The 57,671-nt window shown below is 54.3% G+C and carries 46 protein-coding genes (1 of these 46 running past the window's edge); 15 read left to right on the top strand and 31 right to left on the bottom strand.

The window, feature by feature from the left end; all coding sequences use genetic code 11:
- Positions 1-370, bottom strand: the 5' end (the start) of a protein-coding gene (gene uraA, locus AC1MDE_RS18775; protein WP_058959116.1) for a uracil permease. Its footprint begins 914 nt before the window's first position; 370 of the gene's 1,284 nt are visible here — the first part of the coding sequence; it begins with the start codon at positions 368-370; its stop codon lies beyond the left edge, outside the window.
- A gap of 242 nt (positions 371-612) precedes the next feature.
- Positions 613-1,239, bottom strand: coding sequence for a uracil phosphoribosyltransferase (gene upp, locus AC1MDE_RS18770; RefSeq protein WP_034825735.1), 627 nt, complete (start codon positions 1,237-1,239; stop codon positions 613-615).
- 239 nt (positions 1,240-1,478) lie between these two features.
- Between upp and purM the strand changes: the two genes are divergently transcribed.
- Positions 1,479-2,519 (top strand): phosphoribosylformylglycinamidine cyclo-ligase, encoded by a 1,041-nt coding sequence (gene purM, locus AC1MDE_RS18765; RefSeq protein ID WP_034825969.1) that lies wholly within the window; start codon positions 1,479-1,481, stop codon positions 2,517-2,519.
- A complete protein-coding gene (purN, locus tag AC1MDE_RS18760) occupies positions 2,516-3,154 on the top strand; it encodes a phosphoribosylglycinamide formyltransferase (RefSeq protein ID WP_160834301.1) in 639 nt (212 codons plus the stop codon). Before purM ends, purN begins: the two co-directional genes overlap by 4 nt.
- Positions 3,155-3,291: 137 nt before the next feature.
- On the opposite strand, the gene pstB is transcribed toward purN, so the two are convergent.
- The 3 genes from pstB to AC1MDE_RS18745 are packed head-to-tail and all read right to left on the bottom strand — an operon-like array spanning position 3,292 to position 7,760.
- Entirely contained in the window at positions 3,292-4,059 is a 768-nt protein-coding gene (gene pstB, locus AC1MDE_RS18755; RefSeq protein ID WP_479399184.1) for a phosphate ABC transporter ATP-binding protein PstB, read from the bottom strand.
- A 12-nt stretch (positions 4,060-4,071) separates the two neighbouring features.
- Positions 4,072-5,670 carry a phosphate ABC transporter permease PstA gene (pstA, locus tag AC1MDE_RS18750; protein WP_479399186.1) on the bottom strand — a complete coding sequence of 533 codons (1,599 nt, stop codon included), beginning with the start codon at positions 5,668-5,670 and terminating at the stop codon, positions 4,072-4,074.
- Positions 5,667-7,760 carry an ABC transporter permease subunit gene (locus AC1MDE_RS18745; protein WP_479399188.1) on the bottom strand — a complete coding sequence of 698 codons (2,094 nt, stop codon included), beginning with the start codon at positions 7,758-7,760 and terminating at the stop codon, positions 5,667-5,669. The genes pstA and AC1MDE_RS18745 overlap by 4 nt, the downstream gene beginning before the upstream one ends.
- 182 nt (positions 7,761-7,942) lie before the next feature.
- Between AC1MDE_RS18745 and ppk1 the strand changes: the two genes are divergently transcribed.
- The 5 genes from ppk1 to mgtE all read left to right on the top strand — a co-directional run bounded on the left by ppk1 (position 7,943) and on the right by mgtE (position 14,058).
- A complete protein-coding gene (ppk1, locus tag AC1MDE_RS18740) occupies positions 7,943-10,003 on the top strand; it encodes a polyphosphate kinase 1 (RefSeq protein ID WP_034825724.1) in 2,061 nt (686 codons plus the stop codon).
- A gap of 5 nt (positions 10,004-10,008) precedes the next feature.
- A complete protein-coding gene (gene ppx, locus AC1MDE_RS18735) occupies positions 10,009-11,532 on the top strand; it encodes an exopolyphosphatase (protein ID WP_034825721.1) in 1,524 nt (507 codons plus the stop codon).
- 27 nt (positions 11,533-11,559) lie between these two features.
- Positions 11,560-12,159, top strand: a complete 600-nt coding sequence (gene tehB, locus AC1MDE_RS18730; protein ID WP_160869343.1) for a tellurite resistance methyltransferase TehB — start codon at positions 11,560-11,562, stop codon at positions 12,157-12,159.
- Positions 12,160-12,309: 150 nt separating this feature from the next.
- Positions 12,310-12,498, top strand: a complete 189-nt coding sequence (locus AC1MDE_RS18725; protein ID WP_034825717.1) for a YfgG family protein — start codon at positions 12,310-12,312, stop codon at positions 12,496-12,498.
- 126 nt (positions 12,499-12,624) lie between these two features.
- Positions 12,625-14,058: a magnesium transporter gene (gene mgtE, locus AC1MDE_RS18720; RefSeq protein WP_480344977.1), complete on the top strand. Its 1,434-nt coding sequence runs from the start codon at positions 12,625-12,627 to the stop codon at positions 14,056-14,058.
- Position 14,059: 1 nt separating this feature from the next.
- Here mgtE and AC1MDE_RS18715 read toward each other — a convergent pair whose 3' ends face one another.
- On the bottom strand, positions 14,060-14,554 hold the full coding sequence (locus AC1MDE_RS18715) for a helix-turn-helix transcriptional regulator (protein WP_479399194.1): 495 nt from the start codon (positions 14,552-14,554) through the stop codon (positions 14,060-14,062).
- Between the two features lie 10 nt (positions 14,555-14,564).
- The gene (locus tag AC1MDE_RS18710) at positions 14,565-14,813 is read right to left on the bottom strand and encodes a hypothetical protein (protein ID WP_071845604.1); all 249 of its coding nucleotides are present in this window, start codon (positions 14,811-14,813) and stop codon (positions 14,565-14,567) included.
- Positions 14,814-15,029: 216 nt separating this feature from the next.
- Here AC1MDE_RS18710 and AC1MDE_RS18705 point away from each other — a divergent pair, with 216 nt between their 5' ends.
- Positions 15,030-15,209: a hypothetical protein gene (locus AC1MDE_RS18705; RefSeq protein ID WP_058959125.1), complete on the top strand. Its 180-nt coding sequence runs from the start codon at positions 15,030-15,032 to the stop codon at positions 15,207-15,209.
- Positions 15,210-15,462: 253 nt separating this feature from the next.
- Here AC1MDE_RS18705 and AC1MDE_RS18700 read toward each other — a convergent pair whose 3' ends face one another.
- The 4 genes from AC1MDE_RS18700 to guaB all read right to left on the bottom strand — a co-directional run bounded on the left by AC1MDE_RS18700 (position 15,463) and on the right by guaB (position 22,766).
- The gene (locus AC1MDE_RS18700; protein WP_480344976.1) at positions 15,463-16,239 is read right to left on the bottom strand and encodes a DUF3750 domain-containing protein; all 777 of its coding nucleotides are present in this window, start codon (positions 16,237-16,239) and stop codon (positions 15,463-15,465) included.
- Positions 16,240-16,349: 110 nt separating this feature from the next.
- Positions 16,350-19,415: an NACHT domain-containing protein gene (locus AC1MDE_RS18695; protein ID WP_480344975.1), complete on the bottom strand. Its 3,066-nt coding sequence runs from the start codon at positions 19,413-19,415 to the stop codon at positions 16,350-16,352.
- A 231-nt stretch (positions 19,416-19,646) separates the two neighbouring features.
- Positions 19,647-21,227, bottom strand: a complete 1,581-nt coding sequence (gene guaA / locus AC1MDE_RS18690) for a glutamine-hydrolyzing GMP synthase (RefSeq protein ID WP_058959131.1) — start codon at positions 21,225-21,227, stop codon at positions 19,647-19,649.
- A 72-nt stretch (positions 21,228-21,299) separates the two neighbouring features.
- Positions 21,300-22,766, bottom strand: a complete 1,467-nt coding sequence (gene guaB, locus AC1MDE_RS18685) for an IMP dehydrogenase (protein ID WP_058959132.1) — start codon at positions 22,764-22,766, stop codon at positions 21,300-21,302.
- Positions 22,767-22,935: 169 nt separating this feature from the next.
- Between guaB and xseA the strand changes: the two genes are divergently transcribed.
- The 4 genes from xseA to AC1MDE_RS18665 all read left to right on the top strand — a co-directional run bounded on the left by xseA (position 22,936) and on the right by AC1MDE_RS18665 (position 25,981).
- Positions 22,936-24,309, top strand: a complete 1,374-nt coding sequence (gene xseA / locus AC1MDE_RS18680) for an exodeoxyribonuclease VII large subunit (protein WP_058959133.1) — start codon at positions 22,936-22,938, stop codon at positions 24,307-24,309.
- 47 nt (positions 24,310-24,356) lie between these two features.
- Positions 24,357-25,370 (top strand): M4 family metallopeptidase, encoded by a 1,014-nt coding sequence (locus AC1MDE_RS18675; RefSeq protein WP_058959134.1) that lies wholly within the window; start codon positions 24,357-24,359, stop codon positions 25,368-25,370.
- Positions 25,367-25,693 carry a protealysin inhibitor emfourin gene (locus AC1MDE_RS18670; protein ID WP_034825682.1) on the top strand — a complete coding sequence of 109 codons (327 nt, stop codon included), beginning with the start codon at positions 25,367-25,369 and terminating at the stop codon, positions 25,691-25,693. Before AC1MDE_RS18675 ends, AC1MDE_RS18670 begins: the two co-directional genes overlap by 4 nt.
- A 105-nt stretch (positions 25,694-25,798) precedes the next feature.
- Positions 25,799-25,981: a con-10 family general stress protein gene (locus AC1MDE_RS18665; protein ID WP_045814915.1), complete on the top strand. Its 183-nt coding sequence runs from the start codon at positions 25,799-25,801 to the stop codon at positions 25,979-25,981.
- Positions 25,982-26,069: 88 nt separating this feature from the next.
- Here AC1MDE_RS18665 and AC1MDE_RS18660 read toward each other — a convergent pair whose 3' ends face one another.
- From AC1MDE_RS18660 to AC1MDE_RS18605, 12 genes are all read right to left on the bottom strand, one after another.
- Positions 26,070-28,508, bottom strand: coding sequence for a glucose/quinate/shikimate family membrane-bound PQQ-dependent dehydrogenase (locus AC1MDE_RS18660; protein ID WP_480344974.1), 2,439 nt, complete (start codon positions 28,506-28,508; stop codon positions 26,070-26,072).
- A gap of 418 nt (positions 28,509-28,926) precedes the next feature.
- Complete coding sequence (gene der, locus AC1MDE_RS18655; protein ID WP_034825679.1) at positions 28,927-30,420, bottom strand: ribosome biogenesis GTPase Der; 1,494 nt, start codon at positions 30,418-30,420, stop codon at positions 28,927-28,929.
- A 177-nt stretch (positions 30,421-30,597) separates the two neighbouring features.
- Positions 30,598-31,779: an outer membrane protein assembly factor BamB gene (bamB, locus tag AC1MDE_RS18650; protein WP_034825677.1), complete on the bottom strand. Its 1,182-nt coding sequence runs from the start codon at positions 31,777-31,779 to the stop codon at positions 30,598-30,600.
- A 19-nt stretch (positions 31,780-31,798) separates the two neighbouring features.
- Complete coding sequence (locus AC1MDE_RS18645; protein WP_479399209.1) at positions 31,799-32,416, bottom strand: YfgM family protein; 618 nt, start codon at positions 32,414-32,416, stop codon at positions 31,799-31,801.
- A gap of 39 nt (positions 32,417-32,455) precedes the next feature.
- Complete coding sequence (gene hisS, locus AC1MDE_RS18640; protein ID WP_058959137.1) at positions 32,456-33,730, bottom strand: histidine--tRNA ligase; 1,275 nt, start codon at positions 33,728-33,730, stop codon at positions 32,456-32,458.
- Positions 33,731-33,836: 106 nt separating this feature from the next.
- Positions 33,837-34,958 carry a flavodoxin-dependent (E)-4-hydroxy-3-methylbut-2-enyl-diphosphate synthase gene (gene ispG / locus AC1MDE_RS18635; RefSeq protein WP_034825671.1) on the bottom strand — a complete coding sequence of 374 codons (1,122 nt, stop codon included), beginning with the start codon at positions 34,956-34,958 and terminating at the stop codon, positions 33,837-33,839.
- A gap of 38 nt (positions 34,959-34,996) precedes the next feature.
- Positions 34,997-36,013 carry a cytoskeleton protein RodZ gene (gene rodZ / locus AC1MDE_RS18630; RefSeq protein ID WP_058959138.1) on the bottom strand — a complete coding sequence of 339 codons (1,017 nt, stop codon included), beginning with the start codon at positions 36,011-36,013 and terminating at the stop codon, positions 34,997-34,999.
- Positions 36,003-36,737, bottom strand: coding sequence for a type IV pilus biogenesis/stability protein PilW (gene pilW, locus AC1MDE_RS18625; protein ID WP_480344973.1), 735 nt, complete (start codon positions 36,735-36,737; stop codon positions 36,003-36,005). Before pilW ends, rodZ begins: the two co-directional genes overlap by 11 nt.
- Before the next feature lie 76 nt (positions 36,738-36,813).
- Positions 36,814-37,983 carry a dual-specificity RNA methyltransferase RlmN gene (rlmN, locus tag AC1MDE_RS18620; RefSeq protein ID WP_034825665.1) on the bottom strand — a complete coding sequence of 390 codons (1,170 nt, stop codon included), beginning with the start codon at positions 37,981-37,983 and terminating at the stop codon, positions 36,814-36,816.
- A gap of 187 nt (positions 37,984-38,170) precedes the next feature.
- Positions 38,171-38,602, bottom strand: coding sequence for a nucleoside-diphosphate kinase (ndk, locus tag AC1MDE_RS18615; protein WP_007884899.1), 432 nt, complete (start codon positions 38,600-38,602; stop codon positions 38,171-38,173).
- 169 nt (positions 38,603-38,771) lie between these two features.
- Positions 38,772-41,090 (bottom strand): peptidoglycan glycosyltransferase PbpC, encoded by a 2,319-nt coding sequence (pbpC, locus tag AC1MDE_RS18610; protein ID WP_480344972.1) that lies wholly within the window; start codon positions 41,088-41,090, stop codon positions 38,772-38,774.
- Between the two features lie 6 nt (positions 41,091-41,096).
- Positions 41,097-45,983: an alpha-2-macroglobulin family protein gene (locus AC1MDE_RS18605; protein WP_480344971.1), complete on the bottom strand. Its 4,887-nt coding sequence runs from the start codon at positions 45,981-45,983 to the stop codon at positions 41,097-41,099.
- A 153-nt stretch (positions 45,984-46,136) separates the two neighbouring features.
- Between AC1MDE_RS18605 and sseA the strand changes: the two genes are divergently transcribed.
- Positions 46,137-46,979: a 3-mercaptopyruvate sulfurtransferase gene (gene sseA / locus AC1MDE_RS18600; protein ID WP_034825659.1), complete on the top strand. Its 843-nt coding sequence runs from the start codon at positions 46,137-46,139 to the stop codon at positions 46,977-46,979.
- A gap of 241 nt (positions 46,980-47,220) precedes the next feature.
- On the opposite strand, the gene sseB is transcribed toward sseA, so the two are convergent.
- The 5 genes from sseB to trmJ form a co-directional block, all read right to left on the bottom strand.
- Positions 47,221-47,988 carry an enhanced serine sensitivity protein SseB gene (gene sseB / locus AC1MDE_RS18595; protein WP_166936315.1) on the bottom strand — a complete coding sequence of 256 codons (768 nt, stop codon included), beginning with the start codon at positions 47,986-47,988 and terminating at the stop codon, positions 47,221-47,223.
- 240 nt (positions 47,989-48,228) lie between these two features.
- On the bottom strand, positions 48,229-49,515 hold the full coding sequence (gene pepB / locus AC1MDE_RS18590) for an aminopeptidase PepB (protein WP_058959146.1): 1,287 nt from the start codon (positions 49,513-49,515) through the stop codon (positions 48,229-48,231).
- A 62-nt stretch (positions 49,516-49,577) separates the two neighbouring features.
- Positions 49,578-50,747 (bottom strand): IscS subfamily cysteine desulfurase, encoded by a 1,170-nt coding sequence (locus AC1MDE_RS18585; RefSeq protein ID WP_058959147.1) that lies wholly within the window; start codon positions 50,745-50,747, stop codon positions 49,578-49,580.
- Positions 50,748-50,836: 89 nt separating this feature from the next.
- Positions 50,837-51,334, bottom strand: coding sequence for a Fe-S cluster assembly transcriptional regulator IscR (gene iscR, locus AC1MDE_RS18580; protein ID WP_034825654.1), 498 nt, complete (start codon positions 51,332-51,334; stop codon positions 50,837-50,839).
- Positions 51,335-51,469: 135 nt separating this feature from the next.
- Positions 51,470-52,213 carry a tRNA (cytosine(32)/uridine(32)-2'-O)-methyltransferase TrmJ gene (trmJ, locus tag AC1MDE_RS18575; protein ID WP_034825966.1) on the bottom strand — a complete coding sequence of 248 codons (744 nt, stop codon included), beginning with the start codon at positions 52,211-52,213 and terminating at the stop codon, positions 51,470-51,472.
- Positions 52,214-52,334: 121 nt separating this feature from the next.
- Between trmJ and suhB the strand changes: the two genes are divergently transcribed.
- Entirely contained in the window at positions 52,335-53,138 is an 804-nt protein-coding gene (suhB, locus tag AC1MDE_RS18570) for an inositol-1-monophosphatase (protein ID WP_058959149.1), read from the top strand.
- A 42-nt stretch (positions 53,139-53,180) separates the two neighbouring features.
- Here suhB and AC1MDE_RS18565 read toward each other — a convergent pair whose 3' ends face one another.
- Together AC1MDE_RS18565 and AC1MDE_RS18560 are read right to left on the bottom strand one after the other, a co-directional pair.
- Positions 53,181-54,164 (bottom strand): nickel/cobalt transporter, encoded by a 984-nt coding sequence (locus tag AC1MDE_RS18565; RefSeq protein ID WP_058959150.1) that lies wholly within the window; start codon positions 54,162-54,164, stop codon positions 53,181-53,183.
- Positions 54,155-54,781 (bottom strand): DUF1007 family protein, encoded by a 627-nt coding sequence (locus AC1MDE_RS18560; RefSeq protein WP_058959151.1) that lies wholly within the window; start codon positions 54,779-54,781, stop codon positions 54,155-54,157. Before AC1MDE_RS18560 ends, AC1MDE_RS18565 begins: the two co-directional genes overlap by 10 nt.
- A gap of 156 nt (positions 54,782-54,937) precedes the next feature.
- Here AC1MDE_RS18560 and csiE point away from each other — a divergent pair, with 156 nt between their 5' ends.
- Positions 54,938-56,206, top strand: coding sequence for a stationary phase inducible protein CsiE (gene csiE / locus AC1MDE_RS18555; protein ID WP_045814928.1), 1,269 nt, complete (start codon positions 54,938-54,940; stop codon positions 56,204-56,206).
- Here csiE and AC1MDE_RS18550 read toward each other — a convergent pair.
- Positions 56,203-57,339 (bottom strand): 3-phenylpropionate MFS transporter, encoded by a 1,137-nt coding sequence (locus AC1MDE_RS18550; RefSeq protein ID WP_058959200.1) that lies wholly within the window; start codon positions 57,337-57,339, stop codon positions 56,203-56,205. The genes csiE and AC1MDE_RS18550 overlap by 4 nt on opposite strands.
- Positions 57,340-57,671 lie beyond the last annotated feature (332 nt).

The raw sequence follows: 57,671 nt of genomic DNA, 5'->3' as shown, positions 1-57,671 counted from the left end.
CGGCCGGTGGGAACATCACATCCAGCCAGCCGGTACCGGCTTTTTTGACGATCAGCGCCACTACACAGAACAGGAAACCGCAAAGAATAAAGCCGCCCAGCGCCACTTCATAACCCAGCGGCAACAGCAGCAGCACCGGTGAAATAAAGGCAAAGCTCGAACCCAGATACGCCGGGATTTTTCCTTTACAGATAAACAGATACAGCAGCGTACCAACGCCGTTAAACAGCAATACGGTGGCCGGGTTGATGTGGAACAGAATCGGCACCAGCACCGTGGCGCCAAACATGGCGAACAGGTGTTGTAAGCTGAGTGGAATGGTTTGCAGCAGCGGTGGACGTTCGTCTACCCCGATCGCGCGTCTTGTCATTATCTCTCTATCCCCATTAGTCGTTATGAATGCTGTTTGTTCAGGCCGCGCCATCAGGGAGCCGCGCAATTCATTACGCAATATTCCAACACGCTAAGTGCCATGTCGGGAAAAAGAGCGCGATAAATCGCGCCGCTACCAAAGGTGCTGGTGTTTATGCGGCACTGAACTAAAGGGCATTACTTGAGTTGTTGTGTTTTTGCCAAAAAAAAGCCGACTCTCTGGCCGGCTGGATGCTTTATTTATTTCGTTCCGAAGATCTTATCGCCGGCATCGCCGAGACCTGGAATGATATAGCCCTTCTCGTTCAATCCCTGATCGATTGACGCGGTGTAGAGCTCAACGTCTGGATGCGCTTTCTCCAGCGCCGCAATCCCTTCTGGTGCCGCCACCAGCACCAGTACTTTGATGCTGTTGCAGCCCGCTTTTTTCAGCAGGTCGATAGTGGCGATCATCGAACCACCGGTTGCCAGCATCGGGTCAACGACCAGTGCTAAACGCTCTTCGATATTGGACACCAGTTTCTGGAAGTACGGCACCGGCTCCAGCGTCTCTTCATCACGATAGACACCGACGACACTGATGCGCGCGCTTGGCACGTGCTCCAGCACACCTTCCATCATGCCTAGGCCCGCACGCAGAATCGGCACCACGGTGATTTTTTTGCCTTTGATTTGATCGACGTCAACCGGGCCGTTCCAGCCTTCGATGGTGACGCGCTCCGTGGCCAGATCGGCAGTGGCTTCATAAGTCAGCAGGCTGCCGACTTCTGAGGCCAGCTCGCGGAAGCGTTTGGTGCTGATATCATGCTCACGCATCAGGCCCAGTTTATGTTTGACCAGCGGGTGTTTGACTTCCACGATCTTCATGATTGTTCTCCCGGAATTGAGTTGAGCTAAAAAAAATCGCCGGATTATACCGCCTTTTTGCCGCTGCGCCACTTGTCATTGGTCAATGGCTTAGCGCGATTCGCGTGATCTTAAGGATTGGCGAAAAATCAGCACTGTGCAAAGCGGCGTGAGATGGCACTCGCAAACGTTTGCCTGCGCTGATAGAATTAGCGCGCTTAATTTTTGCCACCAACCGCAATTCGCGTGGGGATTCCGCAGTGACCGACAAAACCTCTCTCAGCTACAAAGACGCCGGTGTTGATATCGATGCTGGTAACGATCTGGTTGACCGTATTAAAGGCGTAGTAAAGAAAACTCGCCGCCCGGAAGTGATGGGTGGGCTGGGTGGCTTTGGCGCGCTCTGTGCGCTGCCGCAGAAATACCGCGAGCCTGTGCTGGTCTCCGGAACCGATGGCGTCGGCACCAAGCTGCGTCTGGCGATGGATCTCAAACGTCATGACAGCATCGGCATCGATCTGGTTGCGATGTGTGTGAACGACCTGATTGTACAAGGCGCTGAGCCGCTGTTCTTCCTCGACTACTACGCAACCGGCAAACTGGACGTGGATACCGCTTCAGCGGTGATCACCGGTATCGCTGAAGGTTGCCTGCAGTCAGGTTGTGCGCTGGTCGGCGGTGAAACCGCTGAGATGCCAGGCATGTACCACGGTGAAGACTACGACGTGGCCGGTTTCTGCGTCGGCGTGGTGGAAAAATCAGAAATTATTGATGGTTCGAAAGTGCAGGACGGCGACGTGCTGATCGCGCTGGGTTCAAGCGGCCCGCATTCGAACGGTTATTCTCTGGTGCGTAAGATTCTGGAAGTCAGCCAGACTGATCCAGAAACCAAACAGCTGGATGGCAAACCACTGGCCGATCACCTGCTGGCACCGACTCGTATCTACGTGAAAAACATCCTTAGCCTGATCGAGCAGGTGGATGTGCACGCGATTTCTCACCTGACCGGTGGCGGCTTCTGGGAGAACATCCCACGCGTGTTGCCAGACAATACTCAGGCGGTGATTGACGAGAAGAGCTGGCAGTGGCCGTCCGTGTTCAGCTGGTTACAGCAGGCCGGTAACGTCAGCCGTCATGAAATGTATCGTACCTTTAACTGCGGCGTGGGCATGATCATCGCGCTGAGCCCGGCCGATGCCGATAAAGCGGTACAGCTGATGACCGACGCTGGCGAACAGGCGTGGAAAATCGGTGTGATTAAAGCCTCTGACTCAGAAGAGCGAGTGGTTATTAATCCATGAAAAAACTGGTTGTACTGATCTCCGGTAACGGAAGCAATCTTCAGTCCATCCTCGACGCCTGCGCAAGCGGGCGTATTAACGGCAGCGTCGCTGCCGTTTTCAGTAATAAAGCCTCGGCATTTGGTTTGACGCGTGCGCAGGAAGCCAGCGTGCCGGGCCATAGCCTCGCCGCCAGTGACTTTGCCGACCGCGATGCGTTTGACCGCCAACTGATGCAGGAAATCGATGCCTATGCGCCGGATTTGGTGGTGCTGGCCGGTTACATGCGCATTCTCAGTCAGGCGTTTGTCGCGCATTATCACGACCGGTTGGTGAACATCCATCCGTCGCTACTGCCGAAATATCCCGGACTGCATACCCATCGTCAGGCGCTAGAGAATGGCGATGAGGAACACGGCACGTCGGTGCACTTTGTTACTGACGAACTGGATGGCGGACCGGTGATTTTGCAGGCGCGCGTTCCGGTATTTGCTGAAGATGATGAAGAAGAGATCACCTCACGTGTACAGCATCAGGAGCATGCGATTTATCCGCTGGTGATCGGCTGGTTTGTCGATGGTCGTTTGCAGATGCGTGATGGAAAAGCCTGGCTGGATGGGCAACCGTTGCCACCTCAGGGTTACGCACACGACTGATTTTCACCTTATTCAGCCGCGTGCAGACACGTTGCCCCGCTTAATTCACCCCAGTCACTGGCTGATGTCAGCGCCTGGGGCTGCTAAAACCTGTTGCCTTTCTGCGCCCTGAAAACGTAGAGCAACTTGCTTATCCCTTAACCAAATCTACCCGTAATGTAATCTTCGGTTTTGCGCGCTTTTGGCGAGGTGAAGATGCGGTCGGTTTCATCAAACTCCACCAGTTGTCCGTTATGCATAAACGCCGTGTAATCTGACACGCGCGCCGCCTGCTGCATGTTGTGCGTCACCAGCACCAGCGTGAAATGCTGCTTTAACGTGGTCATCAACTCTTCGATCACTAGCGTGGAAATCGGATCGAGCGCCGACGTCGGCTCATCCAGCAGCAATACTTCCGGCTCAATGGCAATGGCACGCGCAATCACCAGACGCTGCTGCTGACCGCTGGAGAGCGTCAACGCATTCTGTGCCAGCTGATCTTTCACTTCACTCCACAGTGCCGCTGCACGCAGTGCACGTTCACAAGCTTCGTTCAGCACGCGACGATCGCGCACCCCTTGCAGCCGCAAACCGTACACCACGTTCTCGTAGATCGATTTCGGGAATGGATTCGGGCGCTGAAATACCATGCCAATCCGGCGACGCAACGCAGGCAGATCCTGATTCGCCTGCATCACCGCATGCTGATCGAGCAGAATTTCACCTTCAATGCGGCAGCGATCAATCACATCGTTCATGCGATTTAAGCAGCGCAGCAGCGTCGATTTGCCACAGCCGGACGGACCAATCAGCGCTGTGATGCGGTTTTTCGGGATGTGCAGATCGATATTGTTCAGCGCCTGGCGTTCACCGTACCACAGCGACAGTTGGTTAACGGTTAACGCGATGTCGTAATCGGGCGTCATCTAAAAACCTTTCTAGTGCGTCATGAGGCGGTAACGCTCGCGCAGCCGATGCCGCAGCGCCATCGCCAACAGATTGAGCGAGAGGATGATCACCACCAGCAGCAAGGCGGTGGCGTAAACCAGCGGTCGGTCAGCGTCGATATTCGGGCTCTGGAAGGCCAAATCGTAAATCTGAAAACCGAGGTGCATAAATTTGCGGTCGAGGTGCAAATAGGGGAACACCGCATCCACCGGTAACTCCGGGGCCATTTTCACCACACCCACCAGCATCAGCGGGGCGGTTTCCCCTGCTGCACGCGCTACAGCCAGAATCAGGCCGGTGAGCATCGCCGGGACCGCCAGCGGTAACACCACGCGCCACAGCGTTTCCGCCTGAGTGGCACCCAGCGCCAGCGAGCCCTGACGCAGATTATCCGGGATGCGTGACAGCCCCTCTTCGGTGGCGACAATCACCACGGGTAATGTCAGCAGCGCCAGCGTCAACGCCGCCCATAGCAGGCCCGGCGTGCCATAGGTCGGATTCGGCAACGCGCGCGAGAAAAACAGCTGATCAATCGTGCCGCCGATCAACCAGACAAAGAAGCCCAGACCAAACACGCCATACACAATCGACGGCACACCGGCGAGATTCACCACCGCGATGCGCACCAGCCGCGTTAACGCATGACGTCCGGCATATTCGTGCAGCCACACCGCCGCCACCACCCCCAGCGGCATCACGATGATCGACATCAGCAACACCATCAGCACAGTGCCAAAAATCGCCGGGAACGCCCCGCTCTCGCCGCCGCCTGATGTCGGGGAATCGCTGACAAATTGCCAGATTTGACTGAAGAAGTGCTGCAACTTCTGCCCAAACGACATCGCGTTCGGATACCAGGCATCCACCACCTGCGCCAGCGGGATGATGTGATCCTGTCCCTGTACATCGCGCAGCACCAGCGTATCGCGCTGACTTTCGTGTTGCAGATGCGTCAGCTGTTGCGCCAGCGCGCTAAAACGGCGCTGTAGCGCCACGCTGTTGGCATCGAATTCCGATTGATCCTGCAAGGTGAACGTGCCGCGCTGACGCTGCTCATCAGCTTGCTGCTGCAGGCTTTCCAGCTGTGCATTGAGGCGCGCCATTTGCACTCGACGAATATGGCTGGCCTGGCGTAGCTGCTCATGGACTTGCGCCAACCGCTGATGCAGCAGCGCATCACGATCGCGCGCGGTCAGCACTTCATTGTCTTCCCGCAGTTCAATCAGCCAGCCGTAAGCGTTGCCACCGCTGCGACGCTGTAAAACCACCGCATCTGCCGGGCGACGCGTTTTCGCCGCGCCCTGGCTATACAGCACACGGAAATCCGGTGCGGCAAAATCGCGATTGCCCGTTTTCACCACATAGCGCCACTGCTCGCCCTGCGGCTGTTTATGCAGCGTTTCGCCCAGCACCATCACCGCCGAGCCTTCCGGCGGCTGGAACAGATATTGATCCACCGGTTGTGGCCAGAAGGCGCGCATGCCCTGCCATCCCAGCAGGCCAATCAGCAAGGTAAACGCCAGTAAACACACGGCCACCGCACCAGCAGTCAGCCAGCGCCAGCGATCGTTTTGACGCATCGCTTTCATCCCTGTCCCTCATGCTGGCTGTAGCGCTGGCGCAGACGCTGACGAATCAACTCCGCGACGGTGTTGATCACTAAAGTGAATACCAGTAACAACAGCGCACTCAGGAACAGAATTCGGTAATGCGCACTGCCCGCTGCCGCTTCAGGCATCTCAATGGCGATGTTAGCCGAAAGTGCACGTAATCCGGCAAACAAGCCACCTTCGCTGACCGGCGTGTTGCCGGTGGCCATCAGCACAATCATGGTTTCCCCTACTGCGCGGCCAAAGCCAATCATCAAAGCGGCAAATATCCCCGCCGAAGCGCCCGGCAATACCACGCGCGTCAGGGTTTGCCACGGCGTAGCGCCCAGCGCCAGCGAACCTTGACCCAGCGCGCCCGGCACGCTGAATAAAGCATCTTCTGACAAGGTGAAAATCAACGGCACCAATGCAAAGCCCATCGCCAGCGCCGCGACCAATAAGTTGCGTTGTTCATAATGCGCCAACCGCTCGCCGATATCCGGCCACAACTGCGTGGGCAGCCACAGCGTCAGGAGTGTGACGGCCAGCAATACCGGCAGCAGCAGAATCACCTCGAAACCTGGGCGTCGCCAACGCGCTGGCAAAAGCGGACTGAGCACGCCGCACAGCAATAAAGTCACCGCCAGCACCAGCGGTAGCAGCAACACGCCGACCAGCGCGGTACTCACGTGCGGTGCCAGCCAGACGCCGGCAATCAAGCCAATCACCACGCTTGGCAACGCGCCCATCATTTCAATGCCCGGCTTCACCCAGCGGCGTAATCCCGGAGACATAAACCATGCGGTGTACATTGCCGCCGCCAGAGCCAGCGGCGTGGCAAACAGCAGCGCCAGCGAGGCGGCTTTGAGTGTACCCAGCACCATCGGTATCAGACTGAATTTGGCCTGATAGCTGTCGCCAGCCGCAGTGGATTGCCATACCCAATCCGGCTGCGGATAGTTCTCGTACCAGATTTTTTGCCACAGATTGCGCCAGGTGAAATCGGGCCACGGATTATCCAGCGCAAACTGTTGCCACTGACCTTCCCGCTCCACAATCAGCGCATCGCCGCGGGGTGAAAAGGCCAGCGCCTGGATGCCCGGTGCCAGCTGACGCGTCAAAATCGGCCCCTGCTGCTTACTGGCGAACAGTTTGATTTCCCCCGCAGCATTAAAGGTGGCAAACACACGACGCTGCGCCTCAGGCACAACCTTCAGCGCATCCTGGCTGTGATCAAAGGTATGAATTTCCTGCAACCGCGGCCCTTTATCGCCTGCGATGGCAAACCATTGCTTGACCCCCTGGGTATCCTGAATCAGCAGCGTGCGCCCCCCGGTGAGGATATGCAGGCTTTGCGGACGCTGGTTAAGGGTCTGCGTTTCGCGCAGCTGAGCGCCTTCTGGCGTGATTTGCCATACACGCAGCAAACGCCCTTCGCTGGCGTAGAGTAATGTGCCATCGGGGGATAACAGCAAATGCTCGGCTTGCTGCTGTGGCAGCAAAATCTGATTAACGGTTTGCTGGTTCTCCAGCGTCATTACGCTGATGCCTGCCGGCGTTTGGGCGGCAATCCGCCATTGGTGATCGCTTAGCGAGGTGAGCGCCATGGTGGTGACCGCGCCTTGCGCCAGATGCAGCGGACGATCGCCAAACGGGAAGAACCATTGACCGTGGTTTTCGTGGATCAGCGGTTGCATCAGCAGCAGTGCGCCCTGCATATTGAGCAACACGCTATTGCTATTGCTGCTGTTGACCGCCGCATCAGGGTGCTGTTGCAGCGTCAGCGCCTCAGCGGCGGGCTGTCCGTCGAGCGGAATAAAACGCGCCTCGTTGCGGCTGATGCGCCAGCCGAGATGCCCATCGCTGCCCATCGCCAGTACCTGGGCTTTATCCCAAAGCTGCATATTGGTGGTGGCTTGCATGCCCGGCGCGCTGAAAAGGGGTAACACCACCCAGATCAGCCAGAAGAATAGCAGCAGCATCAGCAGCAAAATGCCCACGCCGCAGCCTGTCACTACGCGACGAACAAACTGATCGACGGCACGACGACGGCGGTCGCTGAAATGGACAGGGATACGATTTATGCTCATGCAGGCCAGGTTACAGGTGAAAACACGTCGCTATGTTGCCCGTAGCTGATTGATAAGACAACCTTTGGCGTTGGACAAGCTTGCCATACTCTCGCCATAATGGTGACGGACACTGAGCGGAGGCGCATTATTGCGATTTTCCCGCCGGACAATCCGTCCAGCAACAGCCTCACGGAGTCAGAATGGGTCAGGAAAAGCTGTATATAGAAAAAGAAATAAGCTGGTTAAGCTTCAACGAACGTGTATTACAGGAAGCAGCGGACAAAACGAACCCGCTAATCGAGCGCATGCGCTTCCTGGGAATCTATTCCAACAATCTCGAAGAGTTCTATAAAGTGCGCTTCGCCGATCTGAAACGTCGCATTCTGATTGGTGAAGAACAGGGCACCCCAACGACCCTTCGTCATATCCTGAAAAAAATTCAGCTGCGGGTGCAGAAATCGGATCAGGAATTCGATGCGCTGTACAACGACCTGCTGCTGGAGATGGCACGTAATCAGATCTTCCTGATTAACGAACGCCAGCTGTCGCCGAATCAGCAAGAGTGGCTGCGCTATTACTTCAAACATCAATTACGCCAGCACGTCACGCCGATTCTGATTAACCACGACACCGATCTGATTGAGTTCCTCAAAGACGACTACACCTATCTGGCGGTCGAGATCATTCGCGGCGACGATATTCGTTATGCGCTGCTGGAAATCCCGTCTGACAAGGTTCCCCGTTTCGTCAATTTACCCGCTGAATCACCGCGTCGTCGCAAGCCGATGATTCTGCTGGATAACATCCTGCGCTATTGCCTGGATGAAATCTTCAAAGGCTTCTTCGATTACGATGCGCTGAATGCCTATTCGATGAAGATGACGCGCGATGCCGAGTATGACCTCGTTACCGAGATGGAATCGAGCCTGCTGGAACTGATGTCCTCCAGCCTGAAGCAGCGTCTCAACGCAGAACCGGTGCGCTTTGTGTATCAGCGTGATATGCCGGATGCGATGGTGGAAATGCTGCGTCATAAGCTGTCGATTTCGAACTACGATTCGATTGTGCCGGGCGGCCGTTACCACAACTTTAAAGACTTTATTGGCTTCCCGAACGTCGGCAAAGCCAATCTGGAAAACCGTCCGCTGCCGCAAATCCGTCACATCGGCTTTGATGGCTTCCGTAACGGTTTCGATGCCATCCGTAATCGCGATGTGCTGCTCTACTATCCGTATCATACCTTTGAGCACGTACTGGAACTGTTGCGTCAGGCATCGTTCGACCCAAGCGTGCTGGCGATTAAGATCAACATTTATCGTGTCGCTAAAAACTCACGCATCATGGATGCGATGATTCACGCCGCCTATAACGGTAAAAAAGTGACTGTGGTGGTTGAGCTGCAGGCGCGCTTTGATGAAGAAGCCAACATTCGCTGGGCAAAACGCCTGACCGAAGCCGGTGTGCACGTGATCTTCTCCGCGCCGGGTCTGAAAATTCACGCCAAACTGTTCCTGATTTCACGTCGTGAAGGCGATGAGATTGTGCGTTATGCGCATATCGGCACCGGTAACTTCAACGAAAAAACCGCACGCATTTATACTGACTATTCATTGCTGACCGCAGATGCGCGCATCACCAATGAAGTGCGCCGCGTGTTCAACTTTATTGAGAACCCGTATCGTCCGGTGACGTTCGAACACTTACTGGTGTCGCCGCAGAACTCGCGCGACATGCTGTATAAGTTGATCGATGCCGAGATCGCCAATGCCCAGCAGAAAAAACCGGCGGGCATTACGCTGAAAATCAACAATCTCGTCGATAACGGCCTGGTGGATCGCCTCTATGCCGCGTCATCTGCGGGCGTGAAGATCAATTTACTGGTGCGCGGCATGTGTTCTCTGATCCCTGATTTACCGGGCATCAGCGAAAATATTCGTATTACCAGCATCGTTGACCGTTATCTTGAGCATGACCGCGTCTATATTTTTGAGAGCGGCGGCGAGAAAAAGGTTTATCTCTCTTCCGCAGACTGGATGACGCGTAATATCGATCACCGTATTGAGGTGGCCGTGGCGATCCTTGATCCCCGCGTGAAGCAGCGCATTCTGGATATCATTGCCATTCTGTTGAGTGATACCGTGAAAGCGCGCATCGTGGACAAAGAACTGAGTAACCGTTATGTTCCGCGCGGCAATCGCAAGAAGGTGCGCTCGCAGCTGGCGATTTACGATTACATCAAGAAACTGGAACAACCCGAATAACGCCTATGCCAATTTCCCATAAAAGTACGCCGAAACCGCAGGAATTTGCTGCCATCGATCTGGGCTCAAACAGTTTCCACATGGTCATTGCCCGTGTGGTCGATGGCGCCATGCAAGTATTGGGGCGTTTGAAACAGCGCGTGCATCTGGCCGATGGGTTAGATGCGCAAAATCGCCTGAGCGATGAGGCGATGGAGCGTGGCCTGAGCTGCCTGGCGCTGTTTGCGGAGCGTTTACAGGGGTTCAGCCCGGCAAACGTCACTATCGTCGGTACGCACACGCTGCGTATCGCCACCAATGCCGAAGAGTTCCTGCAGCGCGCCGCAGAGGTGATCCCCTATCCGATCGAGATCATCTCTGGCAATGAAGAAGCCCGTTTGATTTTCATGGGCGTGGAGCATACGCAGCCGGAAAAAGGCCGCAAGCTGGTGATCGATATCGGCGGCGGTTCAACCGAACTGGTGATCGGTGAGGATTTTGAACCGCAGCTGGTGGAAAGCCGCCGCATGGGTTGTGTCAGCTTTGCCAATCTCTATTTCCCGAAAGGGGAAATTTCGCCTGAACACTTCCGTCGCGCGCGTTTGTCCGCAGCGCAGAAGCTGGAAACCATGGCCTGGCAGTATCGTCTGCACGGCTGGCAGTATGCGCTCGGCGCTTCAGGCTCGATCAAAGCGGCCTGCGAAGTGTTGATGGCAATGGGTGAGAAAGAGAAGCTGATCACGCCGGAAACGCTGGAGATGCTGGTCTCTGAGGTGCTGAAGCACAAGTCGTTTAATGCGTTGAGCCTGCCGGGCTTGTCGGAAGAGCGTAAAGCGGTGTTTGTGCCAGGGTTAGCGATTCTGTGTGGCGTATTTGATGCGCTGGCAATTCGCGAACTGCGCCTGTCTGACGGCGCGCTGCGTGAAGGTGTGCTGTATGAGATGGAAGGTCGCTTCCGCCATCAGGATATCCGCAGCCGCACCGCGCAAAGTCTGGCTAACCACTACGCTATCGATAGCGATCAGGCACGCCGCGTGCTGGAAACAACCGAGCAGCTTTATCTGCAGTGGCTGGACCAAAATCCCAAACTGGCGAATCCACAGCTCTCGGCGTTACTGAAATGGGCTGCGCTGCTGCATGAAGTCGGATTGACCATCAATCACAGCGGCATGCAGCGCCATTCAGCTTACATCCTGCAGAACTCCAACATGCCTGGTTTTAATCAGGATCAACAGATGCTGTTGGCCATGCTGGTACGCTACCATCGTAAAGCGGTGAAGCAGGATGAGATGCCGCGTTTCACCTTGTTCAAAAAGAAACAGTTCCTGCCGATGGTGTTCCTGTTGCGTCTGGGTACGCTGCTGAATAATCAGCGCCAGGCCACCACCAAGCCGGACTCGCTCAAACTCAACGCAGATGACAGCAACTGGACGTTGACTTTCCCGCGTGGCTATCTGAGCCAGAATACGCTGGTACAGTTGGATCTGGAGCGTGAGCAAGCCTACTGGAATGATGTCACCGGCTGGAAACTGACGCTGGAAGAGGAGTAATGCGGGCTGCTGGCCCGCTGTATCGCTATGACAACACGTCCCGATAACTATTTCGCGGAAAAATACGGTCTGACGCCGACCCACTCCGAAGTGCTGGCTGCATTGCCAAAACTGGAAGTGGGCAAAGCGTTAGATCTCGGCTGCGGCCAGGGCCGTAACAGTCTGTTCCTGAATCAGCACGGTTTTGACGTGACGGCCTGGGACAGCAATCCGGTCAGCCTTGAGCGTCTGAATAGCATTATTCAGGAAGAGAATCTGGAGAACATTCGCACGGAACTGTGCGATCTCAACCAGGTGCGTTTCAACGGCGGCTATCAGTTCGTGCTCTCCACAGTGGTGATGATGTTCCTGCAACCGGAATCCATCCCACAGCTGATTGCCGATATGCAGGCCAGTACGCTGAAATATGGCTATAACCTGATTGTGGCGGCGATGAGCACGGATGATTATCCCAACTCGCAGAACTTCCCGTTTACGTTCAAATCCGGTGAGCTGAGCCATTACTATCGCAACTGGCACATCGTGAAGTACAACGAGGATATCGGTGAACTGCATCGTCGCGATGAAAACGGCGATCGCATCAAATACCGTTTCGCCACGCTACTGGCGCAAAAAGCCAGCTATTGATGACGAGGCCGCGGAGTGCGGCCTCATCTGATTTTGATCAACGCACCCTTAACCATTACTGCTCATTTTTCACACAGCGATTGACCTGACAATCTAACTGTGACTAAATGTTGCCATCGCCCAGCCGGGCATTTACAGGAACCACCCTGCGTGAACAGCGCCATCCCTGCACGAAGACGTCCCAAAACCGGTACCATGACTCGCATTATTTTGCTGATCAGTTTCTTCATTTTGGTTGGCCGTCTGATTTTCATCATCCCCGGTGCTATTGAGCATCATCAGCAAAAAAAAGCCGCACCTGAGCCGGTCACCACACTGAGCACCAGCGATTCGCGCTAAGGAACTTGCGGGTCATCGTTGCTTGCCGCTTCACATTGCCCGTTTGTGACAATGCTGCTAAATACGCCCTGATTACCCGCAACGCGCTACACTTTGACCTGACTTTACAGACACAAGGGACGCGTTATGTCTGCTCCGTATGCACAACAATTAACTGAAATCCGCCAGCGCATCTTGCATCTGCTTCTCAGCGAAGACGATCTCGTTGATGTGCTGCTGGATAAATCTATCGATCTCAATGCCGCTGAGCTGCGGGAGATCACCGACTGGCGCCATCAGCTGGAAGAAGAGCTGCAGCAACTGCATGCGGCTGACTTAGCGGATATCCTCGAAGCGCTACCCGAACAAGAGCGTCTGGCATTGTGGCGCCTTGTACCCTCCGAGCAGCGCGGTCGCGTGCTGGTCGAAGCCTCTGAAACCGTCTGGGCCAGCCTGACGGAAGGTATGACTGATCGCGAGATTCTGCACGCAATTGAGCCGCTGGACATCGACGATCAGGTATATCTGGCGCGCTATCTGCCGCGCGATTTAACCGGACGTTTACTCACCACGCTGGAGCCAAACCTGCGCGCCCGCCTGTTGGAAGTGATCGAGCTTGATCGCGACCGCGTGGGTCAGGTGATGGATTTCAACATTCTGACCGTCCGCTCCGACGTGACCCTTGCCACCGTGCAGCGCTTTCTGCGCAAGCGCAAAAGCATGCCGGATGGTACCGATAAAATCTTTATTACTGACGAACAGAATCAGTTGCTGGGTGAGTTAACACTCACCGACATTTTACTCAACAAGCCAAAGACGCTGGTTTCGGACGTGATGAATGCGCGCCCGACCACCTTTCAGCTCGACGACAAAGCCGAAGATGCAGCCAGTGCCTTTGAGCGTTATAACCTGATCTCTGCCGCCGTTATTGATGCGAAAGGTAAGTTGATTGGCCGTATCACCGTGGAAGACGTGATCGATCTGGTTAACGAAGAGAACGAAAGCAACATCCGTAAGATGGGCGGTATCAGCCAGGGTGAGGACGTGTTCGCGCCGGTGCGCAAAGCGGTGGGTAAACGCTGGGCGTGGCTTGCCATCAATCTGTGTACCGCATTTATCGCTTCTCGCGTAATTGGCCTGTTTGAAGAGACCATTTCTCAACTGGTGGCGCTCGCGGCGCTGATGCCTATCGTTGCCGGGATTGGCGGTAACACCGGTAACCAAACCATCACCATGATTGTGCGTGCGCTGGCTCTACATCAGGTGGAACCCGGTAACTTCTCCTTTCTGGTGGTACGTGAACTCGGCGTGGCCCTGATTAACGGGCTATTCTGGGGCGGAATCATGGGCAGCATCACCTGGTTGATGTACGACAATATGCAACTCGGTGGCGTAATGATGCTGGCGATGGTGCTTAATCTGCTGCTGGCGGCACTCATGGGCGTACTGATTCCGTTGATCATGACCAAGATGAAACGCGACCCGGCAGTAGGCTCCAGCGTGCTGATCACCGCTATCACCGACACCGGCGGTTTCTTTATTTTCCTCGGTCTGGCAACGGTGTTTTTGCTGCACCATTAAATCAAAGACAGTGCGCGTAACGTTGCAGCGCTTGCTGCAAATTGAGTTGCAACGTTGCGTGCGCCAGTTCGCTGATGCCTGGTGTTACGCGCGATGAGCCGCGTTGATTTAACCACTCGACCACATCGATAAGGTGCCACAGCGCGGTTTTACCATCATGAATTGGACGTGGAAACTGCGGGCTGTGAGTGAGCATTAACTTCCGCATATTCTGGCGCGATACGCCGATCAACTCGGCGATATCCGTGAGACCGACCAGATCGGGGGCCGCTTCAATCAATTCAGCATCGGGTAAAGCCTGAGTGACTTCGGCTAAGGCATCGCGAATCGCTTGCTGCGCACTCTCCGCTTCCCGGCAGTACATCAGGCTCAATTTACCGGCTACGCCAGTGCCCACCAGCGCATCAGTGCAACCGGCAGCACCGAGTCGCTCCAGGGCTTCGTCATCAGAAACAGCGTCACTCAACTGAAAACGTAACGTGAATTCAAATTCCATTTTTACATCCTTATCGTTTCACTCTTGAGCAGTTATCCACCACTCGCTTTAACATCCTGGCATGATTTTCAGGGCTCTTAGGCGTGCTCCAGATGCAGGTAATACAGAAATCACCGCATCGACACTCTGCTGAATTCTCCGGGCAATACATTTTTCCCCACGCATGATGCCCACCCTGCACAATTTTCCATCCCTGAACTTCTGCATAACGTAAAACGCTTTCAATCTCTTTGTGCGGGTGTCGCTTCCTTTCTGACATTGCATGCCACCTTATACTTTGAACATTAGGTTGTCAACTGACAACCACCTTCAGTTTTCAGATGCTATGTCATCAGCATTTAAGGCGTGAGAGAACAACAAGTGTCCTGTGATCCCGGATTTAATTTGAGGTTGGATACCAGCGCACAAAATCGAGCGCACCTGAGTTCAAGCGCATATACACTTAGCGCTATCACTGACCTGAGGGAGAAACAGCATGTTTAAAGTTGATGATTTTGTGCAGTCGAAGACCGGTGGCCCAAAGATGCAGGTCACACGGGTTGAAGGTGAGTTGTTATGGTGCGCACGCGTTGATGATGCCATCAAGCGTGAGATCGAAGTCAGAGCTGATAGCGTGAATTTGTATCACGAAGAAGGCGATTTCGGCGTGTGCTGATTCTTCCGTTGCGCGATAAATAGCGCCGCTACTGGTCAGTGCCCCCTGCCATAGCGGCGTAATTTATTGTGTAATGCCTGGTTTTGCTCGCCATGAATGACGCGCTACGCTGCTCGGTGCGATTAATGACACCCTTACATTGTTTGGTGCGGTTTTCGTAGAGTGCGCATTCATGCGTACCAGGTTATAGACGCACTCACTGGCTTAAGTGAATGGCATTACGCAATTTATTGCACGACGTGAACGCAGACAATCACGGATTGTCCTTTTGCAGATTATCTTGCCCAATACCGCCAATAAACGGCAAGCGCAGTTTTAATGGCGTGAAGTCCAGCCCCAGATTCAATCCCAACACATTCACTTCCAGCCCTTCTTCCGCACCCAGGGTAACGCCTAACACACCCAGCAAGGACACCTGTAACCCACGCCCCGACGGTGGTAATCCAATGGGATGAAGCAGAGAGCGATAATCTTTGCCTAACGCATTGGCAGGCAAATCCAGCTTCAACGCAGGCACTTCACGGCCAATGTGCGCCATAAAGGTGTTGCTGTTCGGCCCCGGCCACGCGTGATAGGTCGTTGGCCACGGGTAGGATTTTATCGCCGCTTCGATCTGCGGAATCATTGCTTCTGCTTCCTTGCCGCGATGCTCCACCAGTAAACGCGGTTTCGCGCCGTACCAGTATCCGTCCGGCAGGTTTGCGTTGCGACGCACCTTATCGCCGCTGCCCCAGCTGATCACTTCGTAGCGGTTGTACTGCGTCTCCCCTGCACGCTTAAAAATGATCCACGGATGCACCGCGACAGCGCCCTTCCAGCCATATGTGGGCGCCGCATACACTTGCACAATAGCCTCATTAACGTATTGATGCGGGTCCGGCGCTAACCCAGCCGAATCCCGCCGCGCGGTGGCCCATCCGCCACGTTCAGTGGTCAATTCACCCGTGAGTGTGGCCTGAGCCAGGCTTGCAGCCAGAGAGAGCAGCACAATACAGAGAAACGACAGAAAAAAGGCTTTCAAAGGCAGCATCGACGGCATCCTGATGAGTAGCAATTCACCTGCCATCATGCCCTGTGACAGGTGAGTTTGTATTCACCAACTATGCTGTAATTGACGACTTGCGCTAAATGCTCCGAGATTTATCTATCCAGTTTAAGCCAGCGCTCTTCCAATCTGGCCAGTGCTGTGATTCCGTCTCCCAATCCTATTGAAAGTTTGAATTCTGAAGGCCACTCTCCCGATATTGATACTCTGGCTTCTTCTAACTTGCTGACAAATTTTAGTTGGCCATAAATGGTTAGATGGCCCATAAACATTTCGGCGATTTCTCTGCGTGTCACATTTTTTGGTATTTGTAACTTACGTAACACCAATACATCTTTAAGATGCATTTTCATTATTTTAACGGATTGGATTAAGAACCTAGCCATTACAATTAAAACAGCCAATATAACCACGACCTTTAATACTTGTATAAATCCATCATATCTAACAAGAAACTTCACAGCCCAAATAATGAGGCAAGCAAAAAAAACAGCCGTTGATAAAAACAAAGAGAAAAGAAGGAATCTTTTAAAACCAAACATTGCGGTTAAGAATAACCTTGTGGTATTCATTACTTGCAACCAATCCAAAATTAAAAAACCAAGAACAATATTTATTACAAGTACATATAAATTACTTTGATGACAAATATCAATTGCACATAAAACACTCATGAACGATTCATTATCAGCTTTCACATACGACATTATACCAAAAACAAACAACGACAGAGCCATCATATACCGACTTATAACGACTATATCTGATGAAACACTCCGCCCTAGTGAATCTAGAAAATACATTCTATTTTTTTCATGACCGGATTGCACCGCAAGTAGACGACGTTTGTTTAAAAGTGACTTCCTGGGGAATATAACAGACATCAAAGCTATGCCTATTGCATAAGCCACACCGGTGACTATTGGGATAGGGGAGAGGATTAACGCGAGAATAAAAGAAAAAAATGACAGCTTAATATTAAAAATTCTCACTTTAGCTGCATTGTATACCCCTCGCAATGAATCAGAAAGTGATAAGCTCAGCAAAGTATTCTTACGCCCAAACCAATAATTTAAATCTGGTATGCTCATTACATAATTCTTAATTTCATTTTCCAGGCCCGCTTCCATTTTGGGTAAATGACGACATGACCGGAATGCCGTTTCCTGGAGCCAAATATCATTTCCTACGATAGCTTTTGACAAAATAGGCGTGGCTTTGGATTCTGAAAGCAGGCCAGTTGATTCCAGACATATTTTCGCCAGAATAATACTTTCACCGTGCGTAATATGATCCATAACAAAATCATTAAGATCATTTTCGAAAGGTTTGATGACTTCTCTTCGGGAACTGAAAGCGTCGATTAAAAATCGCAAGCAGTGAATGGCTCTCAACCTTAAACTAGCATCAGAAAAACTGGCTTTAATATCATGCCAACATAAGTCTGCAATTCTTTGTGCTTCAAGCTTATCACATAACTGTGCATATAAGACTAAAGCATCTCGACCACGAGAGTCTGTGGGTATGTGAGAAACGGGAATCTCATCGGGTTTGCTCAAAAGTCTTAACGTAACAAAATACTCTAAAAACCTGCGATGAACGAACGCAAATGATTTTTCCTCACCTGAAGTTACTCTTGCAATCCTGGCATAATCCAAAATATTAAGAACCGCATCTACTTTATCAGACTTGAAATGTTCGCTAATGACTTTTATTGGAGCTTCCAAGCCGAAATTAGATGATGAAAAAACAAACCAAGCTATATCAGTTGATACCGAAATCACATCATCAATCTTCAACCCAGCCTTATCCAATCTATTTTTACACAGTTCTAATCGATTCAATATATAGTCTTTAAAAATCTGGGCTTGATTTGCAGGTAGTGCATTATTTATTTCAATCCATGATCCTAATAGAGCCATCACAAAAGGATTTCTGGCCAGTGGAATTAAATCGGGGCGATCGCGGAACAGAACCCCTTTAACTCCTTGACTGAATTTTGGGAAGCGGCTTAATGCTTCAACAATACCTGTCTCAGAAAGAGGTCTGATTTCAAGTGTTTTTTGCGCTAAAAATGCGTCAGTAGGCCTTCTAAAAATCCTGGAAGATAGCACCCCTCTGGACAGAGGATGGGTTGAGATAAATCGGGAAATTACACTCGACAAAGAGTTAATCACATCCGAGTTTTCATCCGCATCAAGCAACTCTGAAATTTCATCAAACGAATCAAAGATGAAAAATAATCGACCGGAACGCCAAAGCTTTCTAAAATAGTGATCAACAAACTCTTCAGTGAAGACATCTCCACGATTTTTCACATTTTCAATCACAAATGACTCAAGATCTTTTAGGTCAAAACTCACTCGTTCTTCATTATTTAATTTTTCAGAAACCCACTCTCTCAAGTTAATGTAAATTGGTATTCTATTGGTCTTTTTCGATTCAGAGAGCATATCCTTGGCTAACTTTCTTAACGCAACGCTTTTGCCTGAACCCGGCGTACCTAAGATTAAAAAAGACTGAGTTTTTCGATCTTTTCTGATTGCATCCTGGAGGTTTATTATTCTTCTTCGCGAATAAACCCCAGAAGATGAAGAAACTTCTACCTCAGCTTGAAGTTCAGTGTAATACGCCGGACTCCAGTTTGTCGCACGGTCAATCGTTATTATATCTTGCAGTAATGCTGCACAAAATGCTTCCTGCTTCGCTTTATAGCTTTCCTCAGGAAAATCGTCTTTTAGCGGGACTGGATGGCCCCCGCTAATTGATTTATCACGCATAAAGTAATTAACAACAAAAATAACACCAAAAATAAATATGAGTAATGCTGGGGAAGGTTGATTCCCTAAGGATAATGATTTTAACCATGATGGGGCGCCTTCGAATTGTGGAAGACTGAGCAAATATTTTATAATTACATTTGCATAACCAACCCATCCCCCCCAAGAAGCAACCAGCGCAAAAGCACCAGTAAGACATACCATGCGAATTTTATTGGCGCCGTAGCCTGCTGGCATGACCAGGGGTCGAAGCAAAAAGACCATCAACATAATAAAGACAGCAAGAATAAGAGAATAAAATCCTGATATAAACAGTGAAGAACTCACTGCTACCACAGAAAAGACCAACATAAACAAAACAAACCGTTGATTCCCAGACATTATGTGTCCTTACCCATTAGTAAAATAGCATTAGTTTTATAATGAAATATGATGAAATCGCATCCCGTCACACCAATGTTATCAATGCCGATTTCTGAAAAAAAGAAAAATGATGATTTATATGATGATGTTATTTCATCAGTCGATTACCCACTTAAGTGAGGTCGGCTAATTTACAAAAAAAATGCCCCGGCCTAGGCCGGGGCATTATGGCGAAATAACACTACTGCATTATTCCCACTCAATCGTGGCCGGTGGCTTACCTGAGATATCGTAAACCACGCGAGAAATGCCGTTCACTTCGTTGATGATGCGGTTGGAAACACGGCCGAGGAAATCGTACGGCAGGTGCGCCCAGTGCGCGGTCATGAAGTCGATGGTTTCTACTGCACGCAGTGACACAACCCAATCATATTTACGACCGTCGCCCATTACGCCGACAGAGCGCACTGGCAGGAACACGGTGAAGGCCTGGCTGACTTTGTTGTACAGGTCAGCTTTATGCAATTCTTCGATGAAGATTGCATCGGCACGACGCAGCAGGTCGCAATACTCTTTCTTCACTTCGCCCAGTACACGCACGCCCAAACCTGGACCCGGGAACGGATGGCGATACAGCATGGCGTATGGCAGGCCCAGTTCCAGGCCGATCTTACGCACTTCATCTTTGAACAGCTCTTTCAGCGGCTCAACCAGGCCCATCTTCATCTCTTTCGGCAGACCGCCCACGTTGTGATGCGATTTGATCACGTGTGCCTTGCCGGTAGCAGAAGCAGCAGACTCGATCACGTCTGGATAGATGGTGCCCTGTGCCAGCCATTTCACGTCAGTCAACTTCAGCGCTTCTTCGTCGAACACTTCAACAAACACGCGGCCGATGATCTTACGTTTGGCTTCGGGATCATTCTCGCCCGCCAGTGCATCGAGGAAACGGTGTTCAGCGGCAACGTGAACGATATTCAGACCGAAGTGATCGCCAAACATGTCCATCACCTGCTCGGCTTCGTTCAGACGCAGCAGGCCGTTGTCCACAAACACACAGGTCAGACGATCGCCGATAGCGCGGTGCAGCAGCATCGCGGTGACAGAGGAATCCACACCACCTGACAGGCCAAGGATCACTTTATCTTCGCCAACCTGCTCACGAATACGCTCAACCGCATCTTCGATGATCTTGGCTGGCGTCCACAGTGCTTCACAGCCGCAGATATCACGGATGAAACGCTCCAGCATGCGCAGGCCCTGACGGGTATGCGTCACTTCTGGGTGGAACTGCACGCCGTAGAATTTCTTATCTTCGTTGGCCATGATGGCAAACGGACAGGTTTCGGTGCTGGCAACGGTTTCAAAGCCAGCCGGGATAGCGGTCACTTTGTCACCGTGGCTCATCCACACGTCCAGCAACGGTTTGCCGGCTGCGCTGATGGCATCTTCGATGTCACGGACCAGCGCGCTCTGGGTCAGCACTTCAACCTGCGCATATCCGAACTCACGCTCGTTGGAGCCTTCAACCTTGCCGCCCAGCTGCATTGCCATGGTCTGCATGCCGTAGCACACGCCCAGCACCGGTACGCCAGCATTGAACACGTATTCTGGTGCACGTGGGCTGTTCAGCTCAGTGGTGCTTTCCGGGCCACCTGACAGGATGATGCCGTTCGGATTGAAGCTACGAATCTGCTCTTCGGTGACATCCCACGCCCAGAGTTCGCAGTAGACGCCCAGCTCACGCACGCGGCGCGCGACCAGCTGCGTATACTGAGAACCAAAATCGAGGATCAAAATGCGATGTTTATGAATATTTTCAGTCGTCATTGAGGCGTTTCCATTGGGATGGACTTAATAATAAAAGCGCCCGGCAGGTGCCGGGCGTTGAATCTTACGGGATTATGAACCCATGCGGTAGTTCGGTGACTCTTTGGTGATGGTCACATCATGCACGTGGCTTTCGTTGATACCTGCGCCACTGATGCGCACGAACTCGGCTTTAGTACGCAGATCGTTGATGGTTGGGCAACCGGTCAGGCCCATGCAAGAGCGCAGACCGCCCATTTGCTGGTGCACGATCTCTTTCAGACGGCCTTTATAAGCGACGCGGCCTTCGATACCTTCTGGCACCAGTTTGTCAGCCGCGTTATCGGTCTGGAAGTAACGGTCAGATGAGCCTTTAGACATCGCGCCCAGTGAACCCATACCACGGTAAGATTTGAACGAACGGCCCTGATACAGCTCGATTTCGCCTGGAGATTCTTCAGTACCCGCCAGCATAGAACCGACCATCACAGCGGCCGCGCCTGCGGCGATCGCTTTGGCGATGTCACCTGAGAAACGGATACCACCATCAGCCACAACCGGGATACCGGTGCCTTCCAGCGCAGCAACCGCATCAGAAACAGCGGTGATCTGTGGTACACCTACGCCAGTCACGATACGCGTGGTGCAGATTGAGCCAGGGCCGATACCCACTTTCACCGCGCTCACGCCCGCTTCAGCCAGTGCCAATGCACCTGCACCAGTCGCCACGTTGCCACCGATGATGTCCAGGTCTGGATACTTCGCACGGGTTTCACGGATACGTTGCAGAACGCCTTCAGAGTGACCGTGAGAAGAGTCGATCAGCAGAACGTCAACGCCCGCAGCAACCAGCGCGTCAACACGCTCTTCGTTACCTGCGCCCGCACCAACCGCAGCACCCACACGCAGACGGCCTTCCGCATCTTTACAGGCGTTAGGTTTACGCTCTGCTTTCTGGAAATCTTTAACGGTAATCATGCCCAGCAGGTGGAAGCTGTCATCCACAACCAGCGCTTTCTCAACACGTTTTTCGTGCATTTTCTGCAGTACGATGTCGCGCGCTTCACCCTCTTTAACGGTGACCAGACGCTCTTTCGGCGTCATCACAGCGGAAACTGGCAGGCTCAGGTCAGTCACAAAACGCACGTCACGACCGGTGATGATACCGACCAGTTCGTTGTCGGTGTTCACAACCGGATAACCCGCAAAGCCGTTGCGCTCGGTCAGCTCTTGCACTGCCGCCAGCGTCGTGGTTGGCAGAACAGTTTGCGGATCGGTCACCACGCCACTTTCGTGTTTTTTCACTTTGCGAACTTCATCCGCCTGGCGCTCAATCGACATGTTTTTGTGGATAAAGCCCAGACCACCTTCCTGCGCCAGTGCAATTGCCAGACCGGCTTCGGTCACGGTGTCCATGGCAGCAGACAGCATAGGGATGTTCAAACGGATGTTTTTCGTCAGTTGGGTGCTGAGTTCAGCGGTGTTCGGTAAGACAGTGGAGTGAGCTGGAACGAGCAGAACGTCGTCAAAAGTGAGGGCTTCTTTAATGATTCTTAGCATTGCAATATCTCCACCTGGGGGCGATTAAAACAGATAAAATATTGCCGCGGCATTATACAGGCCGAAATCGATTGCCTCCAGTGTTTTTTAGGAAAAAGTCTTGATCCTTCGGGTGAGCAATGTAGTATCGGTTGATTAACCCTCTGATTTAAAATTTGATCTACATCACATGTCGCTACCGCCAACCGCCAATATTTTTACTGTCAGCCGCCTGAATACCACGGTGCGCCAACTGCTGGAAAATGAGATGGGCCTGGTGTGGCTCAGCGCTGAGATTTCGAATTTTAGCCAGCCCTCTTCCGGCCACTGGTACTTCACCTTAAAGGATGATGTTGCACAAGTTCGCTGCGCGATGTTCCGTAACAGCAACCGTCGTGTCACCTTCCGACCACAGCATGGTCAGCAGGTTTTAGTGCGCGCCAGCATTACGCTGTATGAGCCGCGTGGCGACTATCAGTTGATTATCGAAAGTATGCATCCGGCGGGTGAAGGTCTGTTGCAGCAGCAGTTTGAGCAATTGAAAGCGCGACTGGCGGCCGAAGGGCTGTTCGATCAGCAGATTAAACAGCCGCTGCCCGATCCGGCGCGCCAGGTTGGCGTCATCACCTCCGCCACCGGCGCCGCGCTGCATGATGTGCTGCGCGTGCTGCATCGCCGCGATCCGTCGTTGCCGGTAATTATCTATCCCACGCCGGTGCAAGGTGTAGATGCACCGGCAGCCATCGTGCGTGCCATTGAACTGGCGAACCAGCGTGATGAGTGTGACGTGCTGATCGTCGGCCGTGGTGGCGGTTCGCTGGAAGATTTATGGAGCTTTAACGATGAGCGTGTGGCGAGAGCTATCTTTGCCAGTCGCCTGCCCATCGTCAGTGCCGTCGGCCACGAGACAGACGTCACCATCGCCGACTTTGTCGCCGATTTGCGTGCCCCTACCCCATCTGCGGCGGCAGAAATCGTGAGCCGCAATCAGATCGAACTGCTGCGCCGTTTGCAGTCACAGCAGCAGCGCATGGAAATGGCGATGGATTTCTACATTGCTGAACAGCAACGCCGTTTTACCCGCATACAACATCGTTTGCAGCAGCAACATCCACAGCTGCGTCTGGCACGCCAGCAAACCACACTGTTCCAGTTGCAACGTCGCCTCGGCGAGGCAATGGATCAACGCCTGCGCGTGGCTAATCGCCAGCAGGATCGCGTGTTACAGCGCCTCAACAATCAGCAGCCTCAGGGGCGCATTCTGCGTGCGCAGCAGCAGATGCAGCAGTGGCAGTATCGCCTGCAGCAGGGCATGGAGAAGCAGCTGAATCACAATCGTCAGCGCTTTGGTAATCTGGCTGCACAACTGGAGGGCGTCAGTCCGCTGGCGACTCTGGCGCGTGGTTTTAGCGTGACAACGGATACCCAAGGCCAGTTGGTGAAGAAAACCCAGCAATTGCATAAAGGCGATCTACTGCGCACCCGTCTGGATGATGGCTGGGTGGAAAGCCAGGTGACCGCCCTTGAGCCGCAGAAATCACGCAGCCGCAAAGCACGCTCCTAGCTGAAAAACTATACTTCTGGCATGTTCCCTCACGGCCAGGAGTTACTATGACCTACAGCGTTATTCCTCCGTATATTCTTCGCAACATCATTGATCACTGCTCGGGTGCGCCGCAGGAGTCTGCTCGCCGCACCCTCACCCATGTTCAGCAACTGATGGCTGAACACAATCATAAAGCGGCCAGCGCGGCCACCGCACAGCCTGGCAGCGTGTTGCGTGCCATCTTTGATGCGGAGAACACACAGAATCTACCCGGCACCTTAATCCGCGATGAAGGCCAGCCGGGCAATGGTGATGTCGCAGCCGAGGAGGCCTGGAATTATCTCGGCATCACCTACGATTTCTACTGGCAAATCTTCAAGCGCAACTCACTGGATAACCATGGCCTGAAGCTGGATGGCACCGTGCATTACGGCAAGGAGTATCAGAACGCCTTCTGGAACGGTCAGCAGATGGTGTTTGGTGACGGCGATGGCGAGATTTTTAACCGCTTTACCATTGCGCTTGATGTGGTCGCGCATGAACTCACCCACGGCGTGACCGAGAACGAGGCCGGGCTGGTTTATTTCCAGCAGTCTGGTGCATTGAATGAATCGATGTCTGATGTGTTCGGCTCGCTGGTTAAGCAGTTCCACCTGCAGCAAACGGCCGATCAGGCTGACTGGTTGATTGGTGAGGGCTTGTTAGCATCCGGGATTAAAGGCCGTGGACTGCGATCCATGTCCGAACCAGGCACGGCTTACGATGATCCGAAACTCGGTAAGGACCCGCAACCGGCGGATATGGATCATTACATCGAAACCCGCGATGACAATGGCGGTGTCCATCTCAATTCTGGCATTCCTAACCGTGCGTTTTATCTCGCCGCTAAAGCGTTAGGCGGCTTTGCCTGGGAGTTAGCGGGCCACGCCTGGTACGACACCCTCTGTGACAAGACACTGCCGCAGGATGCCGATTTCAGCACCTTTGCCCGCTTTACCGTCGAGCATGGCGGCAAGCGATTTAATCGCTCGGTGGCGGAAGCAATTCAATCCGCCTGGCAACAGGTAGGCGTAACGTGAATATTCAACTGACTGATGACGCTATCATTGAACTGGCGCGTGAAGGCGGCATTGCTTTTATCCCCAATCTGCGAGGCGAGCGCCGCTTTGCCCTGGCGCAACTGCCGGAACCGCAAAAACAGCGGGTGTGTAACGTACTGGAGCAGGCATTACCGTTAGGGGAACCGGAAGATCAGGCGGCGAATCTTGGCAGCGGCGATCAGCGCTATTTTCGCATTCAAATCACCTATGCCACCCATCAAGAGGCAGGATCCATCGTGATTTTAATTCCAGAAACCGTGGCATCGCCAGAATTAGAGGCTCTCTGGCGCGACGGCCAGTGAAGAACTCGGAGATCTCCCAAGGCAACCTGTAACTTACTGACTATAATCATTAATGTGGCTAGCTAGTCCACGTCGAAGAAAACACCCTTAGATGAGGTCTCTGCTATGACACAAAAAAAGCAACGAGGTGGTGCCGGGAACTTTGCAGAGGACCCGGAGCGCGCCAGGGAAGCCGGCAGTGCTGGCGGCAAAGTCAGTGGGGGTAATTTCAGAAACGATCCTGAAAGAGCCAGGGAAGCTGGAAGAAAAGGAGGTCAAAAAAGCCGTCGCCCCTCCAAGCAGCAGTGAATAAGGTACCTTAAGGAGTGAAGTGCGCCACGGATGGTTAATAAAAAAAGGCCGACATCATTATGTCGGCCTTTCTTCTTACTGAGGCTTACTTGCTGTCTGGCAACGCGTAAGCAATCACGTAATCACCACGGTCTGGTGACTGACGTGCGCCACCTGCGGAGATCAGGATGTACTGTTTGCCATTTTTCGGCGAAACGTAGCTGATTGGGCCACCCTGGCTGCCGACTGGCAGACGAGCTTTCCATACTTCTTTACCGGTTGAGCTATCGAAGGCGCGCAGATAGTAATCCTGCGTACCGGCGATGAACACCAGGCCACCCTGAGTCGCTAAAGTACCACCCAGCGTTGGCATACCGATTGGCATCTGTGCGCGCATCTTAATACCGAATGGACCGGTATCCTGCACAGTACCAACTGGCACCTGCCATACGATCTGACGGGTTTTCATGTCGATAGCAGACAGCGTACCGAATGGTGGTGCCTGGCACGGAATGCCCAGCGGAGACATGAAGCGGTTTTTGTTAACAGCGTAAGGGGTGCCTTTCAGCGGAACGGCGCCCATGCCGGTGTTGATCGCTTCACCACCATTGCTGGCTGCATCTTTGCTGGTGTCCTGAGGAATCATCTGCACCCACAGGCCCAGACGCATGTCGTTAACGAACATGTAATGGTTGTTCGGGTCGAACGAGATGCTGCCCCAGTTCATACCACCCAGTGAACCTGGGAAGCTAAGTGACTTATCGGTATCTGGTACGGTGAACAGGCCATCGTAACGCATGCCTTTAAAGGCAATACGGCACACCAATTGGTCGAACGGCGTCGCGCCCCACATGTCAGACTCGGTCAGCTTCTGGTTGCCGATGTTTGGCATTTCAACTGAGTGCGGCTGCGTTTTGGTGTACTGCTCATTCGGGATGTGACCCTGTGGCATCGGCTGCTCTTCAACTTTCGTTAAAGGCTTGCCGGTCAGGCGATCCAGCACCCAGATCATGCCGGTTTTAGCACCGATCACTACCGCAGGCTTGGTGGTGCCATCCTTCATCGGGAAGTCCACCAGGCTTGGCTGCATTGGCAGGTCGAAGTCCCACAGATCGTTATGTACGGTCTGATAAACCCATTTTTGCTTACCGGTAGTCGCATCCAGCGCCAGAATTGATGCGCCGTAGGTGTGATCCAGTTTGGTACGATTCGCACCCCACAGATCCACAGACGAGCTACCCATTGGCAGGAACACAGTGTTCATCGCCGGGTCGTATGACATCGGTGCCCATGAGTTCGGGGTACTACGGGTGTAGTCTTTGCCCGGCATCAGGATGGCATTCGGGTCATCGTTACCTGGGTCAAACGCCCAACGCATCTGACCGGTGATAACGTCAAAGCCGCGCAGTACGCCGCCAGGCATATCGGTCTGGACGTTATCCGCCACACGACCACCCACCACTACGGTGGTGCCGGCCAGCTGTGGTGCAGACGTCAGCTGATACTGTGGATCGGGCGCTTTACCCAGACCTTTTTTCAGGTCAACCACACCGTGGTCGCCGAAGTCTTCACAGAATTCACCGTTGTCAGCATTGATGGCGATAAGACGCGCATCGATGGTGTTCATCAGAATGCGACGCTGACAGGTATCACCTGCCGCCAGCACTGGCGCAGGAACCGGTGTTGAGCCCGGCTGACTTGGCTGCTGTACAGGTTTGGTCGCATCGAAGTACGCCAGACCACGGCAGCGGTTCCACACTTCTGCCTGGGCGTTGATTTCACGCTTCCAGATCTGCTTGCCGGTATCCGCTGCAACCGCAATCACGTTGTTGTGCGGGGTGCAAAGGTACAGGGTGTTGCCAACCTGCAATGGCGTTTCCTGATCTTCCGCGCCGTTACCGGTTGGGCTGATCGGGGTATCGCCAGTGTGGAAGGTCCATGCAACCTGCAGGTCTTTGACGTTATCACGGGTGATCTGGTCGATCGCCGCAAAACGGTCACCTTCAGGTGTACGGCCGTAGCTGCTCCAGTCCTGCTGTGGCTTAGACTTGTCGACCGGAATCAGCGGCAGCTGTTTGCCGTCGAACGCGACGGTTGGGTGCGGCTGGAACATCTGCACGAAAGTTGCCACCATGCCAACAGCGATGACCGCTGAAAGGACATAGGAAACTTTCGCCAGAGAGCTTTTGCCTTCACGCTTACGCAGCGCTGGCCAGGTCAGGAACGCCAGCAGCATCAGGCCTGCAGGCACCATCAGGCGTGAAACCAGCTGCCAGAAGTGGAAGCCCGCATCAAACAGCGCCCAAATCAGGGTGCCAACGAAGACCAGAATGAATAAGGTCACGGCGGATGATTTGCGACGGAAGAACTGAACCGCCGACAGCAACATCACAATACCGGAAATGAGGAAGTACCAGCTGCCGCCCAGAGCGACCAACTTGCCACCGCCGATCGCGAAGAACAGACCGACAGCCAGCAGGACCAGCCCGAACAATACAGACCAGATACTCAACCCTTTGCAGGGACGAGCGGAATTTTCTGCCATAACAAAAACTCTCCTGAAAAAATAACGCGCTGGTGCCGGCTAACAAGCTGTAGCCAGTAGCAATGCTCCTGCCAACGATGGGGGTACAGGAACCAAACCGTTACGCTTTATTTTATATCTATTGGTACGGGTGCAATGCCCGTAATTCGGCGCTTGTGAGCAAGGACACATCGCAGGTGAGAGTGATTCTCGCTACAAGGCGGCAGGATTGTACCACCTGGTTCATTAGAAAGTGAACATCCATAACGAAGGAGTTACTGGGCAATAGCATTTTTGCTACAAAACCAGTCATAAGTTATTAATAAATATGAGGCTGAATCAAAGTGTAATTTTTGATGTTAAGGCGATATGTCAGGGATGATGAGCTTATCGCGCGGCATCAGGGCGAAAAAAAGGGCCCGTTTGGGCCCTCATCACTTTAACGCTTATTCTTTTTCAGATGCGACATCAGTCGCTGGCGTTTGCGCTGCTGCGTCGGTGTCAGCAGGTTACGTTTGCCCGCGTACGGGTTGTCGCCTTCTTTAAACTGAATGCGAATCGGTGTGCCCATCACGTTGAGTGAGCGACGGAAGTAGTTCATCAGGTAACGTTTGTAGGAATCTGGCAGATCCTTCACCTGATTACCGTGAATCACCACGATCGGCGGGTTATAACCACCAGCATGGGCATACTTCAGCTTCACGCGGCGACCACGCACCAGCGGCGGCTGATGGTCGTCAGAAGCCATGGTCATGATGCGCGTCAGCATCGCGGTGCCGACACGTTTGGTTGAGCAGTCGTAAGCTTCGGTCACGGATTCGAACAGGTTACCTACGCCACTGCCGTGCAGCGCCGAGATAAAGTGAATGCGCGCGAAATCGATAAAGCCCAGACGGAAGTCCAGCATCTCTTTCACTTCGTCACGCGCTTCCTGCGTCATGCCATCCCACTTGTTGACCACGATCACCAATGAGCGACCGCTGTTCAGGATAAAGCCGAGCAGTGACAGATCCTGATCGGAAATGCCTTCACGTGCATCAATCACCAGCATCACCACGTTGGCATCTTCAATGGCCTGCAGCGTTTTGATGACAGAGAATTTTTCTACAGTTTCGGTGATTTTTCCGCGTTTACGCACACCGGCGGTATCAATCAACACATACTCGCGCTCATCACGCTCCATTGGAATGTAGATGCTGTCACGCGTGGTGCCCGGCATATCGAAGACCACAACGCGGTCTTCACCCAGGATGCGGTTAGTCAGCGTTGACTTGCCGACGTTAGGACGGCCAACGATAGCCAGCTTGATCGGCAAGGTGGTCGGGTCGAAGTTTTCTTCTTCCTCTTCCGCCAACGCCTTCTCGTCCTCTTCTTCTTCTAACGCGGCCCAGTAAGCGGCGTTTTCTTCTTCTTCCGTCAACTCCACTTCTGGAACGGCTTCTTCCATCCATGGCAGCAACGCAGCTTCAAGCAGGTTGTTCACACCGCGACCGTGCGAGGCCGCAATCGGATGAATGTCACCCAAGCCCAGCGCATAGAAATCCAGCACGGCAGCATCAGGATCGAGACCGTCAGTTTTGTTCGCGACCAGGAAGGTGGCTTTTTCGCGCGAACGTAGGTGATTGGCGATCTGTTGATCGGCCGGCATCACACCCGCACGCGCATCCACCAGGAACAGCACCACATCCGCTTCTTCAATCGCCAGCAGCGATTGTTCTGCCATGCGGTTTTCGACGCCTTCCTCGGTGCCATCAATACCGCCGGTATCAATAACAATGAATTCGCGCCCTTCCACTTCGGCGCGACCATATTTGCGATCGCGAGTCAGTCCAGGAAAATCCGCTACCAGCGCATCACGAGTGCGCGTTAAGCGGTTAAATAGCGTAGATTTTCCCACATTGGGACGCCCAACCAGCGCGACCACAGGTACCATAACACTTGCCTCAGTTTTAAAAATAAATCGCCCGAATGGCGTGATTATAACGACATTTGCCAGAAGGCGTCAGGCTGAAGGCGCTAAGAATACCATGCCTGACTAAAAACGAAACGGCCCCTGACGAATCAGGAGCCGTATTAGCGAGCAGGAAGCCGGTTCCTGCAAAGCCCAATCTTAACGAGTGATGGCGTAAACTTCGCCGCCCTTCGCCTGGATCAGCAGCTTGTCACCGGCAACCACCGGGTCAGTCTGGAAGCCATCGCTGTCCAGTTTCTGCTGCGCAACAAAGCGCCCGTCAAGGGTGTTAATCCAGTGCACATAACCTTCGCTATCGCCAACCACCAGATAACCGTTAAACAGCACTGGTGAAGTCAGGTTGCGATGCAGCAGATCGCTCTGGCGCCAGATGGCCACGCCACCGTCGGCATTAAGCGCAATAACGCGGTCATCCTGATCGACCAGGTAAATACGACCCGCATCAACCACCATGTCTTTCACGCCGCCGATTTCGCGTTTCCACAGAATCTGGCCTGAACGCAGTTCCAGCGCGGTCAGATTACCGTTGTAAGCCAGCGCATAGATCACACCGTTAACCACAACCGGCGTCGTATCCACATCGCTCAGACGATCAATCTCTGTGGCGCCACTTGGCTGCGAAATACGCTGCTGCCAAATCAACTGCCCCTGGTTCATGATCACTGCACTCACGCGGCCATTGTCACCACCGACAATCGCACCACCGAATGCCACAGTCGGCGCAGATTCACCGCGCAGTGACAGCGCAGGCATATCGAGGTTGACGCTCCACTTGATCGCGCCAGTACTCTGGTCCAGCCCCTGCAACATACCGTTGCTGGTGTGGATCAGTACCAGGCCATCACTCACAACCGGACGCGACATCGCTTCACCGGCGACTTTCGTCTGCCAGGCGATGCTGCCATCGCTATTGTTCAGTGCAAAGACCTGACCGCGCTCGCTGCCGATATAAATGCGATCGCTGGTAGCGGTAATGCCGCCAGAGAGAAGAGCTGAGATGTTTTTCGAGAAGAAACCGGTTTTCTCAGAGAGATCGACTTTCCATTTCTCTTTACCGTTGCTGGCATCCAGGGCTTTCACTACGCCAAAGCGGTCGGCCGCATAGACGGTACCGTCCTGCCAGGCTGGATGCAGATTGGAATAGAAATCGCCAACGCCATCACCCACCGAGGTGCTCCAGGCAGTCTGTGGCGTAAACTGGTTTTCCACTTTCGGCAGCGGAGCCATTTTTACTACATCTTCTTCGCCGCTGAACAGCGAGCAACCGCTGAGCAGAGTGACTGAAATCAGCCCTGGCAGCAGGTATTTACGTAATTCCATGTGCGCTCTCTTGACTGGCTTAACTTAAGTTATTCATCTTCATCTGCAGCATTTGCTTCAAGGCAGGAGAGGCCTGCGATTCAGCACCTTTGCTCCAGGCATCACGTGCGCCCTGCTTGTCGCCTTTGCTCAGCAGTGCTTCGCCACGAATGTCCGCAATAATGGCTGTCCAGCCATCCCCCTTAACATTGTTAAGAGTTGAAAGTGCGGCTTCGGCCTGATTTTGCTGCAGTTGAATGCGCGCCAGACGCAGGTTAATCACCGCCTGCAGGTTGGCATCTTTGGTATCTTTCAGCCCGCTCTGAAGCAGCGTAATGGCTTTATCTAACTGATTTGCTTCAACGTACTGTTTCGCTAAATCGAGCGAAGCCAGTGCGCCATAAGTGTTGTTATTTTCATTGGCAAAGGCGGCAACCGCTTCCAGCGTTTGCGGCTTATCCGCCTGCATCGCAGTGGTCAGTTGTTGATACTGTGCCGACGCAGCTTTATCCGCACTATCCTGATGACTGGTCCAGAAACGCCAGCCACCCAGTGCAGCAATGCCGATGATCACACCCGCAGCCAGCGCTTTGCCGTTGTTCGCAAAGAACTGACGCAGTGCGTCAACCTGTTCGTTTTCGTTGCTGTAAACTTCCACGCAATCCCTCTCCTTTAAATGGCTGTTGCAGTGCTGCGTTTACTGCAGCAGCGTGCGCAATGTCGCAGCGGCTTCGCTTTGGGCAACGGTTTGTTGATCGCCTGTGCTCAGGTTTTTAATCACGACCTGGCCCGCTTTCACTTCGTCTTCGCCCAGCACCAGCGCAATGCGTGCGCCCCACTTGTCTGCACGGCCAAACTGCTTCTTGAAGTTACCACCACCGAAGTTGGTCATCAGCTTCAGCGCCGGATCTGCATCACGCAGTTTTTCCGCCAATTGCATCGCAGCGGACTGAACGCCCTGCCCCGAAGCGATAACATAGACATCAACAATGCGCGTCGGTTCAAATTCTGGATTAACCGCCTGGACCAGCAATACCAAACGCTCAAGACCCATGGCAAAACCGACCGCTGGCGTAGCGCGACCACCCAGCTGTTCAACCAGACCATCGTAGCGTCCACCGGCACACACGGTGCCCTGTGAACCTAAGCTGTTGGTCACCCACTCAAACACGGTGCGGTTGTAATAATCGAGGCCACGCACCAGACGCTGGTTCACGGTGTAAGCGATACCCGCGTCATCCAGCAGGCTGCACAGCCCGTCGAAGTGCGCGCGTGAGTCTTCATCGAGATATTCATTCAGCGTCGGCGCATCGTTCAGCAACAACTGGATGTCCGCGTTTTTGCTGTCGAGTACGCGCAGCGGATTGCTGTACATACGACGTTTGCAATCTTCATCCAGTTTGTCTTTGTGCTGCTCAAGGAAGGCCACCAGTGCGTCGCGGTAGTTCGCGCGCGCTTCCAGTGAGCCGATAGAGTTGAGTTCGAGACTCACGTGTTCAGCGATACCTAACGCTTTCCACCAGCGCGCGGTCATCATAATCAGTTCGGCGTCAATGTCCGGGCCTTGCAGACCAAACACTTCCGCACCAATCTGATGGAACTGGCGGTAACGACCTTTCTGCGGACGTTCGTAGCGGAACATCGGACCGATGTACCACAGACGCTGTTCCTGATTGTACAGCAGACCATGCTCAATACCGGCGCGCACGCAGCCCGCGGTGCCTTCCGGACGCAGGGTCAGGCTTTCACCGTTGCGGTCGTCAAAGGTATACATCTCCTTTTCAACCACATCGGTGACTTCACCGATAGCGCGTTTAAACAGCGGGGTCTGCTCTACAATCGGCAAACGGATTTCACTAAAGCCATAACTGGCCAGCACCTGCTTCAGGGTGCCCTCAATACGCTGCCAAATCGCAGTATCCGCCGGCAGGTAGTCGTTCATCCCACGGATCGCTTGAATATTCTTCGCCACGTTAGAATCTCTTAATACAAAAAAACCTGTCCGGCATCATACCTTATGAGGATGAAACCGCACAGGTTCAATCACAAACCGGCACGCGGCGGGCGCGCACCATCCCTTATTTTTCCAGCTGCTGCACGTTAATGCGGCGGCTTTCATCCAGCATGCTGGCCTTGGCACGAATACGTGCTTCCAGCTGGTCGATCATATTGTCGTTATCGAGGCGATCGCGCTGACGCACACCGTCCTCGTAGAAACCACTTTTACGGCTACCGCCCGTCACGCCCATGGTCGAAACAGTGGCTTCGCCAGGACCGTTCACCACACAACCGATAATCGAGATATCCATTGGCGTGATGATGTCTTCGAGACGTTCTTCCAACGCATTCACCGTCCCAATCACATCAAATTCCTGACGTGAACAGGTTGGGCAGGCAATAAAGTTGATACCGCGTGATCGAATGCGCAGCGATTTCAGAATGTCGTAACCGACCTTGACTTCTTCCACCGGGTCTGCCGCCAGCGAGATGCGCAGCGTATCGCCGATCCCTTCCGCCAGCAGCAAGCCCAGGCCGATCGCTGATTTTACTGAACCGGCGCGCGCGCCACCCGCTTCGGTAATACCGAGATGCAGTGGCTGATCGATGGCTTTTGCCAGCAGGCGATAAGATTCAACGGCCAGGAACACGTCAGAAGCTTTTACGCTCACTTTGAACTGATCAAAGTTGAGGCGATCGAGGTGATCAACATGGCGCATCGCGGATTCGAGCAGCGCCTGTGGCGTTGGCTCACCGTATTTTTCCTGCAGATCTTTTTCCAGTGAACCGGCATTCACGCCGATACGGATAGGAATGTTGTAATGGCGGGCACAATCCACGACCTGGCGGATACGCTCATTGTTGCCGATATTGCCGGGGTTGATGCGCAGGCAGTCGACGCCATATTCGGCGACTTTCAGTGCGATACGGTAGTCAAAATGAATGTCCGCCACCAGCGGCACATTGACCTGTTGCTTAATCAGTTTGAACGCTTCCGCCGCATCCATGGTAGGAACGGAGACGCGCACGATATCGACACCGACACGCTCAAGCTGGCGAATCTGGTTAACCGTGGCGTCCACATCCGTGGTGCGGGTGTTGGTCATTGACTGAACGGCAATGGGCGCACCATCACCAACCGGCACCTTGCCGACGTAAATCCGTGTTGATTTGCGACGGATAATGGGTGCTTCGTTATGCATATTCTCTCTCCACAATTACCCAGAAAGCGCGCTGCGCGTTATTGCGCACCCAGCGTCAGACGGGCAACCTGGTTATTACGGATAAAACGACTTAAATCAACGGGCTGATTCTGATATTGCACATCAACCGCACTCGGAGCGCCAATTTTCAGACGATACGGAGCCGTTCCGGACAAGCTGAGCTTACCGCCGCTACGTTGCAATCCGCTGAACAGCTTCTTGCCAGTAGCGTCGGTGACTTCCAGCCAGCAGTCGGCTTTGAAATTCATCACCACCGCATTTGGGTCACCCGCTGGCTGGCTTACCGCCGCGTTGCTGGTCGGCATTTGACCTGCTGGTACACTGTTGGCAGGTGCCGGAGAGGTGGCTGCTGGCGGTGCGTTATCGATCGGTGCCTGGCTCGGTGAAACCACGGCGTTATCGCTGCTGGTCGCAGGCGCAGTGGTGTTGGCAGCCGAAGCCGCGTTGTTGCTGGTACTCGGTGTCGCAACCGCACCGGCACCGTTATCCACCGGCGTACCGGCGGCATTGGTATCACTGTCAGTCGCGCTGTCAGTGCTGTTTTCACCCAGCGAAATAGACTGACTGTTATCGCTGCTGCTGCCATTCTGGTCAGCCATTGAGACCAGATCGGCCTGCGAGGCTTTATGGTTTTGCCACCACCACGCGCCGGTCAGACCGATGACGACAAAAATCACCAACCAGGTGAAAATCATCAGCCAGCCATCACGCTTTTTACGGCGCTTACCTAACGAGAAGCTCTGCATTGGCTCAATTTTGGCCGCGCGCACGGGAGCCTGCTTCGCCATCATCGGCAACAGGTCATCTTCCGGCACATGCACCAGACGAGCATAAGAACGAATGTAACCGCGCAAGAACGTCGAAGCTAAATCAGCTGGCGACTTATCCTCTTCAATGTCTCGTACGGTAGAAAGTTTCAGGCACAGGCGTTCAGCGACATTTTGCTGAGTCAGCCCCATCTGCTCACGGGCCAGACGCAGGCGTTCACCTGTGGAATGTACTGCAGAATTCTCTTGAGTGGCTTCAGTATTCATTAGCTAAATAACGCTGGTACTGTATCGATTGTGGAAAACTTCGCGCCAACCGGTCGCCATAACGTGTAACGTCAGCAGCGTTTCCCTGTTGCGCGGCGAAACGTATTTGTAACCACTGGCTCTCTGCCGTTGCGGGCAAACGCTGGTGGTACACTTCTAATAGCAGCGAAACCGCCATGCGATCCTGCTGTTCAAGCCGCCTTTCCACTTCCAAAAGCAGTTGACTGCCCTGCTCCGGTGCGGCAATCAGCGCGTTGCTCAAAGACTCGCGCGCTGAGGCACTCTCTCCAGCCTGCAGGTAACAATAGCCCGAAAACAGAAATGCATCCTGACGAGCTTCGATTTCCTGTGCAGCCATCGCCAGCTTAAACTGTTGATGCGCTTCGCCATACTGCCTTAAACCGCAAAGAAACGCACCGTAATTGTTAGCGATGTAGCCATTCGCTGGCGCTAACTGCTGGGCGCGTTGGTAGTGCCAATGGGTCTGCGCGCTATTCTGCTGCGCCTGTGCCAGCCGCGCAAGCGCCAACGGCACACGATAATCTCGCGGTGCGGCCCGCTCAGCGCGTAATAAATTAAGCTGTGCTGCCTCAAAATCTTTCACTGCCAGGTAATGCAACCCCAGCTGTAGCCTGATATCCGCAGCGCCTTGCTGAGCCGGTGAATTGACACACCCGGTTACAACAAAGGCCGCCAACATCACTGCCGATAATCCCTTATGCATTTCAGTCTCTCCCTCTGACATCGAGAGGAGAGACTGGCACGGCTTACGCCCGGTGGGTATCACCAGGCGCCATGTTTCAGAGCGCCTTCACAGAGATGGTTTCACCGGCCATTTTCTTACGCAAGGTGCGTTTGGTACGGTCGATAACGTCACCCGCTAACTGACCACAAGCCGCATCAATATCGTCGCCACGCGTTTTACGCACGATAGTGGTGAATCCGTAATCCATCAGTACTTTGGAGAAACGATCGATACGGCTGTTTGAGCTACGGCCATATGGCGCGCCCGGGAACGGGTTCCATGGGATCAGGTTGATCTTGCACGGCGTCTCTTTCAGCAGTGCAGCCAGCTCATGCGCGTTGTCGGTGCTGTCATTGATGTGATCCAGCATCACGTACTCGATGGTCACGCGGCCCTGATTGGCGTTCGATTTACCAATGTAGCGTTTAACCGCCGCGAGGAAGGTTTCGATGTTGTACTTTTTGTTGATCGGCACAATTTCGTCACGAATCGCATCGTTCGGTGCGTGCAGCGAAATCGCCAGTGCCACGTCGATCATATCGCCCAGCTTATCCAGTGCCGGCACTACGCCCGAAGTTGACAGCGTCACGCGACGTTTTGACAGACCAAAACCGAAATCATCCAGCATGATGTCCATTGCTGGCACCACGTTGTTCAGGTTGAGCAACGGCTCGCCCATGCCCATCATCACCACGTTGGTGATCGGACGCTGGCCGGTAATTTTCGCCGCGCCGATAATTTTCGCCGCGCGCCATACCTGACCAATGATTTCGGAAACACGCAGGTTGCGGTTGAAGCCCTGCTGCGCAGTCGAACAGAATTTGCACTCCAGTGCACAGCCTACCTGTGAAGAGACACACAGCGTTGCACGGTCAGCTTCCGGGATATACACGGTTTCGACCAGCTGATCGCCCACGCGAATCGCCCACTTGATGGTGCCATCGCTGGAACGCATCTCTTCCGCTACTTCCGGCGCACGGATTTCAGCGCGTTGCATCAATTTGCCACGCAGCACTTTGTTGATGTCAGTCATCTGCTCGAAATCATCGCAGCAGTAGTGGTACATCCACTTCATGACCTGATCGGCGCGGAACGGCTTTTCACCCATCTCTAAAAAGAATTCGCGCATCTGCTGACGGTTAAGATCCAGCAGGTTAATTTTTTCGTTTTTTGGGGAAACAACCACGGGGGAAGCGGACGACGGCGTCACAATCTGTTCGGACATAATGTTCTCTGGCCTCGTTGTTACACGTTACGGCTCTGGTTAAGAATAGGAAAAAAATAACGCCCTCGCTGAGCCAGGCTCAACAAGGGCGCATTATTGTACTACATCTGCTGCATGATGCCAGGGGAACGACTTTACCGATGAGGAAAAGGTGTAAAGTCGTTTATCCGCATTGGCAGCAACGCACTTAGCGAGTGCGTGGGCAGACTTCGTTCTCTGCGAAGAAGTAAGCGATTTCGCGTGCAGCAGATTCAGCTGAGTCAGAACCGTGGGTTGCGTTCTCAGTGAAGCTGTCAGCGTAGTCAGCACGCAGAGTACCAGCCAGTGCGTTGTCTGGGTTGGTTGCACCCATCAGGTCACGGTGACGCTGAACGGCGTTTTCGCCTTCCAGAACAGAAACAACCACTGGACCAGAAGTCATGAACTCAACCAGACCATCGAAGAATGGACGGCCTTTGTGCTCAGCGTAGAAGCCTTCAGCCTGCTCTTTGGTCAGGTGCAGCATTTTTGCGCCAACGATTTTGAAGCCTGCGCTTTCGAAACGGTTGTAGATAGCACCAATCACGTTCTTAGCGACGGCGTTTGGTTTAACGATAGAGAAAGTACGTTCGATTGCCATGATGACCTCTAGTTAGCATCCTGAAGAAACCGGGAATTCGCTCCCGGTAAGAAAACGCGCCGATTATAGGGACATCATCGGGCGTTGCCTATTGCCGATTGGTGGAATTATCGAAAATAATTGATTTTTGTCGGGGCGAACACGCGCAGAATCTGGCATACGCGGCTATTTAACCCCGAATAAATGAGACGGATGCCAGTTGGCCCGATTCATCCATTACCACCAGTTGATACTGGCCCGGTTCACTGAGGACCAGCGCCGCACTGTTTTGCCCCGCTTGCTGTTCCACCGGCTGCCCGTTCAAAAACCACCAGCGCTGCGATCCCCTTCCGCCTTGTACGGCAACCGGCAGCACCAATACCACTTTGCCTGGCAGCGGCTGCACACGCTGCCCCTCAATTACGCCGGTGATCAAGAGCGGTGGCGCACTGCCCTGATTTAAGGGTGGGCAGCGAGGATCAACAGGCGGCAGGCGCTGCTGGCGGCGTTCCGCCACTGGCAACCAGGGTTCCAGCGGCAGAGGCCACATCAAACGTTCGTGACTCTGCGCCTCGGGGCAATCGGCAGCCACGCGTAAGCCCTGCGGGTTTATCCAATAACGCTGACGTAAACCATTCACCCCTTCCTGACCGGGTGCCAACAGTGTCGGCGGCACGGTTTGATTCAGTATCCAGCTTTGGCGGCGCTGGCGGCAATTTTCGTCGCCCTGCGGCAAAGGTTGTCCTCCGGGCCAGCAAATGCTCATGGCGCTGACGCTCTTCGGCCGCGGATCGCGCGGTACGCCGTGCAGCGGCATATGCCCCGCCAGCAGGTTGTTAACCTGATTCATCACCGGTACCGCAGAGGCAAAGCCAAACTGCCCGGCAACCGGCGTGGCATCGGGCCTGCCAACCCATACGCCGATTAAATAGCGCGGCGTGATGCCAATCGTCCAGGCATCGCGATAGCCGTAACTGGTGCCGGTTTTCCAGGCCAGTGGTGCAATATCAGGAATGGCCGCGGATGGCAGCGCTTCGCCGGCCAGAATACGTCGCACAATCCAGGCAGCGCCCGGCGAAAGCAATGACCGCTCTTGTAATCGCTGATTGGGCAACCAGCGCAGCTGGGCGGCATTCCCCTGACGGGCAAAAGCGCTATAAGCCGCCACGATGTCATCGAGCCGCGCGCCCGTGCCGCCGAGGACCAGCGACAGATTCGGTTCAGATCCTGCCGGAAAGCGCAGGTTCAGGCCGACATTGCGCAGACGCGCCGCCACCGTTTTCGGGCCAAGCGCGTCCAGCAGTTGCACCGCTGGCAGGTTCAGTGAACGCTCCAGCGCCTCGCTGGCACTTACCGGACCGTGAAAACCGGAGTCAAAGTTTCCGGGGCGATAATCACCGAAACGGCGCGGCACATCCTGCAGCAGTGATTCACCGTGGATCAGTCCCTCATCCAGCGCCATGCCATAAACAAAAGGTTTCAGCACCGATCCGGGCGATCGCACGCTGGAGATCATATCGACATGGCCAAAGCGACTGTCGTCATTGAATGACACCGAGCCAATATAGCCACGCACTTTCATATCCTGATGATCCACTACCAGCAGCGCCAGCGAGGTGCGTGGCGGCAACTGGGTTTTCATCGCTGACGCCAGACTCTCCAGTTCGCGCTGCAGCGACACATCGATGGTCGAGGTAATTTTGTTGTCGGGAGAGAGCGACAGCAGGCGGCGTGCCAGCAACGGTGCCATTTGCGGCGTTTGTCGCGGCGGCAACCAGATCGCTTCCTGTTTAATATCCGCCACATCCTGCGCCGACCACACCTGATATTCTGCCAGTCGATCCAGCACTTTATTGCGCGCCGCTTCCGCACGTTGCGGCCAGCGGTCCGGGCGCAGACGGCTCGGGGCCTGTGGCAGCACGGCGAGCAACGCTGCTTCACCTTTGGTGAGCTGAGATGGCGGCTTACCCAGCCACATCCAACTTGCTGCGCCAATGCCTTCCACCGTGCCGCCAAACGGCGCACGATTAAGATAGAGTGTGAGAATGTCACGCTTGGATAAATGCCACTCCAGCTGTAGCGCTCGCCAGGCCTGAACCACCTTACCACGCAGCGTACGCGGTTGTGGGTCGATCAATCGCGCTACCTGCATGGTTAGCGTGCTGCCGCCTGACACAATGCCGTGATGCAGCAGGTTTTGCCCGATGGCACGCACAATCGCCATCGGATTGATGCCGGGATGGTGCCAGAACCAGCGATCTTCGTAAGTGAGCAGCGCCTGAATATAGTCGGGCGAGACCTCCTCCAGCGTCACCGGATAGCGCCAGACGCCTTGCTTGTCGGCAAAGCGCCACAGCGGCGTGCCATCCTCCGCGACCACCACGCGTGCAGGTTGCACTTCCTGCAGCGGCAGGGGATCGAGTCGATCCAGTAGCCATATACCGACGAGCATCAGCAGTAAAAAAAGCGGCGGCCAGCGCCACCGCTTCAGTGCATGACCTTTTTTCATTACCGCTTAGCGCACATTCAGTTTTTCCGGCGTGGTGCCAATCGCACGCCACTCCGGCACATACATTGATTCGACCTGCGGAGGCGGCAGACGATAGCTACCCGGCGTCACCGCGCGTGCCAGATACAGCAACGTGGCTGGTGTGTAGCCATCCAGCGCCAGTGCCGCAACGAAGCGGTCATCTCGGAACTCAATGTGTTTGATGTTGGCTTGCTGCATATCCATCATGCTCTCTTTCAGCGCATCGGCACTGTCGCCCAGGCTGGCGCTGCTGTCACTCAGGTTCTGGTTTTCCAGTTCCAGCCCTGCTGGCAGCAAATCCACCACCAGCGCATCGCTCACCCGCTCGCTGGCCGTCACTTTCAACCGCACCACCAGCAATTCACCACTTTTCAGGTTGGTGAGGTCAGCTGGCTTACCGTCGAGGGTGAAATACTCGCGGGTGATCTTCAGCACGTTGCTGATTGGCGACGGTGCTGTTTGCGGATAACCCACAACATTGAGCGTGCCGTAAAGCGGCGAATTATTGTCGCTTTTCACCGACAAGCCCTGGCGTAGCTGATCTTCGCTGATGCCCATATTGAGCGTCTGATTGCTGCTCAGCGGCTCACTTCTGCCCTGCAATGTGGCTTGCCACTGTTCACCTTTGTGCTGCTGCAAGGTGCGAGCGGCGAGGAACAGCGCATTGTTTTCCTGGGTGGAGAACCAGCGCTGACCATGTACCGCTTTCGCCAGATCAATCAGTAATGGCCCCTGCATATCGGGCAGCAGTTGGTTTTCAGTGATGAGCGCAACAATCAGCGCGCGGTCACGCACCGGGCTGCCGTAATCACCCAACCAGCTGTTGGGTTTGCGCTCCAGCCCTATGCCCTGTGCCAGCGCCAACTGCGCACGCTGTTGATCACCCATCAGTTTCAGCGCCACACCCAGTTGCACCAGCGCCAGACCTGATTTTGCCTGCTCACGCTTGTCGTACAGTGCACGCAATGCACCGAGCGGCGCCTGTTGCTGTCTTGCTAATACCAGCCCGGCGTAAGCTTGCACACTGAAACGCAATCCATCGGCATCGCTGCTCCAGCTGGTTTCTATTTGTGCCGGGTCCTGCAGATAGCGCAGCAAGCGTTCATCGGCGCGGCTGATCACCCCTTCCGGCACGCTGTAGCCCGCTTCACTGGCACGCAGCAGGAAATCGGTGACGTAAGCCGTCAACCAGAATTCCTCCTGACTCTCTTTGCTCCACAAACCAAAGCTGCCATTGCCACGCTGCATACCTGCCAGGCGCGCAATACCGGTTGCGATCGACGCCCGGCGCGCCTCGTCGGTGCTGGTTTTGATACCCAGCGCATCCAGCTGTGCTTTGTTGGTGAACACCGATGGCCAGATGCCGCTGGCGGTCTGCTCAAGGCAGCCGTAAGGATAGGCATACAGCTGGCTAATAAAGCTGGCAATATTCAGCGGCGGTCGATTGCTGAGCGACAGCTGCCCGGTCAGCGTATCCTTTTGCAGGCCGCTAAAGGCACTCGCCACCACCTGCCAGCTTTGGCCAGTTTGCATCACATTGTCGAAACTCAGGGTTTGGGCTGGATAAGCCGGGCGTACGCCGATGGTCCATTTACGCTCGCTGGGCTCCAGCGTCTCACCCGGCAGACTCATGCCAGAGACTTTGAGCTGCACCGACCCCTCACCAAAGGCGCCCTGGGCTTTAACCGGGATTTGCAAGGTCGTGCGCGCACCTTTCGCCAGCTGCACGCTAGAAGTGACCGTGCCGTTCAGGGCGATCAGTCCCTGCGTTGTTACGTCGACTTTTAACGTCTGCGGCTGATCAGTCAGGTTGGTGAGATCCAGCGCCAGCGTCGACTGGTCACCGCTGGCCATAAAGCGCGGCGTCGCCAGTTCACTGATGAGCGGCGCGGCCACCACCATTTTGCGATCCGCTGAGCCGAAGCTGTCAGCACTCCATACCTGCGCCATCAAGCGTAACTCGCCATTAAAGGCCGGAATCGGGAGATCGATGGTGCCTTCGCCGTTGGCATCCAGCGTGACTGGCTGCAGCTGTTGTGCGACGATCTGCACATCGCTGACCGGCTTTTTACCCCCTCGCGACAGTGCATCGGCATCATCGCCGTCACCACCAAAGCGCAGTGCCGCCAGCTTGCCACCGCCTTCGATGAGCTGACCATAGACATCATATTGATCGGCGTTGTAACGCTTACGGCCAAAGAACGCGTCCCATGGATTTGGCGTTTTGTAATCAGTGATGCTCAACACGCCGCTGTCCACCGCTGACAGCAAGACCTGAACCTGCTTAGGCAACTCGCCGCCTTCACGGCTGGCTTTCACCTTCACTTTGATTGTCTGCTCAGGGCGGATTTTTTCGGGCGCATCCATCGCCAGATTGAGACGTCGCGCTTCGGTCGCCATCGGCAAATGCAGCAGCCCTACTGCCCTTTTCGGCGTGGTGCCGTTGGCTTTATCGCCATCACGCACCACAATTGCGCTCAGATAGAGATCGTGACGCTTCCAGCTTTCATTTATCGGCACATCAATGGTTGCGCCACCCGCGGGCACGTCCATCGGCTGCCACCACAGTGTGCCACTGCTGGATTCCACCATCAGATAGCCTTTACCGGCAGCCGGTGATTCAACCTGCACTTTTGCAGTATCACCCGGTTGGTAGGCGCTTTTATCGATTTTCAGTTTGACCTGATCGGGACGTAACGCGCCGGTGCCGTCGGTGTTGTCCTGCCACCAGTAGCCCGCATTGAAACGCACGCTGCTGACAATGTTCTCGCCCGCATGCACTTCCAGACGATAGGTGCCCCACTCCACCGGGAAGCTGATTTTCTGGCTGCCGCCCGCGGCAATAGTGATGCGCTGCTCGTCTTCCTGCAGATCCTTCTGGTCATAACGCGACTGCCAGCCTTCGCTGTCTGAGAAGCTCCAGAAGTAGTCACGGCGTTCATGGATCAGGCGCACATCCAGATCCTGCGCCGCCAGTTTTTCGCCTTGCGGATTGGCATACACCACATCAAATTCCGCCAGGCCGTTTTCAGGCACGGTCGGTTCATCGCGATAACGATCGGTGCGATAGTCATACACCGACTCACTGTTAAACAGTGGACGGATACCCGGCAGTGCAGGCGCGGGCCAGATCGATTGAGTCGCGCGACGTGTCACCGGACGACCGCCGGTTTCCAGCAGGCTGGCTTGTAGTATCAGGCTGAGCGGCGAATGACTTTCTGCCCAGCTGCTTTCCACGTTGAGCTGCAGTTTGCCGTTCTGATCCAGCTTTTCATCAACGTCATCGAGACTGCGTTTCAGTTCCTCAGTGATATCGCCAAATTGATAGCCAGGCAGCGCTGCCACAGCTTCACGCGCCGGGCGCAGGAACAGCTGCCCCTGCAACTCATTGCCCGCCGCTGGTGCGCCATACAGATAACGGCCCTCGACATCAAAGGTCACTGAGGCGTCCGGTGCCAGCGGCTGTTCGCTGTTGCTCAGTGCCAGCGCCATACGTTCCGGCAGGAAATCTTCAACATGGAACGGCCAGCTACGCGGCTGGTTGTCGCCACTGTTGATGCGCAGCGTCCATTCACCGGTCATGGCTGAAGCCGGCAGTGCAAAGCGCTGCTGGTACACACCGTTTTCCGGCTGCCAGACAAAGGTCTGAGTGACTTCACCATTGGGCTGCACCACTTCGGCTTTTACCGGTTGTGGCGGCAGCGGCTTGCCATCGGCATCACGCAGTAACGCATTGACGATCACCGTTTCTCCGGGGCGATAGAGATCGCGCGGGCCAAACAAGAAGAACTGCTTGTCATAACCCTGCGGACCATCAATCGGGAATTCGGCGAGATCCAACGCTGGACGATTGAGATCGATCAGAGAGGTTTGCCCTTTCTGCATTGCCAGCAGCAACTTGCCTTTGGCGTTGGCGGGCAGACGCAGATGGCCATTGCTGTCACTGGTGCCACTCGCCAGCTGTTGGCCTTTCTCGTCCAGCAGTTGCACATTGACGTCATCTAGCGGTGCGCCATTGGCGAGGCTTTGCGTAAAGAGTTCCAGTTGATCCGGGAAGCTATGCAGCGATAAACCAATGTCGCTGAGCGTAAACAGGGTTGCTGGCTGTGTGTAATTGTAGGTTCCGGCCTGTTTCATCACCGCCAGATAAACACCGGGCTGCTTGAGCGCATCCACATCACCGAGCGGCAGCTGCATCTTTTCACGGGTGTTGCGTGCCGGATTGAGATCAAAACGTCCGCTGTAGACCAGATCGGCATTTTTCAGTAAATCGCGTGATTCCCAGTACGACAGGTTATTACCGTAATTCCACTGGGCGAGAAAATCGGCCAGTGCGGCGCTTTTCACCCGGAAGAAATCGACATCAATGTTGTTCACATTGAGTGCCAGCACCGGTAATCCCTGCGTCAGGCGCAGCGGCAGCAGTGATCCCCGGCTGGCGAAACCCACCATCGGCTGGATATCGCGGGTAGTCAGCGTCTGGCTGAAAGGGCTGGATAAGGTACTGCCATCGGCGGCCTTGAGGCCGGCATCGACGGTCACTGTTAATTTGCGCGACGGTTCAGGATGGCGGAAGCGTAGCGCCTTGCCATTTTGCGCCAGTTCCCAGCCGCCATCGACCTTACCGCTTTTCTCATCGCTGATATGGACCCGCGCGTTCAAGTCCTGTTTGCTATCGATGGCAGTATTGAAACTCAGCACCAGTGCTGATGCGCCATCCAGTTGCAGCTCGGAAAGGTCGATCACCGAGATCGTTTTCGCCGCATTTTGCACCACAGGCGTATCCTCAGCCTGCGCAGGCAGCAAAGCGCCGCCCAATAGTGTTCCGCCGATCAGCACGCTGAGCAGCAGTCGATTAACGCGTTTTGCCATGGTAAGTCCCTCACCAGCCCCAAAGGTTAAAATAGTGTGCTGCGCAATTTCACATCAACCTACTCACTTTAGCAACGATACCCTTGAGATAGCGTTCACATTCCCGGACACTGGTCCTTTCCGTTTTCTGATGATTGAGAAGAGGTTGTTGCGATGACAGCTCCCCTGTTTGTCTCTGCCGATTGGTTAAAAGAGCATTACACCGATGAAACGTTGCAGGTATTAGATGCGCGCATGTTGCCGCCAGGTCAGGAAGCGGTGCGTGATATCCAGGCGGAATATCTGGCAGGGCATTTGCCCGATGCGCCTTATTTCAATATCGAAGCTTTGTCCGATCACACCAGCGCTTACCCGCATATGATGCCGCGCCCGGAAGCTTTTGCCGTGGCGATGCGCGAACTGGGAGTTAATCAGGATAAACACCTGGTGGTGTATGACGAGGGCAACCTGTTCTCTGCACCCCGCGCATGGTGGATGCTGCGCGCCTTTGGCTGCGTCAATGTGTCGATTCTGGCGGGCGGTTTGCAGGGCTGGAAAGCGGCAGGCTTTGATGTCGCTTCAGGCCCAGTTAACCTGCCGGAAGGCGAGTTCGAAGCTCATTACGATCAGGGGCTGGTGAAACGCCTGACCGATGTGTTGTTGATCAGCCATGAGGGCGGCGCGCAGATCGTTGATGCCCGAGCGGCTAACCGCTTTAACGCAGAAGTGGATGAACCGCGTCCGGGCCTGCTGCGCGGGCACATCCCGAATAGCCTGAATATGCCGTGGAACAATCTGGTGGTGAACGGCGAGCTGAAACCGGCGGCTGAACTGCGCGATTTGTTTGAAAAAGCCGGCATTAAATTGGATCAGCCCATTATCGCCAGCTGCGGTTCGGGTGTAACGGCGGTGGTGGTGATTCTGGCACTAACCTCGCTGGGCGTGCGTGACGTCACCCTGTATGACGGATCCTGGGGCGAATGGGGTAGCCGCGACGATTTACCGATTGAGAAATAAAGTTTAGCTAGCCGATTAAACTGCTGAGCATGGCAATGAAGGGGGGGGGGCAGAACAAAATTCTGAGCCTGCCAATGATGGTTTGACTACCGCGCAATAAATTGCGCCGCTACCCGATAAGTGCGATCTGTAGCGGCGCGATCAGATAAGTGCGATCCGTAGCGGCGCGATTTATCGCGCGTATCTTAAGCCGGACGATGACTTTCAGATGCGCAATAAATTGCACCGCAGCTAGCGATGTTTAGATAATCCGCTGACTGCCTTTGAAGTCGCGCAGGAAACTCCCCCAGCGACGCTCATAAAAAGGCGTGATATGGGCGGTGAAGAAGTGGCTGACGCCTTTCTCGTCGACCACCACTTCGCAGATATCAATCGGTGCATCATCCGCCAGCGTATCGGTTGCCACGCTGCCTGCCGCCTGAATAATCTCATCGATATTGCTATCCGCTTCGATACCGATCAGCAAATTGGGTTCTTCCGTGGCGCTCTCACGAATGCTGGCGATATAAGCACGACGCACCTGCTTATACTTGGCAAACAGCTGCGTCAGTGAATCAATCATCTGCGCGGGCGGTTCAGCCACTTCCGACAGAAGCAGCGCATGGCCGCCTTCCAACACCGTTTGCTGACTCAGCGCACTACCCTCTTCACCGATCAAATGGGCAATCTCACCCGGTGAAAACTCTTTACCGGCGGGCAGCTTAGGATTGAGGAATAAACTCTCACCCAGGGTCATTTCGAACAGCGTGCGCGCGGGCAGGCGCAGATAAGGCTGCTCCTCTTTGATTGCTTCCTCCATCGCCTCTTCTGAGGTGAAGAACGGGATAACGCTGCCTCCGCCCTCTTTTTCCCAATGCAGCAACTCCACAGGCGAGGTGGCATCAAACTGCTCTGCAGGACTTTCACCTGGCACCCAAATATCAGATTCCAGCAGTAGTTGAAAGAATTCCGGACGGTGCGCAGGCTCAGTGGCGGCCAGCTTTAGCACCTCTTCAAGACGATTGCTCATTTATCAAGTTCCAAAAAAACGGCAAGCTCATGCATGAGGTTTGCCGCTTAAGCGCTGTTCGGTCGCCATAAATGACGACCCTACACAATACTGATGACGGGTGCACATCAACGACGACCTGACGTAGGTTGCACATCAATGGCGACCAGACGAAAGGTGCATGCACACCCATGGCGGCCTGACGTAGTTTACACATCTGTCTGCGACCTGACGTAGGGTGCGCATTGATGCGCGCCGGTTTTATTTCAGTAACAGATTGGCAATAGTGCGTACACCCAGACCGGTGGCACCCGCTGACCACTGATCCACCGCGCTTTTACGGTAAGTGGCAGAACAGTCAATGTGCAGCCAACCCTGCTGATACTTGCTAACGAAGTAAGAGAGGAACGCCGCCGCGCTGCTGGCGCCTGCTGCATGCGCAGGGCTGGCAATGTTGTTCAAATCGGCAAAGTTTGACGGCAGATGGCTGCGATGGAACTCCGCCAGCGGCAGACGCCAGAAGGCTTCGTTTTCACCAGTTGCACTGCCCAGCAGAGATTCCGCCAGTACATCGTCAAAGGTAAACAGGGCGTGATAATCGTTGCCCAGCGCCGTTTTCGCGGCACCGGTCAGGGTCGCGGCATCGATCAGCAGTTCAGGATTTTGCTCGCTGGCATCAATCAGGCCATCAGCCAGCACCAGGCGCCCTTCCGCATCGGTGTTCATCACTTCCACGGTTTTACCGTTACGATAGCGGATGATGTCGCCGAGACGGAACGCGTTACCGCTCACCATGTTGTCAGCACAGCACAGGAACAGCTTCACACGTTTGGTCAGGCCACGCGCAATCGCCAGCGCCAGCGCGCCAGTTACCGTTGCCGCACCGCCCATATCGGATTTCATCGAATCCATAAACGCGCTCTGCTTCAGGCTGTAACCACCGGTATCAAAGGTGATGCCTTTTCCGACCAGACAAGCGTATACCGGCGCATTTTCATCGCCGGTGGGGTTGAAGTCGAGCGCCAGCAGCACAGGTGCGCGGGTTGAACCACGGCCCACGGTGTGAATACCGGCATAACCCTGCTCACGCAGATCTTCGCCTTTAGTGATGCGATAACTCACTGCGTCACCGCCCACTTCGCTGATCAGATCGATCGCGCTGTGCGCCAGTTGTTCCGGACTTAGATCTTCCGCTGGAAGGTTAATGGTGTCGCGCACCCAGTCAACAATCTTCAGACGACGATCAAATTCAGTTTGATCGTTTTCGCTTAATGCTGGCCACTCTACCTGGCGCTTGCCTTTCGGGCTGCGATAGCCTTGCCAGAATGCCCAGCACTTCTCTAAATCCCACTCTTCGCCGCTCAGGGCAACGTGGCGAATCCCCTGACCGTCCAGCTTACGCCCCGCGCGCTGGATGCTCATCAGCGCATCGGCGCCAGTCAGGTGAAGGGTCATGCCACTTTCAGTGCTGCTCAGCAGTGCTTTTTCACCCCAGCGCGCATCGGCGGCCTGGGAGCTGAGCGTAATTGTCATCGGTTGTGTTGTCATCGCGTGGCTCCGTTTGCGTTAGGTGTCACCTTACGCCAGAACCGGCGCAAGGGGTGCATGAATTAGCGGGACGTGGCGGGCGTTAATGCCCGTAAACGGCTTACCGCTTTATTGACCAGCTCAATGGCATAGTCAATTTCCTCTTCGGTAGTGAAGCGTCCCAGCGAGAAGCGCAGCGAGCTGTGTGCCAGCTCCTGCTCAACGCCCATGGCGCGCAGTACATAAGAGGGTTCGAGACTGGCCGAGGTACAGGCAGAACCGGACGACAGCGCCAGATCTTTCAGCGCCATAATCAGTGATTCGCCATCGACCTGAGCAAAACTGAGGTTGAGGATATTCGGTGCGCCCTGCTCCAGCGAACCGTTAATATTCACATTCTCTAACTGGCTGATGCCGTGCCACAGACGTTGGCGCATGGCTGCGAGACGCGCCATTTCACTGCTCATCTCTTCACGTGCAACGCGATACGCTTCGCCCATGCCCACGATTTGATGCACCGGCAAGGTTCCGGATCGCATACCGCGTTCATGACCGCCGCCGTGCATCTGCGCATCGATCTGTAATTTAGGTTTACGACGCACCCACAGCGCACCAATGCCTTTCGGACCGTAGATTTTATGCGCTGAAAACGACATCAGATCCACCGGCAGTGCCGCAACATCAATCGGCAATTTGCCAACGCTTTGGGTGGCATCAACATGAAACAGGATGTCACGCGCGCGGCACAAGGCTCCGAGCGCGGCGATATCCTGAATCACGCCGGTTTCGTTGTTCACATGCATCAGGGAAACCAGCACCGTGTCATCGCGCAGTGCGGCTTCCAGCATCGCAGGCGTGACAATGCCATCGCTGCCGGGTTGCAGATAGGTGACGTCGAAGCCTTCACGCTCCAGTTGCTGGCAGCTATCCAGCACTGCTTTGTGCTCAGTTTGACTGGTAATAATGTGTTTGCCGCGCGCCTGATGGAATTGAGCCGCGCCTTTAATGGCGAGGTTATCAGCTTCGGTGGCACCGGAAGTAAAAACGATTTCACGCGGATCGGCATTGACCAGCTCTGCAATCTGATTGCGCGCCACATCAACGGCTTCTTCTGCCTGCCAGCCAAAACGGTGAGAACGGGAAGCGGGGTTACCGAAGGTGCCATCCAAAGTAAGAAACTGCATCATTTTGGTGGCGACACGCGGATCGGCAGGCGTTGTCGCTGCGTAATCCAGGTAGATCGGTAATTTCATTGCGCTAAAACTCCGTATAAAAAATCATACGTCTTTATAGCACGATTCAGCCCCGGCTGTGTGAACAGCAAGGGCTGAAGGGGAGCGGATTAAGCACGCAGATTAACGTTGATGGTTTCCTGCATACGATGCTGCTGGAAGCGGCGAGTGTCGTTCATGTTCTGACGATCTGCCACATCCAGGATTTCCTGGTTGTTTACCAGTTCAGCCAGCGTGATGTTGTTGAGGAATTCGCTGATGCGTTCGCTCAGGTCACGCCACAGGACGTGAGTCAGGCAGCGCTCGCCACCCTGGCAGCCTTCTTTGCCCTGGCACTTGGTGGCATCAACAGATTCGTCAACCGCCGTGATCACCGCGCCAACGGCAATCGCGCCAGCATCTTTACCTAACAGATAACCGCCACCTGGACCACGAACGCTGGCCACTAAACCGTGCTTACGCAGACGTGAGAATAACTGCTCCAGATAGGAGAGCGAAATGCCCTGACGCTCAGAAATGTCAGCCAGCGGCACCGGGCCCTCGTTTGAGTGCAGTGCAACGTCCAGCATAGCGGTTACGGCATAGCGTCCTTTGGATGTCAGTCTCATAGCATACAACCTCGTAAGCGTCCGTCCGGGTATCGGCGGGCTATCTGATGAATTGACGCCAGTCTGCCATTCCTGAGTAAAACGGTCAACTATTTAACCAAGTAATTTACTCAACTATTTAACCAACTGTTTTACTCAACTATTACCCTTATCACCTTTAGGCTTTTGGAACGAAGCCAGCATACCCCGCAGGATATTGAGTTCATCACGTTCCGGGCGCGCGCGGGTGTAGAGACGGCGCAATTTGCTCATCACCTGGCTCGGGGTGCCTTCGCGGATAAAGCCGCTCTCCAGCATCATCTTTTCAATGTGCTGATAGAAACGCTCCAGATCGTCCACCAGCGGATACGGTGACTCTTCTTCCTGCGGTTGTGGGCTGGCTTTTTCCTGCGCATCCAGCCATGCCATACGCACTTCGTAAGCAATGATCTGCACTGCCATCGCCAGGTTTAGCGAGCTGTATTCCGGATTTGCCTGAATGGCGACGTGATAGTGGCACTTCTGCAACTCTTCGTTGGTCAGGCCCACACGTTCACGACCAAACACCAGTGCAACCGGTGCCTGCTGGCCCTCTTCCACGCTTTTGATACCGCATTCACGCGAATCCAGCATCGGCCAGGGCAGCGATCGGGAACGCGCGCTGGTGCCGACAACCAGGCTACAGCCCGCAATCGCTTCGTCCAGCGTATCCACGATTTTTGCATCGCCAATTACATCGCTGGCGCCGGCGGCAAGAGAGATGGCCTGCGAGTCAGGTTTGACCAGCGGGTTGACCAGATAAAGATTGGTTAAGCCCATGGTTTTCATGGCGCGAGCAACAGAGCCCATGTTGCCAGTGTGCGAGGTTTCAACCAGTACGATTCGGATATTTTGCAGCATAATAGTGAGCGGTGAGAAAATGATGGCGCGTAGCCTAGCATAAAAGCAGGACATTTGCTGAACACCCTGATATACTCCGCGCCGTTTTCACCCGTTCTTTAACATCCAGCGAGAGATACCGATGCATCCGATGCTCAACATCGCCGTGCGCGCAGCGCGCAAGGCCGGAAATTTAATTGCCAAGAATTATGAAACCCCGGACGCTGTCGAAGCCAGCCAGAAAGGCAGCAACGACTTCGTTACCAATGTTGACCGTGACGCAGAACGTCTGATTATCGAAGTGATTCGTAAATCCTACCCGCAACACTCCATCATCACCGAAGAAAGCGGTGAACTGGCGGGCGATGATCAGGACATTCAATGGGTAATCGATCCGCTGGATGGCACCACCAACTTCATCAAACGTTTACCACATTTCTCTGTATCTATCGCTGTGCGCATCAAAGGCCGCACCGAAGTGGCTGTGGTCTACGATCCAATGCGCAACGAACTGTTCACCGCTGTACGCGGTCAGGGCGCACAGCTCAATGGTTATCGTCTGCGTGGCAGCACCGCGCGTGACCTGGATGGCACCATCCTGGCAACCGGCTTCCCGTTCAAGCTGAAACAGCACGCAACCCCTTACATCAACATCGTGGGCAAACTGTTCACTCAATGTGCTGACTTCCGTCGCACCGGTTCTGCTGCGCTGGATCTGGCTTACGTGGCCGCTGGCCGCGTGGACGGTTTCTTTGAGATCGGTCTGAAGCCATGGGATTTCGCTGCGGGTGAACTGCTGGTACGTGAAGCGGGCGGCCTGGTGACAGACTTCACCGGCAACCATGGCTACATGATGTCAGGTAACATCGTTGCAGGTAACCCACGCGTTGTGAAAGCCATGCTGGCGACCATGCGTGAAGAACTGAGCGAAGCGCTGAAGCGCTAAGCACCAAAAAGGCGGATATCATATCCGCCTTTTTTTACGCCGTTAAAACGGTCGTAACCCGCTACTCATCATCGGCTGTGCGCTTTGCCACAGTAACCACCCTGCCAGTACCAGCAGAATCCCACCTGCTAATCCTAATGCCGGCATAATGATTTTCGCCCCGTGCGACATTGCACTGTTTGCCCCTAGCTTTTCAGCTAATCGCCGCGATCGTTGAACTAATAAGCCCATTGCGGAGACCGTGACCGCCGTACCGATGGCCATGGCCACCGCCGAGGCCACACCCCACGCATAAACACCAATCACCTTAGAAAACAGCAGCATCATGATGGCGCCAGAACAGGGACGCATGCCCATGGAGAACACTACCAGCGCCTGGGTTTTCCCGCTCACCGCGCGATCCATCTGTTCAGCACTCGGCAGATGCGCATGACCGCATCCGCAGTGTTCATCATGCTGGTGATGTGGGCGAATGGCGTGAATCTGAATCTTCGCCGACGCGGGACGTAATAGCGGAAGTAATGTACGCAGCGCACGCCAGCCGACCCACACGCCCAGCGCCATCACCAGCAGATAACTGCCCTTCTCCAGCCAGTAACTGCCGAGATGCATTTGCCGCGATGAGGTTTGCAATACCACCAGCATCACTGTGACCAAACCAATCGCCACACCGCCTTGTAACAGTGCGGCCAGTAGCGTCAGTTTCATGCTGGTTTTCAGCTTCGCGGGATGCGTCGCCAGGAAGGTGCTGATCACCACTTTGCCGTGCCCTGGGCCCAGCGCGTGCAGCACACCATAAGCCAGGCTAAAAAGCATTAAAGTCACGCCCGCCTGCTGAGGCTGGTCAGCGACTTGTTGCAGGAGTTGGGTCATTTCGCGATTGAGGACTTTCTGCCACAACACGCTTTGCAGCAAAATTTGCGACCAGTGCTGCCACAGGGTATATCCGGCAGCAAGCATCACTATGGCCAGCAACCAAAGCGGCCACAGTCTGCGTGAACGAGAAGGCAGAGAAATCAATGACATGTCAGGGTTACCGTTTGCGCGAATTGCTGACCAAGATCCATGTCTTCCGGCGGCGCATCGGCTTTATCCAGCGACAGCGCATATTGCTTGAGCGAGTCATCCGGTTTGGGGGTGTGTAAGTCTATCTGGCAGTGTGCTTTTACGCCGTCGTCCATGGTTAATGCCTGTGGGTTATCGTAATACATATCAACAAAGTAGCTCGGATCGAAGGTCTGAATACGATACTGTTTCGCACTCAGCGACTGGGGTTCGCCAAACGGCACAATAAACTCCAGCACTGCTTTGTTGCCGTTGCGCGACAAATTGTACTCTTTGGGCAAATTCAGGAACTTCACCCGCGTTTTGTCCTGCCATACCTCTGAGAAGTAATGTTGCCCCAACACGTTCGCCATCACCTGCGCCGCCAGCTTTTTCCATACCACGTCACCGGGTTTCGCTTTGCCGGCATCGTAAAGCAGATCGGCTGAAGTAATTTCATCCATGGTCCACACCATTTTCATGCCTGTCAGATGATCGTTTTCGCTGACAAACTCGTTTTTCATATCGATAAAGCTGTGCGGATGAGACCAGGCTGCAGCGCTGAACAACAGCGTAAAAGGAATGAGTGCAATTTTCATGTGTTATAAAGTAACAATTCTCAAGTGAAGATTATACTGGTCCAGAAAAACTGTGACCCGCCTAAAAGCTCTGAGCAAAAGTCACGACAAAGTGCAGGGTTACCGAGTGGAGTTAGCTATTCTTAGCTCAAAAATGACCCGCGGATAATACTATTGATGAGTTCTGCACCTTCATCTGCACCACTCTTCAGCCGTGCCCAGCGTCGTTGTCATCTGCTATTGCTACTGTTTCTGCCTGCTCCCGCGCTAACGCTTGAAAAGCTCTGCCAGTTAAATGGTGTTGATCCTGCCGTTGCCCGACAGGATATCGCGGATGTCGGTGATGAGATACAGCGCTTCCATCAACTGGAGTTACACCAGATGGTGGATGGCAGCTTCCGCATACATGGGACGGAACTGGACAGGCGGCTCTGCCTGCTCCATTGGCTGCGACGCGCGCTGCGCCTGTCGCAGGATTTCGTCTGCGAACATTTTGCTCCCGTGCTGCGTCAGCGCCTGAAAGTCCTCAATATCGAAAAGGCGCTGTGGGATGAAACCAATCTGCAGGCGTTAATTCAACATTGTAGTCTGCGACTAAGCCGCGATTTCACGCCGCGCGATCGCCTGTTTCTGCAAATTTTTATGAAGTACGCGCTGTGCCAACGGCAAAATGCACTGTTTAATGAAAAACAGCGGGCATGGCTGGCAGCAAAAACCGAGCGTGCTGCCGCAGATGATGTGATCCACCACTGGCAGAAACGCTGCCATCTAGCGCCGGACGTTAGCGAAACCGACTTCTGGACGCTGCTGTTCAGTTTGATTCATGCGCCGGATGGGAATCAGCTTGAAGACCACCAGGCGCAGCAGCTCATGCTGGCCGTAGAAGCGTTAATCGCCCGTTTTGAACAGCTGGCGCAGACACGCGTCAAAAATCAGCACGAGCTGAAATTGCAATTATTCACGCATCTGGCGCAAGCGCTGGATCGCAGTCACTTTGCCATTGGGATTGATAACAGTGTGGCATTGGACGTGGCGCGTCTTTATCCACGTTTACTGCGCACCACCGAACGCGCGCTGTATCACTTTAGCAGTGATTTCGGCACGGAATTTAGCGCGGAGGAAGTGAGTCTGGTTGCAGTGTTGTTCGGTGCCTGGCTGATGCAGGATAGCGCACTGCAGGAGAAGCAGGTACTCCTGTTGACCGGCGCGGATGCGGCAATGGAACAATTACTGGAGCAGCAAATCCGCGAGATAACGCTGCTGCCAATCAACATCACTTATCAGGATATGCTGCACTTTCAACGAGAAGGTGCACCGCGTGACGTGGCGCTGGTGATCACACCCTACGCCACATCGTTACCGTTGTTTTCACCGCCGCTGATCCACGCCGAGCTGCCGCTGAGCTACCATCAGCAGCAACGCATTCGTCAACTGCTGGAAGCTTAAGCGGCGCGCGGACGAAGGAACAATGCAGGAAGCGCCACCAGTGCCATCACCCAGAACAGATGTCCCTGTAAATGGGTAAACAGCACACCGCTGATCATCGTCATCACGGCAATCCCGCCGCCCATCGCCAGTGCAGAGTAAAGCGACTGCAATCGAATCACCTCGGCCCCTTTGCGCGCGGCAATAAAGCGCATCGCTGCCAAATGGCATACGGTGAAGCTGCCACAATGCAAAATCTGAGCAGCAATGAGCAGCGGCAGCGCGGTGCTGGATCCCAGCATCACCCAGCGCACTAACGCACAGCAGCAAGAAAGCAGCAGCAAGTCGCGGGCACTCCAGCGACGGAACAGACGATTGCTCAGCGCGAAGATGACGATTTCCGCCACCACGCCCAACGACCATAGATAGCCAATCACCGATGCGGAATAACCTGCTTCCTGCCACCAGATAGCACTGAAGCTGTAATAAGCTGCATGTGCCCCCTGCATTAGCGTCACGCATAACATAAAGCGCCAGACCGCGTTCTCCCGTAGCATATCGCGCCACGCCGTCCAACCGCCGCTTGCCCCCTGCCGCACATCACCTTGTGGCCGGGTTTTGGGTACTAACATCATGCCGCTAAGCATGGCCAGCAAGCCCACACTCAGCAGTGCCAGAATCGCCTGTGATGACCAGGCACTCACCAGCATCCCCGTCAGCGCAGAGCTAATCACAAACGCCAGCGAACCCCATAGCCGCACCGGGCCATAAGCCAGACCAATTTGCTGCGTCCAGGTCGCTGCCAGCGCATCGCTGAGCGGCACCAACGGCGAGAAAAACAGGTTGAAGCCCACCATGACCAGTAACAGCCATAACCATTGGCCGCCAAACCAGAAACCTAACGCAAAAAGGCACGTCATCAATGCCAGCAGCCGCAACGCCAGAATCAGCTGAGAAGGGTTTTTAACCTGCGAGGCGATCAGCAGGCTACCGACAAATCGCGCCACCATGCCGCAACCGAGCAGTAAGCCGATTTTTTCAGCATCCAGGCCTATGCCTTTGAGCCAGACGCTCCAGAAAGGTAAGTAGATGCCGTAACAGAAGAAGTAGGTGAAGTAGCTGAGTCCCAGCCATCTGGCCGATCCGATGGTCATTTTGCCTCCCACAGGCATGTCAGCTGCGCCCGCAGCCCATTGGGCCGCTACTTTGTCAGAGGCTTGAACAAAAGTGAAATGAAAGGTCGGGGAATCGCTTTTTCTGCGACAGGCTTCGTATCGGAAATCGTACCTCAGACGCCGTAATAACAAGGTCTGCGTGAACGCTTCATGTGCGGTGTGTGCGGTGTGTGCGGTGTGTGTTGACTCTATACAGCATGGGTCGCGTGCATAAAAAAAGGATGGCAAGCGCCATAATGCCGATCAGTTAAGACAAAAATGATCGGTTGAACGATCCGGCAGTTCTGCAAGAATCCGTAATCTCTCAGGGA

Source organism: Pantoea folii, from assembly GCF_056678875.1.
Note: the sequence above shows the minus strand (reverse complement) of the source record. Positions and strands in the feature narration are given on the sequence as shown.

What these genes read in the sequence shown, in the direction of transcription:
- upp (WP_034825735.1), bottom strand. Translation starts at nt 1,239, where the DNA reads ATGAAGATCGTGGAAGTCAAACACCCGCTGGTCAAACATAAACTGGGC.
- purN (WP_160834301.1), top strand. Translation starts at nt 2,516, where the DNA reads ATGAAAAAACTGGTTGTACTGATCTCCGGTAACGGAAGCAATCTTCAG.
- pstB (WP_479399184.1), bottom strand. Translation starts at nt 4,059, where the DNA reads ATGACGCCCGATTACGACATCGCGTTAACCGTTAACCAACTGTCGCTG.
- pstA (WP_479399186.1), bottom strand. Translation starts at nt 5,670, where the DNA reads ATGAAAGCGATGCGTCAAAACGATCGCTGGCGCTGGCTGACTGCTGGT.
- AC1MDE_RS18745 (WP_479399188.1), bottom strand. Translation starts at nt 7,760, where the DNA reads ATGAGCATAAATCGTATCCCTGTCCATTTCAGCGACCGCCGTCGTCGT.
- ppk1 (WP_034825724.1), top strand. Translation starts at nt 7,943, where the DNA reads ATGGGTCAGGAAAAGCTGTATATAGAAAAAGAAATAAGCTGGTTAAGC.
- ppx (WP_034825721.1), top strand. Translation starts at nt 10,009, where the DNA reads ATGCCAATTTCCCATAAAAGTACGCCGAAACCGCAGGAATTTGCTGCC.
- tehB (WP_160869343.1), top strand. Translation starts at nt 11,560, where the DNA reads ATGACAACACGTCCCGATAACTATTTCGCGGAAAAATACGGTCTGACG.
- mgtE (WP_480344977.1), top strand. Translation starts at nt 12,625, where the DNA reads ATGTCTGCTCCGTATGCACAACAATTAACTGAAATCCGCCAGCGCATC.
- AC1MDE_RS18715 (WP_479399194.1), bottom strand. Translation starts at nt 14,554, where the DNA reads ATGGAATTTGAATTCACGTTACGTTTTCAGTTGAGTGACGCTGTTTCT.
- AC1MDE_RS18710 (WP_071845604.1), bottom strand. Translation starts at nt 14,813, where the DNA reads ATGTCAGAAAGGAAGCGACACCCGCACAAAGAGATTGAAAGCGTTTTA.
- AC1MDE_RS18705 (WP_058959125.1), top strand. Translation starts at nt 15,030, where the DNA reads ATGTTTAAAGTTGATGATTTTGTGCAGTCGAAGACCGGTGGCCCAAAG.
- AC1MDE_RS18700 (WP_480344976.1), bottom strand. Translation starts at nt 16,239, where the DNA reads ATGCTGCCTTTGAAAGCCTTTTTTCTGTCGTTTCTCTGTATTGTGCTG.
- AC1MDE_RS18695 (WP_480344975.1), bottom strand. Translation starts at nt 19,415, where the DNA reads ATGTCTGGGAATCAACGGTTTGTTTTGTTTATGTTGGTCTTTTCTGTG.
- guaA (WP_058959131.1), bottom strand. Translation starts at nt 21,227, where the DNA reads ATGACGACTGAAAATATTCATAAACATCGCATTTTGATCCTCGATTTT.
- guaB (WP_058959132.1), bottom strand. Translation starts at nt 22,766, where the DNA reads ATGCTAAGAATCATTAAAGAAGCCCTCACTTTTGACGACGTTCTGCTC.
- xseA (WP_058959133.1), top strand. Translation starts at nt 22,936, where the DNA reads ATGTCGCTACCGCCAACCGCCAATATTTTTACTGTCAGCCGCCTGAAT.
- AC1MDE_RS18675 (WP_058959134.1), top strand. Translation starts at nt 24,357, where the DNA reads ATGACCTACAGCGTTATTCCTCCGTATATTCTTCGCAACATCATTGAT.
- AC1MDE_RS18665 (WP_045814915.1), top strand. Translation starts at nt 25,799, where the DNA reads ATGACACAAAAAAAGCAACGAGGTGGTGCCGGGAACTTTGCAGAGGAC.
- AC1MDE_RS18660 (WP_480344974.1), bottom strand. Translation starts at nt 28,508, where the DNA reads ATGGCAGAAAATTCCGCTCGTCCCTGCAAAGGGTTGAGTATCTGGTCT.
- der (WP_034825679.1), bottom strand. Translation starts at nt 30,420, where the DNA reads ATGGTACCTGTGGTCGCGCTGGTTGGGCGTCCCAATGTGGGAAAATCT.
- bamB (WP_034825677.1), bottom strand. Translation starts at nt 31,779, where the DNA reads ATGGAATTACGTAAATACCTGCTGCCAGGGCTGATTTCAGTCACTCTG.
- ispG (WP_034825671.1), bottom strand. Translation starts at nt 34,958, where the DNA reads ATGCATAACGAAGCACCCATTATCCGTCGCAAATCAACACGGATTTAC.
- rodZ (WP_058959138.1), bottom strand. Translation starts at nt 36,013, where the DNA reads ATGAATACTGAAGCCACTCAAGAGAATTCTGCAGTACATTCCACAGGT.
- pilW (WP_480344973.1), bottom strand. Translation starts at nt 36,737, where the DNA reads ATGCATAAGGGATTATCGGCAGTGATGTTGGCGGCCTTTGTTGTAACC.
- rlmN (WP_034825665.1), bottom strand. Translation starts at nt 37,983, where the DNA reads ATGTCCGAACAGATTGTGACGCCGTCGTCCGCTTCCCCCGTGGTTGTT.
- ndk (WP_007884899.1), bottom strand. Translation starts at nt 38,602, where the DNA reads ATGGCAATCGAACGTACTTTCTCTATCGTTAAACCAAACGCCGTCGCT.
- pbpC (WP_480344972.1), bottom strand. Translation starts at nt 41,090, where the DNA reads ATGAAAAAAGGTCATGCACTGAAGCGGTGGCGCTGGCCGCCGCTTTTT.
- AC1MDE_RS18605 (WP_480344971.1), bottom strand. Translation starts at nt 45,983, where the DNA reads ATGGCAAAACGCGTTAATCGACTGCTGCTCAGCGTGCTGATCGGCGGA.
- sseA (WP_034825659.1), top strand. Translation starts at nt 46,137, where the DNA reads ATGACAGCTCCCCTGTTTGTCTCTGCCGATTGGTTAAAAGAGCATTAC.
- sseB (WP_166936315.1), bottom strand. Translation starts at nt 47,988, where the DNA reads ATGAGCAATCGTCTTGAAGAGGTGCTAAAGCTGGCCGCCACTGAGCCT.
- pepB (WP_058959146.1), bottom strand. Translation starts at nt 49,515, where the DNA reads ATGACAACACAACCGATGACAATTACGCTCAGCTCCCAGGCCGCCGAT.
- AC1MDE_RS18585 (WP_058959147.1), bottom strand. Translation starts at nt 50,747, where the DNA reads ATGAAATTACCGATCTACCTGGATTACGCAGCGACAACGCCTGCCGAT.
- iscR (WP_034825654.1), bottom strand. Translation starts at nt 51,334, where the DNA reads ATGAGACTGACATCCAAAGGACGCTATGCCGTAACCGCTATGCTGGAC.
- trmJ (WP_034825966.1), bottom strand. Translation starts at nt 52,213, where the DNA reads ATGCTGCAAAATATCCGAATCGTACTGGTTGAAACCTCGCACACTGGC.
- suhB (WP_058959149.1), top strand. Translation starts at nt 52,335, where the DNA reads ATGCATCCGATGCTCAACATCGCCGTGCGCGCAGCGCGCAAGGCCGGA.
- AC1MDE_RS18565 (WP_058959150.1), bottom strand. Translation starts at nt 54,164, where the DNA reads ATGTCATTGATTTCTCTGCCTTCTCGTTCACGCAGACTGTGGCCGCTT.
- AC1MDE_RS18560 (WP_058959151.1), bottom strand. Translation starts at nt 54,781, where the DNA reads ATGAAAATTGCACTCATTCCTTTTACGCTGTTGTTCAGCGCTGCAGCC.
- csiE (WP_045814928.1), top strand. Translation starts at nt 54,938, where the DNA reads ATGAGTTCTGCACCTTCATCTGCACCACTCTTCAGCCGTGCCCAGCGT.
- AC1MDE_RS18550 (WP_058959200.1), bottom strand. Translation starts at nt 57,339, where the DNA reads ATGACCATCGGATCGGCCAGATGGCTGGGACTCAGCTACTTCACCTAC.